General features: G+C 67.7%; 54 protein-coding genes and 3 pseudogenes (1 of these 57 running past the window's edge). 34 read left to right on the top strand and 23 right to left on the bottom strand.

The features are described 5' to 3' along the window. The 6 genes from ACWCQ6_RS14275 to ACWCQ6_RS14250 form a co-directional block, all read left to right on the top strand. Window positions 1–1,936 carry the 3' portion of a cyanobactin maturation protease PatG family protein gene (locus tag ACWCQ6_RS14275; RefSeq protein ID WP_451088897.1) on the top strand. It extends 551 nt beyond the left edge of the window, so the window shows 1,936 of its 2,487 coding nt (coding positions 552–2,487); the start codon falls outside the window, past its left edge; it ends in the stop codon at window positions 1,934–1,936. Between the two features lie 318 nt (window positions 1,937–2,254). Next, on the top strand, window positions 2,255–2,500 hold the full coding sequence (locus ACWCQ6_RS14270; RefSeq protein WP_451088895.1) for a hypothetical protein: 246 nt from the start codon (window positions 2,255–2,257) through the stop codon (window positions 2,498–2,500). A 157-nt stretch (window positions 2,501–2,657) separates the two neighbouring features. Then, complete coding sequence (locus tag ACWCQ6_RS14265; RefSeq protein WP_451088893.1) at window positions 2,658–2,864, top strand: hypothetical protein; 207 nt, start codon at window positions 2,658–2,660, stop codon at window positions 2,862–2,864. A gap of 141 nt (window positions 2,865–3,005) precedes the next feature. After that, entirely contained in the window at window positions 3,006–3,179 is a 174-nt protein-coding gene (locus tag ACWCQ6_RS14260; protein WP_451088891.1) for a hypothetical protein, read from the top strand. Window positions 3,180–3,361: 182 nt separating this feature from the next. Beyond that, the gene (locus ACWCQ6_RS14255; RefSeq protein ID WP_451088889.1) at window positions 3,362–3,541 is read left to right on the top strand and encodes a hypothetical protein; all 180 of its coding nucleotides are present in this window, start codon (window positions 3,362–3,364) and stop codon (window positions 3,539–3,541) included. Between the two features lie 205 nt (window positions 3,542–3,746). Beyond that, on the top strand, window positions 3,747–4,001 hold the full coding sequence (locus tag ACWCQ6_RS14250) for a hypothetical protein (protein ID WP_451088887.1): 255 nt from the start codon (window positions 3,747–3,749) through the stop codon (window positions 3,999–4,001). Between the two features lie 159 nt (window positions 4,002–4,160). Here the strand turns inward: ACWCQ6_RS14250 and ACWCQ6_RS14245 are convergent, their stop codons facing one another. From ACWCQ6_RS14245 to ACWCQ6_RS14220, 6 genes are all read right to left on the bottom strand, one after another. After that, window positions 4,161–5,063: a bile acid:sodium symporter family protein gene (locus tag ACWCQ6_RS14245; protein ID WP_451088885.1), complete on the bottom strand. Its 903-nt coding sequence runs from the start codon at window positions 5,061–5,063 to the stop codon at window positions 4,161–4,163. 17 nt (window positions 5,064–5,080) lie between these two features. Then, complete coding sequence (locus tag ACWCQ6_RS14240) at window positions 5,081–6,415, bottom strand: Dyp-type peroxidase (RefSeq protein WP_451088883.1); 1,335 nt, start codon at window positions 6,413–6,415, stop codon at window positions 5,081–5,083. A 21-nt stretch (window positions 6,416–6,436) separates the two neighbouring features. After that, window positions 6,437–7,447, bottom strand: coding sequence for a hypothetical protein (locus tag ACWCQ6_RS14235; protein WP_451088881.1), 1,011 nt, complete (start codon window positions 7,445–7,447; stop codon window positions 6,437–6,439). A 10-nt stretch (window positions 7,448–7,457) separates the two neighbouring features. Next, window positions 7,458–7,991 carry a hypothetical protein gene (locus ACWCQ6_RS14230; protein ID WP_451088879.1) on the bottom strand — a complete coding sequence of 178 codons (534 nt, stop codon included), beginning with the start codon at window positions 7,989–7,991 and terminating at the stop codon, window positions 7,458–7,460. Window positions 7,992–8,550: 559 nt separating this feature from the next. Continuing rightward, window positions 8,551–9,567, bottom strand: a complete 1,017-nt coding sequence (locus tag ACWCQ6_RS14225) for a ParB/RepB/Spo0J family partition protein (protein WP_451088877.1) — start codon at window positions 9,565–9,567, stop codon at window positions 8,551–8,553. Next, complete coding sequence (locus tag ACWCQ6_RS14220) at window positions 9,564–10,706, bottom strand: ParA family protein (RefSeq protein ID WP_451088875.1); 1,143 nt, start codon at window positions 10,704–10,706, stop codon at window positions 9,564–9,566. The genes ACWCQ6_RS14225 and ACWCQ6_RS14220 overlap by 4 nt, the downstream gene beginning before the upstream one ends. Before the next feature lie 244 nt (window positions 10,707–10,950). On the opposite strand from ACWCQ6_RS14220, the gene thpR reads away from it, so the two are divergent. Beyond that, a complete protein-coding gene (gene thpR, locus ACWCQ6_RS14215; protein WP_451088873.1) occupies window positions 10,951–11,547 on the top strand; it encodes an RNA 2',3'-cyclic phosphodiesterase in 597 nt (198 codons plus the stop codon). 215 nt (window positions 11,548–11,762) lie between these two features. Next, window positions 11,763–12,188, top strand: coding sequence for a thioesterase domain-containing protein (locus ACWCQ6_RS14210; RefSeq protein ID WP_451088871.1), 426 nt, complete (start codon window positions 11,763–11,765; stop codon window positions 12,186–12,188). 80 nt (window positions 12,189–12,268) lie between these two features. On the opposite strand, the gene lgt is transcribed toward ACWCQ6_RS14210, so the two are convergent. The 4 genes from lgt to ACWCQ6_RS14190 form a co-directional block, all read right to left on the bottom strand. Continuing rightward, window positions 12,269–13,207, bottom strand: a complete 939-nt coding sequence (lgt, locus tag ACWCQ6_RS14205) for a prolipoprotein diacylglyceryl transferase (protein ID WP_451088869.1) — start codon at window positions 13,205–13,207, stop codon at window positions 12,269–12,271. 469 nt (window positions 13,208–13,676) lie between these two features. Continuing rightward, window positions 13,677–15,167, bottom strand: coding sequence for an alpha/beta fold hydrolase (locus ACWCQ6_RS14200; protein ID WP_451088867.1), 1,491 nt, complete (start codon window positions 15,165–15,167; stop codon window positions 13,677–13,679). A 210-nt stretch (window positions 15,168–15,377) separates the two neighbouring features. Beyond that, the gene (locus tag ACWCQ6_RS14195; protein ID WP_451088865.1) at window positions 15,378–15,791 is read right to left on the bottom strand and encodes a hypothetical protein; all 414 of its coding nucleotides are present in this window, start codon (window positions 15,789–15,791) and stop codon (window positions 15,378–15,380) included. A 45-nt stretch (window positions 15,792–15,836) separates the two neighbouring features. Beyond that, window positions 15,837–16,553 carry a hypothetical protein gene (locus ACWCQ6_RS14190; protein ID WP_451088863.1) on the bottom strand — a complete coding sequence of 239 codons (717 nt, stop codon included), beginning with the start codon at window positions 16,551–16,553 and terminating at the stop codon, window positions 15,837–15,839. 901 nt (window positions 16,554–17,454) lie between these two features. On the opposite strand from ACWCQ6_RS14190, the pseudogene ACWCQ6_RS14185 reads away from it, so the two are divergent. The 9 genes and pseudogenes from ACWCQ6_RS14185 to ACWCQ6_RS14145 form a co-directional block, all read left to right on the top strand. Further along, window positions 17,455–17,559, top strand: a pseudogene (locus ACWCQ6_RS14185) (hypothetical protein); the annotation flags it as partial. Between the two features lie 9 nt (window positions 17,560–17,568). Next, window positions 17,569–17,697 (top strand): hypothetical protein, encoded by a 129-nt coding sequence (locus ACWCQ6_RS14180; protein ID WP_451088973.1) that lies wholly within the window; start codon window positions 17,569–17,571, stop codon window positions 17,695–17,697. An 832-nt stretch (window positions 17,698–18,529) separates the two neighbouring features. After that, complete coding sequence (locus ACWCQ6_RS14175) at window positions 18,530–18,814, top strand: hypothetical protein (RefSeq protein WP_451088861.1); 285 nt, start codon at window positions 18,530–18,532, stop codon at window positions 18,812–18,814. 140 nt (window positions 18,815–18,954) lie between these two features. Further along, complete coding sequence (locus ACWCQ6_RS14170) at window positions 18,955–20,205, top strand: ParA family protein (RefSeq protein ID WP_451088859.1); 1,251 nt, start codon at window positions 18,955–18,957, stop codon at window positions 20,203–20,205. After that, window positions 20,202–21,455: a ParB/RepB/Spo0J family partition protein gene (locus ACWCQ6_RS14165; RefSeq protein WP_451088857.1), complete on the top strand. Its 1,254-nt coding sequence runs from the start codon at window positions 20,202–20,204 to the stop codon at window positions 21,453–21,455. The genes ACWCQ6_RS14170 and ACWCQ6_RS14165 overlap by 4 nt, the downstream gene beginning before the upstream one ends. 604 nt (window positions 21,456–22,059) lie before the next feature. Then, window positions 22,060–23,172 (top strand): bifunctional DNA primase/polymerase, encoded by a 1,113-nt coding sequence (locus ACWCQ6_RS14160; protein WP_451088855.1) that lies wholly within the window; start codon window positions 22,060–22,062, stop codon window positions 23,170–23,172. A 110-nt stretch (window positions 23,173–23,282) separates the two neighbouring features. Continuing rightward, complete coding sequence (locus tag ACWCQ6_RS14155; RefSeq protein WP_451088969.1) at window positions 23,283–24,701, top strand: DNA primase family protein; 1,419 nt, start codon at window positions 23,283–23,285, stop codon at window positions 24,699–24,701. After that, window positions 24,698–25,087, top strand: coding sequence for a DUF6009 family protein (locus tag ACWCQ6_RS14150; RefSeq protein ID WP_451088853.1), 390 nt, complete (start codon window positions 24,698–24,700; stop codon window positions 25,085–25,087). The genes ACWCQ6_RS14155 and ACWCQ6_RS14150 overlap by 4 nt, the downstream gene beginning before the upstream one ends. A 161-nt stretch (window positions 25,088–25,248) precedes the next feature. Beyond that, entirely contained in the window at window positions 25,249–26,787 is a 1,539-nt protein-coding gene (locus ACWCQ6_RS14145; protein WP_451088851.1) for an FAD-dependent monooxygenase, read from the top strand. 26 nt (window positions 26,788–26,813) lie between these two features. On the opposite strand, the gene ACWCQ6_RS14140 is transcribed toward ACWCQ6_RS14145, so the two are convergent. Beyond that, complete coding sequence (locus ACWCQ6_RS14140; RefSeq protein WP_451088849.1) at window positions 26,814–27,485, bottom strand: ScbR family autoregulator-binding transcription factor; 672 nt, start codon at window positions 27,483–27,485, stop codon at window positions 26,814–26,816. Window positions 27,486–27,613: 128 nt separating this feature from the next. Between ACWCQ6_RS14140 and ACWCQ6_RS14135 the strand changes: the two genes are divergently transcribed. After that, window positions 27,614–28,453, top strand: a complete 840-nt coding sequence (locus ACWCQ6_RS14135) for an NAD(P)H-binding protein (RefSeq protein WP_451088847.1) — start codon at window positions 27,614–27,616, stop codon at window positions 28,451–28,453. 92 nt (window positions 28,454–28,545) lie between these two features. Here the strand turns inward: ACWCQ6_RS14135 and ACWCQ6_RS14130 are convergent, their stop codons facing one another. Continuing rightward, the gene (locus tag ACWCQ6_RS14130) at window positions 28,546–29,520 is read right to left on the bottom strand and encodes a ScbA/BarX family gamma-butyrolactone biosynthesis protein (protein ID WP_451088845.1); all 975 of its coding nucleotides are present in this window, start codon (window positions 29,518–29,520) and stop codon (window positions 28,546–28,548) included. A 437-nt stretch (window positions 29,521–29,957) separates the two neighbouring features. Between ACWCQ6_RS14130 and ACWCQ6_RS14125 the strand changes: the two genes are divergently transcribed. After that, entirely contained in the window at window positions 29,958–30,605 is a 648-nt protein-coding gene (locus ACWCQ6_RS14125) for a ScbR family autoregulator-binding transcription factor (RefSeq protein WP_451088843.1), read from the top strand. Window positions 30,606–30,813: 208 nt separating this feature from the next. On the opposite strand, the gene ACWCQ6_RS14120 is transcribed toward ACWCQ6_RS14125, so the two are convergent. From ACWCQ6_RS14120 to ACWCQ6_RS14110, 3 genes are all read right to left on the bottom strand, one after another. Beyond that, window positions 30,814–31,380, bottom strand: a complete 567-nt coding sequence (locus ACWCQ6_RS14120) for a CGNR zinc finger domain-containing protein (RefSeq protein ID WP_451088841.1) — start codon at window positions 31,378–31,380, stop codon at window positions 30,814–30,816. 28 nt (window positions 31,381–31,408) lie between these two features. Further along, on the bottom strand, window positions 31,409–33,103 hold the full coding sequence (locus tag ACWCQ6_RS14115; RefSeq protein WP_451088839.1) for an ABC-F family ATP-binding cassette domain-containing protein: 1,695 nt from the start codon (window positions 33,101–33,103) through the stop codon (window positions 31,409–31,411). A gap of 83 nt (window positions 33,104–33,186) precedes the next feature. Next, window positions 33,187–34,821, bottom strand: coding sequence for an ABC-F family ATP-binding cassette domain-containing protein (locus ACWCQ6_RS14110; RefSeq protein ID WP_451088837.1), 1,635 nt, complete (start codon window positions 34,819–34,821; stop codon window positions 33,187–33,189). Window positions 34,822–35,034: 213 nt separating this feature from the next. Between ACWCQ6_RS14110 and ACWCQ6_RS14105 the strand changes: the two are divergent. Further along, a pseudogene (locus ACWCQ6_RS14105) lies at window positions 35,035–35,718 on the top strand (alpha/beta fold hydrolase); the annotation flags it as partial. Between the two features lie 185 nt (window positions 35,719–35,903). Here the strand turns inward: ACWCQ6_RS14105 and map are convergent. Then, window positions 35,904–36,686 (bottom strand): type I methionyl aminopeptidase, encoded by a 783-nt coding sequence (map, locus tag ACWCQ6_RS14100; RefSeq protein ID WP_451088835.1) that lies wholly within the window; start codon window positions 36,684–36,686, stop codon window positions 35,904–35,906. Between the two features lie 65 nt (window positions 36,687–36,751). Here map and ACWCQ6_RS14095 point away from each other — a divergent pair, with 65 nt between their 5' ends. Both ACWCQ6_RS14095 and ACWCQ6_RS14090 read left to right on the top strand, forming a co-directional pair. Next, entirely contained in the window at window positions 36,752–37,057 is a 306-nt protein-coding gene (locus ACWCQ6_RS14095) for a helix-turn-helix domain-containing protein (protein WP_331749813.1), read from the top strand. A 530-nt stretch (window positions 37,058–37,587) separates the two neighbouring features. After that, entirely contained in the window at window positions 37,588–39,423 is a 1,836-nt protein-coding gene (locus tag ACWCQ6_RS14090; RefSeq protein ID WP_451088832.1) for a glycoside hydrolase family 15 protein, read from the top strand. A gap of 137 nt (window positions 39,424–39,560) precedes the next feature. Here the strand turns inward: ACWCQ6_RS14090 and ACWCQ6_RS14085 are convergent, their stop codons facing one another. Then, window positions 39,561–40,400, bottom strand: a complete 840-nt coding sequence (locus tag ACWCQ6_RS14085) for an SDR family oxidoreductase (protein ID WP_451088830.1) — start codon at window positions 40,398–40,400, stop codon at window positions 39,561–39,563. 436 nt (window positions 40,401–40,836) lie between these two features. Here ACWCQ6_RS14085 and ACWCQ6_RS14080 point away from each other — a divergent pair, with 436 nt between their 5' ends. Genes ACWCQ6_RS14080 through ACWCQ6_RS14070 form a run of 3 tightly spaced genes read left to right on the top strand, consistent with a single transcriptional unit; the run spans window position 40,837 to window position 43,685 of the window. Then, entirely contained in the window at window positions 40,837–41,064 is a 228-nt protein-coding gene (locus ACWCQ6_RS14080; RefSeq protein WP_451088828.1) for a ferredoxin, read from the top strand. Further along, on the top strand, window positions 41,061–42,452 hold the full coding sequence (locus tag ACWCQ6_RS14075) for an NAD(P)/FAD-dependent oxidoreductase (protein WP_451088826.1): 1,392 nt from the start codon (window positions 41,061–41,063) through the stop codon (window positions 42,450–42,452). The genes ACWCQ6_RS14080 and ACWCQ6_RS14075 overlap by 4 nt, the downstream gene beginning before the upstream one ends. 12 nt (window positions 42,453–42,464) lie before the next feature. Continuing rightward, complete coding sequence (locus ACWCQ6_RS14070; protein WP_451088824.1) at window positions 42,465–43,685, top strand: cytochrome P450; 1,221 nt, start codon at window positions 42,465–42,467, stop codon at window positions 43,683–43,685. A gap of 152 nt (window positions 43,686–43,837) precedes the next feature. Here the strand turns inward: ACWCQ6_RS14070 and ACWCQ6_RS14065 are convergent, their stop codons facing one another. Together ACWCQ6_RS14065 and ACWCQ6_RS14060 are read right to left on the bottom strand one after the other, a co-directional pair. Continuing rightward, the gene (locus ACWCQ6_RS14065) at window positions 43,838–45,175 is read right to left on the bottom strand and encodes an MFS transporter (protein ID WP_451088823.1); all 1,338 of its coding nucleotides are present in this window, start codon (window positions 45,173–45,175) and stop codon (window positions 43,838–43,840) included. Then, a complete protein-coding gene (locus ACWCQ6_RS14060; RefSeq protein ID WP_451088821.1) occupies window positions 45,172–45,834 on the bottom strand; it encodes an ArsR/SmtB family transcription factor in 663 nt (220 codons plus the stop codon). The genes ACWCQ6_RS14065 and ACWCQ6_RS14060 overlap by 4 nt, the downstream gene beginning before the upstream one ends. 68 nt (window positions 45,835–45,902) lie before the next feature. Between ACWCQ6_RS14060 and ACWCQ6_RS14055 the strand changes: the two are divergent. Then, window positions 45,903–46,055: pseudogene (locus ACWCQ6_RS14055) on the top strand (ATP-binding protein); the annotation flags it as partial. Window positions 46,056–46,107: 52 nt separating this feature from the next. Further along, window positions 46,108–46,347: a hypothetical protein gene (locus tag ACWCQ6_RS14050; protein WP_451088819.1), complete on the top strand. Its 240-nt coding sequence runs from the start codon at window positions 46,108–46,110 to the stop codon at window positions 46,345–46,347. 175 nt (window positions 46,348–46,522) lie between these two features. On the opposite strand, the gene ACWCQ6_RS14045 is transcribed toward ACWCQ6_RS14050, so the two are convergent. After that, window positions 46,523–47,521 carry a helix-turn-helix transcriptional regulator gene (locus tag ACWCQ6_RS14045; RefSeq protein WP_451088817.1) on the bottom strand — a complete coding sequence of 333 codons (999 nt, stop codon included), beginning with the start codon at window positions 47,519–47,521 and terminating at the stop codon, window positions 46,523–46,525. A 62-nt stretch (window positions 47,522–47,583) separates the two neighbouring features. Here ACWCQ6_RS14045 and ACWCQ6_RS14040 point away from each other — a divergent pair, with 62 nt between their 5' ends. Both ACWCQ6_RS14040 and ACWCQ6_RS14035 read left to right on the top strand, forming a co-directional pair. Continuing rightward, window positions 47,584–48,171: a DinB family protein gene (locus ACWCQ6_RS14040; protein WP_451088815.1), complete on the top strand. Its 588-nt coding sequence runs from the start codon at window positions 47,584–47,586 to the stop codon at window positions 48,169–48,171. Further along, window positions 48,168–48,629, top strand: a complete 462-nt coding sequence (locus ACWCQ6_RS14035; protein ID WP_451088813.1) for a VOC family protein — start codon at window positions 48,168–48,170, stop codon at window positions 48,627–48,629. Before ACWCQ6_RS14040 ends, ACWCQ6_RS14035 begins: the two co-directional genes overlap by 4 nt. A gap of 577 nt (window positions 48,630–49,206) precedes the next feature. Here ACWCQ6_RS14035 and ACWCQ6_RS14030 read toward each other — a convergent pair. Beyond that, window positions 49,207–50,250: a pentapeptide repeat-containing protein gene (locus ACWCQ6_RS14030; RefSeq protein WP_451088811.1), complete on the bottom strand. Its 1,044-nt coding sequence runs from the start codon at window positions 50,248–50,250 to the stop codon at window positions 49,207–49,209. 70 nt (window positions 50,251–50,320) lie between these two features. Then, window positions 50,321–50,617: a hypothetical protein gene (locus tag ACWCQ6_RS14025; RefSeq protein WP_451088809.1), complete on the bottom strand. Its 297-nt coding sequence runs from the start codon at window positions 50,615–50,617 to the stop codon at window positions 50,321–50,323. A 686-nt stretch (window positions 50,618–51,303) separates the two neighbouring features. Here ACWCQ6_RS14025 and ACWCQ6_RS14020 point away from each other — a divergent pair. The 4 genes from ACWCQ6_RS14020 (at window position 51,304) to ACWCQ6_RS14005 (ending at window position 52,465) form a co-directional block, all read left to right on the top strand. Further along, a complete protein-coding gene (locus tag ACWCQ6_RS14020) occupies window positions 51,304–51,447 on the top strand; it encodes a hypothetical protein (RefSeq protein ID WP_451088807.1) in 144 nt (47 codons plus the stop codon). Window positions 51,448–51,543: 96 nt separating this feature from the next. Continuing rightward, window positions 51,544–51,741 carry a hypothetical protein gene (locus tag ACWCQ6_RS14015; RefSeq protein ID WP_451088805.1) on the top strand — a complete coding sequence of 66 codons (198 nt, stop codon included), beginning with the start codon at window positions 51,544–51,546 and terminating at the stop codon, window positions 51,739–51,741. A gap of 47 nt (window positions 51,742–51,788) precedes the next feature. Continuing rightward, complete coding sequence (locus ACWCQ6_RS14010) at window positions 51,789–51,935, top strand: hypothetical protein (RefSeq protein WP_451088971.1); 147 nt, start codon at window positions 51,789–51,791, stop codon at window positions 51,933–51,935. Further along, window positions 51,875–52,465 carry a transposase family protein gene (locus ACWCQ6_RS14005; RefSeq protein WP_451088967.1) on the top strand — a complete coding sequence of 197 codons (591 nt, stop codon included), beginning with the start codon at window positions 51,875–51,877 and terminating at the stop codon, window positions 52,463–52,465. The genes ACWCQ6_RS14010 and ACWCQ6_RS14005 overlap by 61 nt, the downstream gene beginning before the upstream one ends. A gap of 47 nt (window positions 52,466–52,512) precedes the next feature. Here ACWCQ6_RS14005 and ACWCQ6_RS14000 read toward each other — a convergent pair whose 3' ends face one another. After that, on the bottom strand, window positions 52,513–52,881 hold the full coding sequence (locus ACWCQ6_RS14000; protein WP_451088803.1) for a VOC family protein: 369 nt from the start codon (window positions 52,879–52,881) through the stop codon (window positions 52,513–52,515). A 729-nt stretch (window positions 52,882–53,610) separates the two neighbouring features. Between ACWCQ6_RS14000 and ACWCQ6_RS13995 the strand changes: the two genes are divergently transcribed. Then, window positions 53,611–54,842, top strand: a protein-coding gene (locus ACWCQ6_RS13995; RefSeq protein ID WP_451088801.1) for an IS3 family transposase whose coding sequence is annotated in 2 segments (ribosomal slippage) — window positions 53,611–53,932 and window positions 53,932–54,842 — 1,233 coding nt in all. Because the reading frame shifts where the segments join, the coding sequence is not laid out codon by codon here. Window positions 54,843–54,974: the final 132 nt, after the last annotated feature.

The following is a 54,974-nucleotide window of genomic DNA, read 5'->3' as shown; positions in this document are numbered from 1 at the left end:
GCCGCTGGACAGCAACAACTGGGGCGTCGCGTACGGAACGAACGGCGTTCTGGCGCCAGGGCAGGACGTCGAAGGTGCTGCACCCGGCGGCGGGCGAACGGCCCTGACCGGCAGCAGCTTCGCCACGCCAGCCGTCTCCGGAGTGGCTGCCCTGCTGGTCGCGGCTCAGCTCCGGGAGGGACACATTGCAGATGCAATCGCGGCGGGCAAGGCCATCCTCGAGACAGCCACGAGTCCCGCCTGCTCCCCCAGCGACGCCCCCGAGTGCCGCCGACACCTGGCCGGAAATCTCAATCCCGCCGGCGCCTACAGCCTCATAAGGCGAAAGAGCCCCCCAGCAATCGATACCGACCTGTCTCCGATCCCGCCCCGCCCCGCGCATTCAACAGCGCTGCAAGCCGGGGCCGTGACTTCCGGGTCGGGGGTCAACGCCGCTGGCGAACCCTCGTCGCTCCGGATACCCCAGTCCGTACCAAACGAGGGAGCCGCTGCCATGAGTACCCATCACGCAGACACCAGCGAGGCCGCTGACGACGCAGGAAAGAAGACCGGCAACGCTGACGCTGCCCCGGCTCCCCACCCATCCGCGCAGCCAGGCGCGCCGGAGGCGGAGCCCACATCGCCTCAGCCGGAGGTCCACGCCACCGATGCACTCTTGCCCCGCGAAACGACCCACTCCGAACCGAACGAGGGAAGCGACGCCATGGATACACCTTCCGCACCCGTCACCGCATCCGGAGGAAAGACCACAAGTGAGACGTCAGATACTCCGACCGCCGTGACTGCTCCGGAGCCCGCACCCATGGGGCATTCCCAGGGGCGAGGGGTGCGTCCCTCGTCGGATTGCGGGTGCGGAGGGAACTCCTCGACCGGATGTCAATGCGGGGGGAACGGAAACCACTCACGCCGTCAGTTGGTATACGCGATCGGCTCGATCGGGTTCGACTACCAGACCGAGGCGCGGAGAGACTTCTTCCGCCAGAGCATGCCTCCGGTCCCGGGCCCGCCGCAGGACGGCAAGGAGACCGAAGCCCCGGCCAACATCTACGACCCGCGGCAGCTGTACCACTTCCTGGCGAAGAACCCGTGGATGTCCGACAAGCTGACCTGGACACTGATGATGGACAGCACGCCGGTCTACGCACTGGAGGCCGAGATGCCCGTGGGCATGGACTGGCGCGAACCGCTGATCCGCAAGCCCGAATGGACGTCTGAGCAGATCGAGGCGGAGGCAACGTCGGCAGCAGAGGCGCCGGACCGGCTCGCCCAAGTCCTCAACACACTCATGTACCCGCCGGTGTCGCACGTGTACCGGATCCTCCGCGACGCGCTCCTGGGCCAGATCCTCCCTCCGGAAGACTGGAACTATGTCTCGCGCGTGTCGATTCCTGGCGAACTGACCGGCCAGACGACCCGGCTGTACTCCGGTCAGGAAGTTCCCGTGATCAGGGTCAGGGCAACCAACAGCCTGGCTACCTGGAACGAGGCTCGCCTTGTCGATGCGGTGGTCAAGGCCGTCAAGAAATTCTACGCGGAGAAAAAGTCCAAGGCCGGGGTCAGTGAACCCGTTCTCGCGACGACGATCCGTGCGCTCCTCGACAAGATCTACTGGCAGTTCCGCAACCTCGGGCAAAGTTCTGCCGACCGTGCTCTCAATGCCGCAGGAACCAACGCATTCCTCGTCGGCAGTCAGATCGAACAGGGCATCCTGTCCGCCCAGCACGTCCCAGGGTCGACCGGAAACTTCTACACCCTGGACACCATCACCGTCTCCAAGAGCCCGTACTGCCGTCCGGGTTCGGACTGCCAGGACGTGACTCTGCACTTCTTCGACCCCGAGGACGATCGCCGCGCAAGGGTGTCCTACCTGTTCACCTTCGACGTCAGCGACGACCCCGTCTCCCTCGCTCCCGTCCACCAGTTCATCGGCTCCTGAGCATCCAGCGAACAAGGAGGTCAGCCATGAACACGGCAACCAAAGAACCCAGGATCACTCCCCCGGTCCAAGCCCCGCCTGTGTACCGGGACGAATCGACAACGCCGGCGGCTCAACGCACAGAGGACGGCGTAGAAGGTGCTGCCTCGGGCTGCGGCCACCTGACCGGAGCAGCCCGGCAGATGTGCTACCAACAACGCCACGGACTCCAGACGTGACGCGCAACGACCCAGCCATCGGCGTGCAGGCCGCGTCGGTCGCTGCCCATCGTCTGTAGGCGGGACCTCTCTGCAGGCAGCAAGGGCAAGGAGAATCACCATGACGATTGACCAGCCCCTGGAAGACACGACCGGCCCGGCCACGCTCCAGATGCCCCAGCAGGCACCCCCGATCCTCCGCGACGCAGCTGCCATGTCTGCGGGCGCGCTCGGCGTCGCCGCGGGCATCGAGGCCGACTTCGAATTCGACTGGTTCACGTCTCTGGGCCAGGACCTCGACTCGATGCTCCAGGGCTCCCTCGGCCAGCTCATCGGGGCAATTCCCAGCCCCAGTCAGTGGTTCTGAGGTGCTCGATGCGCCGGTGGCGGCACGGCCCGTTCCCGACCAGTGCTTGCCCTCCCCTGCATGCCGCAGGGAATCCAGTGCAAGCGGCACTATTCGACCCCGTCATGCCGGCAAGACTCCCCCACCGGCACGACGGCGAGGCGGAAGGAAAAAGACCATGACCGACCAGCCCCTGGAAGACACGACCGGCCCGGCCACGCTCCGGATGCCCCAGCAGGCACCCCCGATCGACCGAACGGCGGCCATACCTCCAGGCACCGACAGCGAAACCCCCGGCGTCGAGGCCAACATTCTCCCCATGTGGTGGGACAACTTCGGCGGCCAATCCCCCTGGCGACCGGGCGGCCCCTTCATTGTCAGCTAGCACGGCCATGAAGGTGCTCGGTGCGCACTGAGAACGGCCCGCCCATGGCCGACCGTCACCCGGCCGCCCCCGACCACCGCCCCAAGAGTGTGCGGGCGGGGGACCTCCCCGCCCGCATGAAGAAAGGGAAAGGAGCACAAGATGAACGAGCAGATCACGCGAGACGAGGTCCAGCCGACATCTGCCATGCCGCAGATGCCGCAGCAGACCCCTCCGATCGACCGGACGGCAGCCATGCCCGCCGGCGCCGACAGCGACACCCCGGGCATCGAGGCAAACAGCCTGATCAGCGACATCCTCGGCCTCTTCAGCTGAGGCTGTCATGCGTCGGCGACTGCGGCACGCCCCGGTCGCCGACGCCCCCGACGTAGTCGCAATGCATCCGGAAAGGAACCGAACACGGCCTGTCCGACGGCGTCGCTGCCTGCAGCCCCGGCCGAACGGGACCGTTTCCCTCTTCCCTCCGGCCAGCACGTCTACGATGGAAGGAGCACAAGATGAACGAGCAGATCACGCGAGACGAGGTCCAGTCGGCAACTGCCATGCCGCAGATGCCGCAGCAGACCCCTCCGATCGACCGGACGGCAGCCATGCCCGCCGGCGCCGACAGCGACACCCCGGGCGTCGAGGCAAATTTCGTTCCGCTGCTCGCCGGCTTGGCCTCCCTGTTCCTCTGAGGCCACCATGCGCCGACGACAGCGGCCCGCCCCAGTCGCCGGCGCTCCGGCACCGTTGTCGGGAAAGCATGCGGTCGTGTCGAGGTGACGTCAGCCGCCCGCCTCGCCCGTAATGGCTGCCGAAACTCCGGAGGCGACGACGAACTGCGAGGTTCCGCCTCACAGGATGATCAACCCGCGCCTCCACACTGACGATGGAGTAGCCATGCCACTCACCTTGCCAGTCCAGGGAACAGCAATCGAACGCGGCAAGTGGGATTTCTACGAGCCGTACCTGCACGAACTGGGCCTGTACACCAACCCCGAAACCGGTGCTCCCGGCATTCTCCTGGGCGACCCCCCGCCGGCGCACGGCTATGACGGCACTGCCGTTGGGGATCCGGCGCCGTCGGCGTACCGCGATTCCCGTGGCTGGCAATGCCAGTCGATGTCGGGCTGCACATGGATGGGCGTACTCTGACCGGCTGAGGAGCGCGGCGCCGCAACCACTCCCCCACCCGCCCGCCGCGGAAGATGAGGAGCTGGAGGCCCTGCGCTCGTTCCCGGCGATCGGCAAGGACGGGCGGGTTCGTTCCACCTGTCGTTTGCCGGGCTGGGCGATTGATCGTCGGTGAGCGGATCATTGAGTGGTCGCCTGGTCGGTGTTTTCCTGCGGCGCCTTCGGGGTGCTCCTTCGCCTGCTGAGCAGTGTGGAGATCGGGAGGCTTGCCGCCAGTCCGCTGAGGAGTATGGCAGCGAGCGCGCCGAGGACGGCGGGCTGGTCGGCAAAGGCGAGGCCGACGGCGGCCAGAGCCGGGCCGGCGTTGCGTACCGAGGCGACGCCTCCCATGGTGGTGCGGCGTGTCCTCGAGCCAGTGGCCAGCAGTGTTCCCAAGGCGTAGGCGAACACTGCGAGCAGGAAGCCCGCGAGCAGGGCGAGCGAGCCGAAGAGGTCGACGACATCGTGCCAGCTGCCCAGCAGCATGCCTGCCAGCACGATCAGGAACGTGATGTTGGAAATCGCGGCTGCCGTGGGGTGCCACGCCTGTGCGGTGGGCTCGGCGTAGCGGCGCATGAGCAGGCCGATGGCGAACGGGACGAGTTGCAGGAGCGCCACCGTCCGCACCAGCGCGCCGACGTCGAGGGAGACCTCGGTGCCGATGTCCGCAATGCTGAAGACGGCGTTGGCGGTGGGGGCGAAGGTGAGGCTGCCGAGGGAGGCCAGCAGTACCTGCATTGCCGCGCCCGCGACGACGTCACCCTGTTGCACCGCCGCCAGCTTTGCCCCGAAGGGGCCGCCCGGGGACGAGGCGATCAGGACGAGGGCGATGTAGGAAGCCGTGGAAAGGCCGAAGAGCGCGCCGATGCCCCAGCCGAGCAGCGGGATGACGATCATGTTGGCGATCAGCGCCAGCAGTAGGAGTGGTACGTCGGCGAAGACGCCGCGCAGTGCCGGGACGGTGGCTCTCAGGCCGGCGGCGAACATGGTGGTCGCGATGAAAATGACGGTGACCGCGTTGAGCACGAGATGCAGGGTTTCCATGCCGATTGCCCGCCCTGTCAGCCGTGGAGTTCCCCGAGCCAGCGCAGGGCGCTCAGGCTCGGCAGGAAGCAGTACTCGCCTCCTCGGGTGACGACGAACCGGGGCAGCGGCGCGAGGCGACGCCTCACCGGCCGCCGGGGAATGGTGTAGCCGGACAGTCCGTCCGCGGATCCGACGACGGGGTCCTTCGTGTCGCCGGCACCGAGAAAGACGCCGTCGTTCATCCACTCCGACTGGACGAACTCGAACTGCCGACCCAGGTGGGCGCCGATGAACGCGAACATCAGACCGCGGTCCGCTCCGTCGTCCTCCAGTGCTCCGTCGGGCAGCGGCGGCCCGTAGACGGCGCCGCGCCGGATCATGCGATGCAGCCGGACCTCCCCGGCCACCGAGGCGTCGCGTGGGTTGGCGCGGCGGATGTGGCAGCCCCCGGGGGTGATGAATCCCGTTGGATCGTCCTGCTCGTAGAGGAAGGTGTTGCGACGGTGGGGGTCGGTGCCGAGTGCGGGGTCGTCGCGCTGCGGGGCGAGCGCCAGTGGCGCCCCACTGCGCCAACGGCCCATGATCTTTGCCGCGATCAGTTCTTCGTCCTGGCCCCCGGTGGAGTTGTCCCTCAGGTAGCGCCTGAACTCGGCGACGTTCTGATGGAGTTTACGGAAGACCGCGTAGCTGCCGTTACGCCCCAGCACGGCCGGCTGCGGTGTCTGGACACCGCCGATCTCATCCGGGTAGCCGACGACGAACTCCCCGCTCTTCAAGGGCGCTTCCAGTGCGTTGGACCCTGGGATGCCGCTGCCTTCGACAGCGGGGTGGCTGACGCCGTCGAGGTAGCCGAAGTGTTCCTTCTCGGTCGGCAGTGCGTAGCAGTCCTGCCGCCAGATCGCTGTCACGCCGGGAAGGCGGTCGTATGCGGGCCGGGCGCGGTCTATGGCCGCTTCCAAGCGCGGCGGGTCGGGGGCAATCGCCGTGATCACCACATGGACATCGCGCGTGCCGAGCGGTGTTTCCCAGTGCTGCGGACTGCTGGCGCCCTCGTCGCGCAGCGCCCGCGCGCGGGCGGCCATGCCCTGCCGGAACTCCCAGGCGAACGTGTCCAGCGATGAGCGTGGCACTCCCAGCGCCTCCAGGCCCCAGTACGTGACGGCAACACTGACCCAGGTGTCCCCCAAGGGGCTGGAGGTGTCGGCGGCGGAGGTCGCCACCGCGCTTGCCCGCCGCATCAACTCCCGGCCCTGGGAGCGGTCGTCGATGCGGAAGACCAGGTATGTCGCCGCGTACGGGGTGGGGCGCGGACTGAGGACCCCGCGCTGAATGTCGTCGAGTTCCAGCGTGACGTCCGTGGATGCGCTCATGTCGGCCTCCCTGCGGCATCGCTACGAGACGAGGTTGCGCCAGAAATGCCGCAGGCTGTCGTCGGCGCCGAAGAGCGTGCTGAAGATCGTTGAATCGGCCAGCAGCACATCTGCCGCGCGGTCGTCGCCAGGGGGCATCCACAAGAACATGTTGAACTCGGTGTTCCCGTCCTGGATGAACGGGTGGGGCCGGGACGTGTCGATCGGCTGCCGGGCCAGCACATGGATGGCCCTCGGCTCGTCGGTCGTCACCGCGTAGTGCGGCAGGTGCATGTGGAAATTGAAATTCGTAACCCCGTTCAGCCATCCCTTCTCGTCCAGATCCGTAATGGTCGACAGAGGGGCGATCCGGTTGTCCTCACCGGTGGCGGGGCGCAGCCCGTAGCGGTTGATGACCGGCACGCCCAGGCCTTCCATCACATCTCTGACGTAGGTGGCGAACCGTTGCTGGCGAGGCACCAGGGGATCACCGTGGTGGCGGTACTCCACCTCGCGCACGGACAGGTCGTCCGACGCGCCGACGTCGTGATGGGGCCCCAGGACGAGGCGGGCGTCCTCCCGCGAGAGGAAGGACCGCAGGGCCTCGATCTCGCCGGGTTCGGCCTTCTGCCCGGTGATCATGTGGTCCAGTCCGAAGACGAACAGGACATCTGTGTCGTTGAGCACCCGCTCATCGAGGGGGGTGTGGAAACCGGCCTGATCGATGCGCTGGTAGACCGGGACGGGATGCCCGGTGACCTCCTCGACGAAGTCCTGGAACGGCACCCAGGCCCGGAAGAACAGCTCCAGGGATCCCGCGATGCCCTGCTGGAACTGCGAGGGGTCCGACCACTTCGGGTCCTCGTAGGCCGGCCACGCCACCCGCCGGACCTCGGTCATGGTGGAGAACCTGTTGTCCAGCTCAGCTGCGTTCCGGCCTGCCTCGGCGGGGTAGCTCCACGAGACGTAGATGCTGACACGCCGCCCGGCAACAGTGGATTTACGGGGAGTGTGCCGCTGGTTGTAGGTCCGTGCTGTTTCAACCTCGCTCATCGCCCAGCCCTCACTGCATCTGGTCGAGCATCTCCGACAGAGCGCCCTTGATTCGCAAAGCCTTCTTGATCTCGTCCGCCGACACGTACGGATACTCTCCGTACTCGATGAAACTCGGACAGTGGTGCTCACGGACGAATCCGACGAACGCCTCCGGATTGGTCCGCCAGTCCTCGGGGAATCCCTCCAGATGCTCGAACGCCGTGCTCACACCCGCCTTCGAGAACAGCGCGATGGCGTCCTCGGTGTACTTGTCGAAGTCGGTGTCGAAGATCCCCTGATACATGAAGCGCGTGTCGTCGTCGAAGAGAACCCATCGCAGGTAGTGCAGCTTCAATGGTGCGAGAAGGTAGGGGTCCTGTTCGAGAGCTTTGGCCAGCGCGTGGCCGTACTCGCGCATCGCATCGGCATGGCCGGGCTTGACCCGCGCGACGATGGTGAAGCCGTAACACGCAGGGGTCTTGGGGAATACGGGTCCGTACTTCCCCTGTTCGAGATGATCCGTCTCCTTGGGAAGGACTACCGCCTGCGGTTTGATCTCCATGTCCGCTCCTCCCGCCGTCCAGTGGGCCGGAACGGTTCCATCTTCCCGCTCCATCGCTGGGCGCGCCTGCCGAGCCGGGAGCTCCGTGGGCGGTGCGGACGACCGCCAGTCCGGGGGCCGTCTCCCGATGAGGTGACAACGTTGCAATGCCTCCGTATCAGGGTCCGACCCGGGCGGCCACGCACTCATGGGCAACAGGATCTCGGTGCTCACCTCGCGTGTTCGGCCGGACCGGTATCGGTCAGAACGATCATGGTTGCCCGGGCAGTGCCTCTTTCATCTGCTGCCTTGCCGAGTCCCCCGAGCCCGCACCCTGTCGGCCGGTCGGAGTCGGAAACCGGGTGCGGTCCGTCGGTGGGGTGGTGTGTGATCGGGGGCAGGGCGTTTGTGCTGGACGAGCCGGGGGTCGACCGGCCGCGCGAGGCTGTAGGCGTGCTGCGGGAGTGGCAGTACGACGGGGCGCCGATGCAATTGCATCCGGGGGACCTGGGCTGGTTCTGGCGGTCGGGTACGCAGGCGACCGCAGCCGCGCGCCCCGCCGGGGAGCTCGGAACGGCCCTCAGGTCACAGGTGTCGTGCGCGCTTCGATCAGTCTCTGCAGGAGGATTTCTCGCTGCTCCTCCCCCATTCTTTCGATCACGATGTCGGCAACCTGTTGTCCGTCCAGCCACGGCATGTTCACTACGGCCTTGCGTGGCACCGGGATATCGACGTCGGCGGCAGTCGTCTCTGCTTCGCTGGACCGCTTGGATCCGTTCGTGGCTGGGGGTTTGCCGGTATCCACTCCCCCGGTCGCTGAGGTGCTAACGGCGTTAGCAACCCGACCACGCGGTCGCCGCTTGCGTTCGGCTCGGGCGGTCAGGGCTTCGTCGGCTGCGCGTTGTTGCTGTTGTGGCGGTAGTTGTCCGACGTTGCGGGCGACCTCGACCGGCAGGCTCTTGTTCTCGACCGCTTGCTGAAGGTCGGGGGTGAGCTTCAGGAGAGCGAGTCTCTGGGTCACCCAAGGACTGGACTTTCCAAGGGCACGGGCGACCGCACGCTGCGAACCGTGGACTTCCACCAGGCGCTCCAGCGCTCTGGCCTCGTCCAGCGGCTCAAGGTTCTCGTGCTGGACGGCCGCGGTGAGAGCGGTCTCCAGAAGGGTGTCGGCACTTTCCGCAAGGGAGTTGTCGACATGGACAGGTACGTCGTCGAGGCCGGCCATGTTGGCACCGGCCAGGCGACGGTTTCCGTCGACGACGACGTGCGTGGCGGAACCCAGTTCGGTGTCGTGTCCGGGGTGTGCGCTGAGGAAGGCGGCACGGGTCACGACGGCGAGGGGCTGGATGACGCCTCGCGCAGTGAGGCTGTCTGCCATGTCCTCCACGGCTTTGAGCTCTACTCTGGGGTTGAACGGGTTGTGGGCGAGCCGTGTGACGGCCAGTCGCGGTGAGGCGGTCTGGGCTTCGGTGCCGGTGGCCGGGGTGGGGTCGTCGCCTTGTCCTGCGTATCGGGCGAAGGAAGCGGCACGGCTGCTGATGGGTTGGCTGACGGCATCGAAGGTGGCGGATGCGCCCAGTGCGTCTGACTTCTTCATGCGAGCCCCCGGACAATCTGCCGCATGCTGTGGGACTGGTCGGATTCGGGCGCGTAGTCGAGGAGCGGGCGCTGCATGCGAACGGCTTCGCGCTGCTCCTTGACGTCCGGGATGACCGACAACACAGGCGGGGTGCCGAGCGCCTTCCACTTGTCGAGTGAGGACGTGGCGATGAAACCGCGTCGGGAGTCGTACTTGTTCACAACGAGCCCGAGCTGGTCCACGGTGATGTCGTAGTCCCGTGTCAGCGATCCGACCTGGTTGATGAGCATGCCGTAGGCCTGGGCAGAGGTGTCTTCCGCTTCGACGGGGATGACGAGTCCGGAGGCGCCGGGCTTCTCGCCGTCACGCTGTCGGCCGTAGACGAGGCCGGCGTCCATGGCCAGGCCGAGGCTTGGCGGAGAGTCGACGACGACGACATCGAAGTGTTCCTCGACGGAAGCCAGGGCACGTTCCAGAGCGGCGTGGCGGGGGCCTCGGAAGACGGTGAGTCCGGAGTCGAGGAGGAACGCGTCGAAGGCTGCCGGGAGGACACGGAGACGGCCACCGAAGTTGGCACCCTCCATGACGACGGTGAGGTCGATCAGGGATTGCTGAGTGTCGTCACGGTTGAGCATGTGGGTGACGAGGCTTTCCTGACCGGCCGGGATGGCTTTGAGGCCGAGCTGGTGCGAGAGGTGGCCTTGCGGGTCGTAGTCGACGAGAAGCACGCGGCTGCCACGTTCGGCGAATGCCTGGGCGATGCCGGCGGACACCGCGGTCTTGCCGACACCTCCCTTCTGGTTGCACACCACGATCCGGCGTACGGAGGCGGTGTCTTCGTCGGCGGGATTCTGCTCCAGCCACAGGGCCACCACCTGGGCAAGACCTTGGATGTAGGAGACGCCACGCCGGCGGCAGTCGTCTTTGAACGAGTCGTAGAGCCCTTCGGGCAGCCAGGTCCCGAAGGATTCCGCGCCCGCGGTCTCGATGTGGGGGAGTGGAGCACTCTGAGACTGCCAGAGCCGCACACCAGCGGCGACGGCGTCCTGGACATCGATGGAGAGCTGCGCCGCCCGGACCTTCAGGGCCTGTCGGAGGGATGCGGGCAGCTTGGAGACCAGCTTCTCCCGCTCACCTCCAGCGTGGGGAGATGACATGACGGCAGCTTACTGCCGCGTAAACCGCTTGACCGGCAACGAATCGCACGATTTCGACTGATCTGGCGTTAGCTGTTGGAGGTGCTAACGGCGTTAGCACCTCCGCTGACCCCGGCCCGGGGGAGCGGCGGCTCGGACTTGTCGCCGCCGCCGGAGTTGACTTCCTCCGTATCGTGGCCACGAGCGCCACTCCTGCGGTACCCGGGTCGTCTCACCCACTACCGGATGCGGTACGAAGTCCGGTGTGAACGATCAGACTCAGCCCGCGACTGTCCGCGTGTTCATCGCGCTCGCCCCACCCGACCACGCGAAGGAAGAACTGGCCCAGGAGCTGCGCCCCGCCTATGACACGCACCCTCGGATGCGGTGGAACCGCATCGAGGACTGGCACATCACCCTGGCGTTTCTCGGGGAGTTGCCGGTCGAGACGGTTCCGCTCCTGCGCCCGGCGCTCGCCGGCCTCGCAGCGAGCCACCGTCCGCTGAGTCTGGCACTGCGTGGCAGCGGGAACTTCGACGACCGGGTGCTGTGGAGCGGAATCGACGGAGACCTCGATGGACTGCACATGCTCGCGGCCGATGTGCGCGCCGCCGTCACGAATTGTGGTGTCGCCTTCGAGGGTAGGCCGCTGCGTCCGCATCTGACGTTGGCCCGTGCCCGGCGAGGGGATCGGTCCTCGGCAGGAGAAATCGCCGAAAGGCTTGCCGGATTCACCGGTTGTCGATGGCGCGCCGAACGTCTGCACCTGGTCGGCAGCAACGTCGGCCGTAGCCGGGGACCGATCCGCTACCGCGACATCGAGGCCTGGGCCCTCGGCAACGGGAACCCCGCTGGATCTTGAACGAACCGACGACGGCCCGGGGAGACATGATCGCCCCGGCTTCTCTCGCAGGCGCGGGTCAGGCCTTCCTGCCCTTGTCCCCGAGTGCCTCGGTCTCGATGGAGCCGTCCAGGTTGATGCCTCGGAAGACCATCCAGACGCTCAGCGCACCCCCGCACACCACCCCCATGTCGGCGATCTTGAAGACGGGCCAGTGCGGGAGCTGAATCCAGTCGATGACTTCGCCCTGGAAACAGGCGCGCGGCCTGAGTGAGAAGGGTGCGCTGCCCGGCTCCGTCAAGGAAATGGCCGCGGACTACATCGAGCAGATCCGCAGGGTGCAGAAATCGGGTCCGTACCACCTGCTGGGCTGGTCCCTGAGAGGCGTCGCCGCACACGAGATGGCGGTGCAGCTCCAGGAGGCCGGCGAGGAAGTTGCCGCGCTGGTCGTGCTCGATGCCTATCCGTTGGTCAGCTGGGAACAGGACGTTGATCAGCCCGAGCAGCTTGAGGTGGTCGACTGGACGGATGCCGTCCTGCGGACCGGCGAGCGCTTCGGGCTCGACCTCTCCGACGAGGAGCTGGCCATGGCCGAGGGCGTGCAGTCCAACAACGTCGCCATCGCGACCACGCACGTTCCCGGTGTGTTCCAGGGCGCGTGAGAGAAGAGCCAGGGCCGGTGTCGCGTGGAGGAATCCACGGGACACCGGCCCTGGCTCAGCTACGGGTGCTACGGGAATGGTCAGCTCTGCTCGGCTTTGACCGTCTTCCCCTCGGGCTTCTCGGCCTCGTCGTTGTCCGCGTCCTTCTTTTCGAGGTCCGCCTTCTTCTCGTCCCTCTCACCCTCGCCGTCCGACCCGGCCGTCGATGCTGTCGCCTGGGTCTCCACGATCTCCTCTCGGCCCGGTCGCACCTTTGCCGAGATCACGAAGTACACGACGGCGAGGACGAAGACGAAGATCGAGGTCCAGACGTTCAGACGCAGGCCCAGGATGTGGTGCGCATCGTCGATCCGCAGGTACTCGGTCCAGACGCGCCCGGCGCAATAGGCAGCGACATACAGCGCGAACGCCCGGCCGTGCCCAAGCTTGAACTTCTTGTCCGCCCAGATGACGAGCAGCGCGACGCCGATGCACCACAACGACTCGTAGAGAAAGGTCGGATGGAAGGTGCCGTTGTCGAGACCATTGTCGATCTTCAGGGCCCACGGGACGTCGGTCGGCTTGCCGTACAGCTCCTGGTTGAACCAGTTGCCCCAGCGGCCGAGCGCCTGCGCGGCCGCAATGCCGGGGGCAAGCGCATCCGCGTAGGCGGGGAGCGGGACTCCGTGGCGGCGGCAGCCGATCCAGGCGCCGACCGCACCCAGCGCGATCGCGCCCCAGATCCCGAGGCCGCCCTCCCAGATCTTGAAGGCATCGACCCAGTTCTTGCCTTCACCGAAGTAGAGCTCGTAGCTGGTGACGACGTGGTAGAGACGGCCGCCGACGAGACCGAACGGCACCGCCCAGATAGCGATGTCGGCGACGGTGCCGGGCTGTCCTCCCCGTGCCCGCCACTGCTTGGAGCCGATCCAGATGCCGACGAAGACGCCGACGATGATGCAGAACGCGTAGCCGCGCAGCGGAACCGGTCCGAGGTGGATCACACCGGTCGAGGGGCTGGGAATAAAGGCAAGGTCCATGGGAGATCCAACGCTACCCCGCCAAGTAGGTGGCAACTAAAGCAACCTGACAACGTATTAGTAACGACGGACTCGCGCCCGAAGGTGGCGAGCGCACTACGCTCGCCGCCTTCGGCCTCGGCAGCCTGATCCTCATGCCGTTTCCCGGGTTCCCGGTTCTCCGCGAACGGTCATCACGGTCGGCGTGGCGATCCACGAATTGGTGCAGTGGTCGGCAGCCTGGTTCCAACCAGCACCACTTAGCAGATAAGTCGATTTAGCAACCCGCTCGAACGAAACGGAGGACACCTCCATAACTTCGCCAGGAACGATCCTAAGGATGGGGCTCGATCCCGCAGTCGGTAGGGGAGTAGGGGAGTAGGGGACAGTCTCTTCGCGATTCGAGGCTCCGCTTCTTCTTCGGCTGCCGTGGAGGACGCCGCCTCCTGGCCTCGGCGCCTCCGGTCTTCCGGGCATCCTGGCTTCCGGGTCAGCGCTGCGGGTTGGTGAGGTAGGTGTCGATCACTTGCATTGCTTTCTCCGTCCCGCCTCTGCGGTAGAGCCAGTGGCTCACGACGTCCATCGTGAACAGGGATGACTTTGGGAAGGAGCGCGCCATACGCTGCGCTCCCGGCAGTGGAGTCGCCAGGTCGTGGGTGGCGTTGGCTACGAGAACGGCCGGGAGCTCACCCTTGGCTCGGGCGGGGCTGGGCTTGGGAGGTGTGGTCCAGCCCTGGCAGGCCAGGACGGTGTCCAGCGACTGGGAGTTGTAGCGGATGTGTGGGGCGGCCTTCGCGACCCTCTTGCGGATGGCCAGGTACTGGGCGTAGTCACGGATCCGGAAGTCGTAGTCCCGGCACAGCACCATCCGGGAGTGAGAGCCGGTGCCGACGGGGAGCCAGTTGACCTCGCCCTTCCCCGTATACAGGGCGGCCACCTGCCGTGCCGTTTCCTCCTGGCTCCCCTTGCCGAGTGCGAAGGTGAGGAAGTCGGACAGCTGGTCGGCGTCAACCTTGGTCCGCGTCGGTCCGTTCGGGCCCGGATCACGGAGTGTGCCCGCGTCGGCGCGGGCGAACAGTTCGTCGGTGACAGCCGTCAGGTCCTCGCCCTTGAGAACGCAGGACTTGTCCTTCTTGCACCAGGCCGCAAGCCGCTTCAGCGTGTTGTCGATGGTGATGCTGCCGTCGGTGAGATACCGCTCGGCGTTCGGCCGGTCCGGGTCCATCGCGCTGTCGAGGGCCAGCGCACGGAGCCTGCCCGGGAACAGACGTGCGTAACGCTCGCCGAGGAACGTGCCGTAGGAGTGGCCGAGAAAGCTGATCCTGCGTTCACCGAGGGCGGCTCGGATCGCGTCCATGTCGCGAGCCACGCTCTTGCCGTCCATATGGGCGGCAAGCTGACCCGTCCGCTTCAGACAGCTGTCCGCCAGTCGGCCGTTCAGGGTGCGCAGCCGCTCGAACTCGGCCGCGTTGCGGGGGCGGGCAGGAATCGAGGCGTTGATCGTCTCGTCGCACTCGGCATTCTGGCTGCGACCGATACCGCGCGGGTCGAACCCGATCATGTCGAAGCGCTGGAGCATTGCCGGGGTGTAGCCGCCGACGGGGTCGTCCGCGTACAGCGCATCATCGGCACCGGGCATTCCGGGGCCGCCCGGGTTGGACATCAGGACACCGATCCGCCGGGCGGGGTCGGTGGCCCGGTAGCGGGCCACAAAGATGCCGATCTTCGGGCCCTTCGGCTTCGACCAGTCCAGTGGGACCTTGACCGTCGCGCACTGCGCCCTCGGGCTGGGGTCGGGGTAGGGCAGTTCGCCCTTGGGGCAGGCACCCCAACGGATCGGCGGGACAGCGGTGGTGGCGCCGGACGGCTCCTGGGCGACCGCCGTGCCAGGGGTGGCAAGGGCGGCGGAGGCGGACAAGGCCAGGAGTACGGAGGCCACCTGTCGGCTCAGATTCGTGTTCACGCGCGTGCTCTTGTTCATGCGCGTCACTGTTTCGGCCCTGTATGACGGTGTCCCCATGGGCACATGGTGAGAACGTAACAAGGCGTTCCGGCTGCTGTGTCATGGCTCAGCCGGCGACGGCGGCGCCTCGCCGGTCATCGTGCGTACCGGTTATAGTGGGGGCACAACTTGTTGTTCAGGCACAGAGGGCCCGCCATCGCAGATGGCGGGCCCTCTGGTTTTGTCGGGTCAGGCGATACGGAGGTCGGGGCGGCCCTCGGTCGGCGGCGCCGCTCGGTATTCCGGTAGGTGGATGGTCGGCAGTCTGCCGCTCTTCATCTCTTCGAGAGCGTGCGCGAAGGCGGCTTCCATGTCCGTCATGCTCTCGTACTTGGCGGCGAGCGGGTGGAGTCGGTAGCGGTTACCCCCGCGGCCTTCGGCACGGGAGCGCAGTACGAGGTTCAGCTCGAACAGCGGCTCCATCAGCGCGCTGACGGTGGGCGGCTTCACCTTGTACTCCACCGCCATCTCGCGCTGGCTCGGCAGTGCGCCACCGTTCTCGCTCCGGAAGACCAAGTACTGAAGGAACTTCACCGGGGCGGCTCCGATGGGCAAGGCCCAGATGCGCTCAGCAACGAGGGGCGACATGACTGCAACGGCCATCGGTGCCTTCCTCCGTATCGAATCGGCTTGTCGTGGTAGCGGGCATCAGCCTGTGCGCTTCCTTCTGACAGGCTCGGGCACTTCGTCATCCAGATTAAGGTCCAGCGCCTCTTGGTGGTGAACCATCTCAGGACCGATCCTGTGCGGGAACGCGGTGGGGTCGTCGTCGTGGTCCGCGGCGATCTGGGCGAGCACCTCGTGCTGAGCTGCGCTGTTGCCCTGGAACCAGAGCGTCACGTTGAGGCGGATCCGTCCGTTCCCCGCAGATTCGAGCCACTTGTACTCGCAGAGGGTTCGAACCGCGCGGTTGACGGTGGGCCTAGTGATCTTCTTGGCTCCGGGTTTCTTGGCCGCGAGTCCGTTCAGGCCGTCAGTGATCTCCTGCTGGGTGTACTCCGCGATTCCGGTGCCCGGCCTCTGCCCGCCCGCCACGTACAGGAACACGCACAGCTGGCTCTTCGTGATGCCGTTGGCGATGAAGAGCTGGGGCAGCAGCTGTGTGAACCAGTTGCTGGCGAGGCTGTAGCCGGCGCCTCCGGCGAAGCTGTGGACGGACCGAGGGTCGTCCTCGTACTCGAAGGTGACGCCCTTGAGCTTGCGCTTCCCTTCCCTGGCGGGGGGTGCGTCCTGGGCAGTCGTGCCCAGTTGCTCACCGAGGAGGTTCAGGATGTCGTCGTACACGGTGATGCTCTCCGGCGAGGACGCGGGAGAGGGCACTGCTCGTGGCCGGCGCGGCTGGCGCGACGGCGTTTCAAATGTCACTGGACCTCCTTGTTGCTCAGGCGGTCCGAGGCTATCCCAAAAGTTCGGCTGAGCCTTACTTTTGACGGCTCGACACGCTCCGAGTCACAGAGGTCTGTGCGCTCACCTCAAAAGTTCGGCTGAGCCGAAGTTCTATTGCACGGAAGTGCCGAAAGTTAGCCTGACCCTAACTTTCGGTGTCAATATTGCGGCACATTCTGTTCGGGTCGTTTCGGATCGACGCCACAGACGGACAGGCAAGCCGGGAGTCGACAAGCCCCTGACCTGCGGTTTCTCCGGTGGGCACAGCCCGTTTGAAAAGTTAGGCTGAGCCTTACTTTTGGGGCCAAATGTGCTGGCCAGGTTAACATTTCGACCTGCCAAATGTGTCGGCCAGAGCATGATCAACTTCGAATAAGTGCAGGTCAGAGCGTTTTCGAGGCCCTGCGCCTCTTATAAAGAAGAGCCGCACTCGACGTCCTACCCTGTGCGCAGGTCCGGACTGTGCTCTGTGTGCAGGGCTTACAGGTCAGGCCCGGGCATCGACCTGACTAGCCATCGAAGGCGTCAGCCAGTGGTCCTGAACCAACGTCACCAGCTGGGCCATTCGCTCACCCGTACTGAACCTCAGCCGACGAAAGCCAGCCCCGACGATAGGTTCATGGACCCTCCGGCGGGAGTGCCCACCCGAGCCACCCACTGTGCTCAGCCACTCCATCGTCTTGTCCGACCCGAGGCGTCATGGACCCGGCTGTCCGCGACGGCTCATGGACTGAATCCGAACGGAGTCGGCACCCGCGATGGACAAGATGTCCTGCGGAGGCTTGAGTTCCTCCTCCTTTTCCTCTTGAGCCGGGGAACTCCAGGATGGGACTTACGATGAAAAAGCGCACATTATAGATCAAGAAGGTTGGACAGTGGGGTGTTACCGACTTTAGCCAGCACCCAGGCTCGCTGTCGTGGTGTCGGAGACCGGTTGATAGCGGCAGTCGAAAGGTGGGCCCTGCAGTCGGGTGCTACGACGCTGAAACTCACCGTGATCCCGGGCAACGAGCCGGCCGTCGAGCTGTATCAGCACAACGGCTTCATCGTCACGGAAGAGCTCGGGGACCTGTTGGCCGATGGTGTGACCAGGGAACGGGTGATGGCGAAGGCGCTTCGCTGACGAGACGGCATACGAGCTCGACCGAGCATTCCGCCTGCTGCGTGGCCGTAGGAGAGGAAACCTGGCGTCTTCAGATGCCAGGGGTGGTGAGGTGGAGGACTCAGGCGCAGTCCAGGGCTTCTTCGGGGGAGCCGACGAAGTTGCCGGTCGGCAGGATGGTGTCTTCGTACTTGTCGGTGCTGGCGAGGTAGAGGGCGAAGCCCCAGGTGCTGGCGGATCCGCGTAACGCAGGCGCATGAGCTTGATGCGCTCGCCATCGGTCAGTTCGCCGTCGATGTAGGCGAACTGACCGCGGTAGCGGACGTCCAGGCCGGCGAGCTGCGGCCAGGCGTCACGGGCTCGCGAGGCAGCTTCTGGGCGAGGGAGGTCTTGGTCGACTCCGGCACGGTGGGCATGGGGCATCCTGCCTGAGCTTCTGAGCCAGTGGTGCGGCAGGCTCCGGCCGGTAAGATCCACTTCTGCTGATCGGCCTGCCTGCCTTGCCCGATGTCGCTGACTGCCTCGCACAGGCGCCGGCTGACGAAGATGGCCTACGGCCACAAGTCTCCCCACCGGGCGCGGATGCGCGCAAACGTCGGGCTCAACGCGGCCAGCGGTTGCTCCAACACGCGCATCGCCCGCGAGACGGGCCTGCACCTGGATACTGTGCGCAGGGGGCGGGGGCCGGTTCGCCGAGCAGGGCATGGCCGGGCTGGCCGACCGCCGGCCCCTGGTCGCCCGCCCTCGTTCACCGCACTGCAGACCGCCAAGGTCAAGGCGCTGGCCTGCCAACTGCGCGCCGAGACCGGCGTCCCGCTCTCACGCTGCGTACCCGGAGTGGGCCCGCGAGGCCATGCAGCAGGGCATCGCCCCGTCCCTGTCGGCCTCTACCGTGCGCCGCTGGCTGGCCCAGGACGCATTCAAGCCCTGGCAACACCAGTCCTGGATCTTCATCACCGACCCTGCCTTCGGATCCAAGGCGGCCCGGGTGCTCGACCTGTACGCCCGCACCTGGCAGGGCGAACCTCTCGGGCCGGACCAGTACGTCATCAGCGCGGGGGACAAGACCTCCATCCAGGCCCGCTGCCGCTGCCACCCCACCCGCCTCCCCTCGGGCAGGCCCGGACAATGCGGGTGAGCCACGCCTACCGTTCCGGCTCTTTCGACCAGGCACCGGGCCTGGAGTATCACGGCGTGATAGCCCCCACAGCGAAAAAAGCAACAGAGCTAACGCGTCAGGAGCTCAATTGATCTGCGGCGTTAGTAGAGTGACGGACTATGACGACACCCGACACCAGGGGCGACCGAGAGAAGGTCGTCTCCAAGCTGCCCTCCTGGCTCCGTCAGGAACTCAAGGTCCGAGCCGTTCAACACGGCATCGACATGCAGGACGCGGTCGAAGCCGGCATCACCGCATGGCGCGGCCTCGGATCCAACCTTTCCCCCATCGACACATCTGGAGCGGAGTCCTTTGCGACGTTTCTGCCTGCCCAGCTGTGGACCGGATTCCGATCTGACTGCAAGCGCCGGGGGGTTTCCCTCATCCAGGGCCTGGCCCAGTCCGTGCAGGTCTGGCTGGACAACCATCCCGCTCCCGCGGTGAAGCGTCCCGACATCGTCCGACGGGTCGTCATCTGCAATCAGAAGGGCGGGGTCGGCAAGACCGCCGTCACTGCCGGAACCGGCGAGGCACTTGCGGAAGACTCCACCGTCCTTGTGCCGGTCCGAGTGTCCAAGCACTTTGCCGCACTGCTCGAAGAGGATGAGGAGGTTGCGAACGATCCACTCGCTCTGGAGGATCTTCCCGGACTCGGGCAGCGTGTCCTGCTCGTCGACTTCGACCCTCAGGGGCACCTCACCAAGCAGCTTGGTCGCGAACCCCTCCCCATGGACGGGGACTCGCTCACCAATCACATGGCCGGTGACGGCAAGGGTTCGCTGAGCGATCTCATCGTGACGATCGACGAGGACCGGTTCGGTGGGCGTCTGCATCTGCTGCCCGCATGCACCGACGCCTTCCTTCTCGACGTACGTCTCGCATCCGTCCGTGCGCGCGAGGCCGCTCTCGAACGGGCCCTTGCCGCGGTCGAGCCCGACTACGACGTCGTCCTGATCGACTGCCCGCCCAGCCTCGGGCTCAGCATGGACGCCGCCACCTACTACGGCCGCCGCCGCCCACAGGAAGTGCCCGGCAACTCCGGCGTTCTCATCGTCGTCCAGGCCGAGGACAGCAGTGCCGACGCCTATGAGCTGCTCACGTCCCAGATCGAGGACATGCGCAATGACCTGACGCTCGACGTCGACTACCTCGGCCTTGTCGTCAACCACTACGACGCCCGCCGCGGCTACATCGCCACCTCCTCGCTCCAGTCCTGGATGGCCATAAAGGATCCGCGTGTCGTAGGCGTCATCGGAGACCTCAAGGAACAGAAAGAAGCTGTCCGTGCCAAGCGACCGCTTCTTGCGTACGCACCCCGCTGCGAACAGTCCGTTGCCCTTCGCGCCCTCGCCCGGGAGATCAGCAAGTGAGTAAGGCCAAGAACCTCGGAGCCGGCGCCTCCTTCGCCCAGGCCCGCCCCATCAGTGCCCGTCGAGCCGCAATCGGGGCCGCTACCGGTGTGCCGACGGCCGGCGTGCCCGAACCCACTGAGCTCTCGGTGAGTCTCATCAGCCAGAACCCCGACAACCCTCGCGAGGAGCTCCGCGACCTCCAGGGGCTGGCGGAGAGCATCGCGGAAATCGGTCTCGTCAACGCCGTCACGGTGGCCTCCGTCGACGCCTATCTGGCGGAGCGGCCGGATCGTGCAGCGGATCTCGACGAGGGCACCCGGTACATCGTCGTCGACGGCCACCGCCGACTCGCCGCTGCGCGTCTGGCCGGGGCTACGACGATTCGCGTCAGCGTCGACAACGCCCTGGTCTCCACCGACCAGGCGCTGCTCGAAGCAGCCTTCGTCGCCAACGTCCACCGTGACGACATGAACCCCCTGGAGCAGGCCCAAGCTCTTCGCACGCTGGTCGACTTCTACGGTTCTCAGACCAAGGCCGCCAAGAGACTCGGCATCGCCCAGTCGACCATCTCGTCGAAGCTCTCCGTCCTGGACCTCGATCCTCAACTGCAATCAGACCTGTTGGAGGGGCGCCGCAAGATCGAGCACGTTCGGAATCTCTCCAAGCTGCCACCCGATGAGCAACGCCAGCAGGCGGACGCGCGGGCTGCCGCGGGGGATCAGAGGCGTTCGGCGACTCGTGAGCTATCACGCCGTGATAATCCGGAGAACCGGGAAATGGCGGAGCCCAGGGCCGCAGGAGCGACAGAGACCAGCGTCGGGGCCGAGGCTTTCGATGGCTCGGATGCTCCGGGCAGCCCGGGGGAGCAGCGCGCGCAGGTATCACGCCGTGATATTCCGGAGGCGCGTCAGACTGAGCTATCACGGCGTGATAGCTCACAGGAGAGCCAAGCGGAGCTATCACGGCGTGATAGCTCACGAGAGAGCCAAGCAGGGCTATCACGGCGTGATAGCCCCGGGGCTCGGGAATCGATGTCGCCGACGCACGATGAAGTGCCCGGGCAACGGTCGGAGCATGCCGGGCGTCAGGTGGCACCGACGCAGCTGGCTCCTGGGGAGTCGGGCATCGTGGCCCTCGGCAAAGTCACGAAGATGCCTTGGCACGACGGCCATCAGGTTGCCGACCTCGTGCTGCGGAAGATGGACGAGGCACAGCGGAAGATCCTGGTCGAGAGGATCCTTGCCGAGGACACCAACTCGGCTCGGTGAGTTACCCGGTGGAGGCGGGTCGGGGTACTGACGCAGATCTCCGACCCGCCCCGGACACCGGGATGGTGGTGGCGGTTGAGGCAAGGAACTGTTCTGTCCCGCAGGCATGGTGGCTGCCTGTGTGGCGGAAATCCCATTGCTGTGGGCCCGGATGAACATGTCCTTCGGCGGGCGCGGTTGGCCGGTATCCGGCGATGGGGAACGGGTTCAGCGACTGAAGGCCAGCGACTCAATGAACGCTGAGTCGCTTCGGCCGTAGGGGTAAAACCACAGGTCAAGGCGATAGCCGGGGGAGAGCAGCGACTGAAGCGACTCAAGGTTCAGATATATGGAGACATTCGTGCGTGTGCGTGCGCGCGTGGACGGCATATACAGGGAACTTGAGTCGCTTCAGTCGCTGCTCTGCGTTGTACAAGCTGCTGACCTGGTGTTTTGTGTGCCCGTACTCGAGCGACTGAGCGACTGGCAGCTGTTGGCCACCCAGTCGCTGGGGCTTCTTGCCGATGCGCACGTTTGTTCTGCCTCATCCGCCTCTCCTCTCCCATAGATTTCGCTAATCTGATGTTGGGATTTGAGTCGCTTCAGTCGCTCATGGGGGAAGTTAATGGCAGCTGAGCTGCAGGTTTCGCGCAGCGACCCACAGCAGTTCGTGAGACCTGCACCGGTCGCTGCGCAGCCTCTGACAACTGCCTCGTGGTGTGCGCGCCAGGGGTGGCCGGTTCATCCTCTTGCTCCGGGCCGTAAAACGCCTGTGGGCAACTGCGAGATGTGCCGCGTCCAGGGTCATGTCCGAGGGGCGTGCGACTGTATCCGTGCGGGTCGTTGGTGTCATGGATTTCATGCGGCCACGCTTGATTTCGACCGGATCCGGCAGTGGTGGGGGTCCCGACCCGATCTCGGGGTGGGCGTCGCCACCGGTCCGGCCGGCCTTGTCGTCATCGATGTCGACGCACATGCGTGTGAACTCCCCGACCGGAACCGGCTGCTGCCCGGTGTCGGGATCTCCGCCGGGGTCGACCTGACCGGGCTGTCCAACGGCTTCCACACTCTGGGTGTGCTGGCCGCCCTGCGGGGGGCAACCAGTCCGGCGGACGACGAGTCGACGTTGCGTGTCCGCACTCCGTCCGGGGGCCTGCACGTGTGGTACCGCAACGACGACGGGCACCGCTGGCAGTGCTCCTCCGGGGCGGGCGGCGGCCGTGCTCTCGCCTGGCAGGTCGATGTCCGGGCGCACGGCGGGTACATCGTGGCGCCCGGTACCGAGACCCCAGCAGGGGTCTACCGGCCGGTGGGATCCGTGCGGATGCCCGCACCGCTGCCTGCCTGGCTGGCCAGGGAACTCGAGCGCACGGGGCATCTGCCGTCCGCCTCCGTGCCTGGGAAGCGGCCCGTGCCGCCCCGCGCCCGGCAGGCGGTTCTCGCGGCGGGTGGCGGACGGGGAGCGGGGGAGCGGGTCCTGACCGGGGTGCTCGCCGAGGTCGTCGCATGCGCGGCCGTACCCGAAGGCGCCGCGTTCTCCGAGAAGCTGAACCGGGCCGCGTATACCGCTGGTGGTCTCGTCGCAGCGGGCCACATCAGCGAAGCCGAGGCCATGCGGGCGTTGCGGGATGCGGCTGAGCAGGCCCGCCCGGGGCAACAGCGGCGATGCCTGGCCATCATCCGGGGTGGTCTGAGCGCGGGTCTGGCACGCCCCATGTCCCTCGGGAGGCGTGTGTGAGTCTCGACGAGGAGAAAGCACTGTCGGTCTTCGACGTCCAGGCCGTGGCCGCGCAGATCCTTGCGCAACCCGTTCCGGCGCCCCGGCAAAGTGATGAGTTTGCTCAGTACATGGCTGTTTCCGCTTCGGAGGGGAACGGCGAGGCGACGGCGGACGGGCTGCTGCCCGATACGCTCACCGACCGCGGCAATGCCAAGTTGTTCGTCAAGCTGTATCGCAACGACTACCGGCACGTTCCGGGAATCGGCTGGTACCGGTGGGACGGCACCCGATGGCAGATCGACGAGGACGACACCGTGATGTGGTCGGCGGGCGATCTGGCGGAGTCCATCGCCACCACCGATCCGCGAGGCATCTATACCTCGGCTGCATTGCAGCAACACCGTCGTCGCGCGTTGAGCACCAGCGGGATGAACGCGATGCTGGCGCAGGCGAAGTCCGCCCCGGGAATGGTGCTCAACGCAGCGCGGCTGGACGCGGATCCGTACGCGTTGTGCACGCCGGCCGGCGTCGTCGATCTGCGTACCGGATGCATCCGTCCTGCCGAGCCCACGAAGGACTTCCACTCCCGGTCCACCTCGGCCTCGCCGGAGCCGGTGCCCACGCCGCGCTGGAACCGCTTCCTGAACGACACCTTCGGCGAGGGGCCGGACGGTGCGGAGATGATCGACTTTCTCCAGCTGCTGCTCGGCTACTCCGTCACCGGGGATGTCGGTGCCCAGGTCATGCCGTTCCTGTTCGGCTCCGGAAAGAACGGCAAATCCGTACTGCTGGACGTCCTGATGAAGCTGCTCGGAGAGTACGCGGACGCGGCACCTCCCGGGTTTCTGATGTCCCGTCCGTACGAGGGACATCCCACCGATCTGGCCGAACTGCACGGCCGGCGCGTGATCGTGTGCAGCGAGGTCAAGCCGGGGGACCGTTTCGACGAGGCCCGGGTCAAGCTGCTCACCGGCGGCGACCGGATCAAGGCGCGCCGGATGCGACAGGACTTCTTCAGCTTCGAGCCGACGCACAAGATGTGGCTGCTCGGCAACCACCGGCCCGAGGTGGGTACGGGTGGCTTCGCGTTCTGGCGGCGTATGCGGCTGATCCCGTTCGAACGGGTCGTCTCCGACGACCGCAAGATCGACAACCTGGCGGACATCCTTGTCACCCATGAGGGGCCGGGCATCCTCAACTGGCTCATTGAAGGCGCCCGTCGCTACCTCGGGGGCGACAAGGACCTCTCAGGTCCCGAGCGGGTCCGCATCGCGACCACGGCCTACGCCGAGACCGAGGACCATACCGGGCGTTTCGTCCACGAGGCCTGTCGACTTGAGGCCGATCTGCGCGCGGAACAGGCGCAGCTCTACGCGGCCTACAGGAGCTGGTGCCAGAATGAGGGCGCACCGGCGATATCGTCCCGGGCTTTCGCGGCGCGTGTCCGCGAAGTGGTGGGACTGGCGTCGCCGAAGGGAATGATTCTTTCCAACCAGCGCAAGTACTACCCGGGCATCGGCCTGCTCGCGGACGAGGAGACAGTATGAGCGCCCTCATCGCAGAGGACGAGATCGTCGACGAGATGGACCTCGTCTGGCTTGAGGACATCAGTCGGCTCGACTATGTCCGTCAGAGCCTGGACCGCTTGCCGACACGGCGGGGGAGGCCCGCATATCACCGTGACGGTCGGATGGTCGGGTACGCCCTGTTGGGGCCGAAGGCCAAGCCGTCCCGTTCCTCCGGCACGTTCAGGCGACGGGTGTTCTGGCTGCTTCCGCACGACCGGGACACCGAGCCCGACGGGCTGTACGCACGAGGGGCACCGGCGGAGGCCGTGGATGTGCGGACTCTGGCGCCGGGCAGCAAGGGGCACAAGACCGAGCGATCGGAGGGCGGACCGATGTCGTCCGCGACGCGGGAACTCCATCCATGACCTCAGCCTCAACCTTGAGTTGAGCTCCAGCAGTGGCTTCCGTCCCGGTGCCGGGTACGGTTCCTCCGGTCGCCCTCTGTTCCCTCGACGGATGGAATGGAAACAGGCCGTCCGGTATATTTCCTTCAGTGGAGGGACCGCAGCCAGGGGGAGGCGACACTGTGCAGGAGGAGCGTCCGGTACGGGCACAGGTCGCGGTGGTCGGTGGGGGGCCCGTCGGCATGCTCGTCGCCGCCGAACTGGCCGGGTACGGAGTCGACATCGTGCTCCTGGAATCCCGGTCCGATGTGTCCGAGCAGCCCAAGGCGACCACGCTGCATGCCCGGGCGGTGCAGTCCCTGGCCCGTCGCGGTCACCTGCCGGGGCAGGGGTACCCGTACACCGAAGGCGCGGCGGAGAGTCCGTTCCATTTCGCGGGCCTGCCCGGACTGACCATCACGGCTCCCGCACGCGAACCCGAGCCGATCCTCAAGTGTCCCCAGGCAGAGCTGGAGCGGCACTTCGAGGCGCGGGCACGGGCGGCCGGAGCACGGATCCTGCGCGAGCACCAGGTACTTGAGGTCGTTCAGGAGGACGGCGGGGTACGGGTCACGGCCGACGGGCCGCAGGGGACCAGGGTCTGCTTCGCCGAGTACGTGGTGGGGGCGGACGGCGCCCGCAGCACGGTCCGTGACCAGGTGGGCATCGACTCCGACACACACCCGGCGACCGTGTCCGCACTCATGGGGGCCGTCACACTCGCTCGGCCGGAGGAGCTTCCCAAGGGCTGGCACCGCACCGAGCGGGGCTGGATCGTGGCCAAGCTCGATGCGGAGGGCAGGACACACATCCGCACGCTGAACTGCGCCGGTGCCCACCCCGACCGGCAACTTCCTCCTACCTTGCAGGAGTTGTGCCGGGAGGTGTCTCGGATCGCCGGCCGGGACATCGCGATGGACGAGCCGCGCTGGCTCAGTAGGTTCAGCGACTTCGCGCGGCTGGCCCGGGCCTTCCGCGAGGGGCGGGTCTTCCTGGTGGGCGACGCGGCGCATGTCCACTTCCCGATCGGTGGACAGGGCCTCAGCACCGGAGTGCTCGACGCTCTGAACCTGGGCTGGAAGCTGGCGCTGACGGTGCACGGATCGGCGGACGCGGGTCTGCTCGACAGCTACGACCTGGAGCGCCGCCCCGTTGCCCGGCGGGTCATCGACCAGACACAGGCGCAGCTCGCCCTGATGCGTCCTGGGCCCGAACTCGACGCACTGCGAGGGGTGTTCACCGGCCTTCTGTCCGCGGACCGCGAGCACGGGTACCTCGCCGGCCTGATCAGCGCACAGGACACGGTGCTCCCGGAACACACCGAGGCATCCGGCCGGGCGACGGGAACGTTTCTCCGTAACGCGGTGCTCGGCACGGCAACCGGCGAGACCGACGTGATCGGGCTGCTGCGTGACGGCAGGCCGCTGCTGCTGCTTCTCGGTGAGGAAGACAGCGGCCATCGGGAGGCGGTACGGGAATGGCAGGGGGTCCTGCATGTGGTCCGGGCCCGGACCACATCCGAGGTGCCGCACGATGCGATGCTGGTGCGGCCCGACGGCTACATCGCCTGGGTACCGGGGGAAGGCCGTGACCTGACGGAGGTGCTGTCGGCGCACTTCGGCAAGGGTGTGGTTCCCGAGCGTGCGGCCCCTGAGGGCTTCGCTTCTGTGGGGCACCCTTGACGATGCCCCACAGAAACATCCGGTGCTCAGCCGGCGGCTTCGACGAGGTCCCGCATTTCGGCCGCCTTCACGGCCTCGGCGTAGACCGAGGCTCCGCGGCCCTCGGAGAGGTCGAGCGAGGCGAGGATGGAGGGCACCACCGCGCTGGGCAGCACATGACGCATCAGCGCGGACACCCGTCCCACAAGGTCGCGGTACTCACAGACGGCCTGCGACATCGACTGGATGCCGGCGAAGGAGCCGACGATGACATCGGCCGTCTCGGACGGCGAGATGTGGGGCAGCAACTCGCCCTGGGCCTGTGCCCGCTGGAGCAGATCGAGGCCGACCTCGCTCCAGCGCAGGAACGGACCGCTGCGGTCGAGGCTCTGCGCCAGCTGGTCCATCGTCAGCCGCACGCCGGCGCGCACCATCGGGTCGGTCTGCAGCCGATGGGCATGCAGCATCACAACGTCCACGATCTCCTGCACCTTGGAGGCGCGGACAGGAACGATGATCCGCTGGTCCTGCTCGGCGAGAACGCCCTGAGCCAGGTCTTCCTTCGAATGGAAGTGGAAGTACAGCGCGCCCTTGGTGACTCCCGCCTCGGTGAGGATCTGGGAGATCGTGGCCGCTTGGTACCCGCATTCCTCGAAGACCTTGGCCGCCGCCGAAAGAATCCTCCGACGGGTACGGATGGCTCGTAGCTGCTCAGCCACTCTGCCTCCTCCCTCCTCAGTGTGGTCGAACGTCGGGAGGCCGGTAAAGAAACCGTCCAGTTCGTATCTTACAGGCCGCTTCCTCGCCCGTACCGGCCGAGGAAATGTCGGACAAGAGAGGGAAGTTCATGATTCTTGTCACCGGTGCCACGGGGACCATCGGGCGGGAAGTGGTCCGCAGGATCCCCGCTGACCTGGCAGTTCGCATCATGGCCAGGGATCCGGGGCGGGTCGCGGGTGCAGGTGCGGGTGCCGAGGTCGTATCCGGGGATTATTCCGACCCGGCCTCACTGGTGGGTGTTCTGCATGGGATTCGCACCGTTTTTCTGGTGACCAACCCCGGCGGGGACGACGACTCGAACTTCATCCGGGCCGCCGGGTCGGCGGGAGTGAGGCACGTGGTGAAACTGTCCGCGGCCGCCGTCGCGGACAGCCGGGCCGAGGACCTGATCACCCGGTGGCAGCGCCGCAACGAAGACCTGCTGCGCGGATCCGGTATGGAGTGGACCCTGCTGCGTCCGCGTGCGTTCATGTCCAACACGCTTTCCTGGGTGGGCTCCATCCGGTCGGACCATGTGGTGCGGGCCCTGTACGGGGCGTCGGCCAACGCCTGCGTCGATCCGCGTGACGTGGCGGAGGTGGCGGTACGCGCCCTCACGGAGGACGGCCACGTGGGCAGGACCCACACGCTGACCGGGCCGGAGGCGATCACCGCGGTCGAGCAGACGGCTCGGCTCGCCGAACTGCTGTGCCGTCCGCTCCGTTTCGAGGAGCTGGAGCCGGAGCAGGCCCGTGCCGCACTGGGCGCACGCTATCCGGCGGACATCGTCGAGGCGCTGCTGGAAAGTGCGGAGCGCGGCCGCGAGGGTTCGAAGGCAGAGGTGGACGGCACGGTTGCCGCTCTGCTCGGCCGGCCGGCCGGGACGTTCCGCGGATGGGCGAGCGATCACCTGAGTGCCTTCGGGTGAGTGCTGTCGCTCACCGGTGAGGGCATAGGGGCGACGGTTGCCCGGCGGGGGGCAGCCGTCGACCGTCGCGGGTAGGCCTTGTTCGCCACGGGTCAGATGCCGTTCGTCGGAGGTCGGATGCCGTGCGACCCGGCCGTCACCTTGGAGTTGAAGACGAGCGCACCGTCCTGATGGGCGGTCACCAGGACAGTCTGTTCGCCTTCGGGGGCCGTGTCGGGCAGCAGGCACGCCTCGATCACGCATGGGGAGTCCAGCTCGACGTACCGCTTGAACTCATTGGCGATGCCGAGCGGGAGGTAGGAGGACCGGCCGAGGGCCGATGCCGTGGCCTGGCGGGCGGCTTCGATCAGCACCATGCCCGGCACGTGGTCGACCACGTGCTCGAAGAGCACAGGGTGCCGTGTGTCCACCCGCAGCTGCCAGCGGTTCTGTTCGCTCGTGGGGGAGAGCACGACGTCCATGGGCGATATGCGCCCGACGCTCTGCGGGGCCGCAGGGCTGATCAGCGGCAGCTGATACCGGCCTCCGCCGGGCACGTGCTCGCCGCGCACCCGGCGGTAGACCGCAGGGGACATGCAGGAGAAGGAGCCGCCCCCGGTCGCGACGACGTTCCCGTCGCGGTGGAAGACCGTCTCGAAACGCAGCCCCGACAGGTTCTTGCCACGCCGGTTGATCTCCGTGCAGTCGACGTCGATGCTGAGCGTGGCGGGCTCGTACCCCATCCGCAGATGCTCTGGACGTACGGCGATGTCGAGGTCCCGGACGAGGAACTGGTGGCCGAAGGGCACGCCGAACTCCGCGTGTCCCAGAAGGATGCCGATCTGGCGGATCGTCTCGCAGCCTATGAGCGGATCGTGGTAATTGTCCGCGACCGGAGTGAAGAAGCTGTGACCGCGTGGCCATTGGGCGGATATGACGAAGTGGGTGTCGTCCACCCGCTCCCAGTCGGTGAGCATGACCTCCGCGACGGCGGACCGGTGTACGAGTTCCCTGGGGACGGTGGTGGTCAAAGAGACGGGGTAGAAGCCGCCGGGCTTGATCGTGGAAGCCTTGGAGCCTCTTGCCATTTCTCTGTCGAACACTGTTGGTCCGACTTGAAACGTGCTCGCAGACATTGCTCCCCCTTGGCTGGTGCGAGAGGTGTGTTCAGGAATGGGCTGTTCCTTGGCCTGAAAATACATACCAACCGGTTTAATTTCTAGTGTCTCTGGCGCCTTGTCACCGAAAACAGCGGAGGCATCCATTCCGATCTGCCTGTTCTGGGAGATGGGGCCGGGTCGACGCGTCCCGGTGTCGAGCCTGCGTCCGTTTCTGGTCCGACGTGGTTCGAGCGTGACACAAGTTGCCCTCGAGTGGGATGTCTCAAGCGGCGCCCGCAGCGTTCTGGCGGGCAGACCGGGGCCGGGCCGCATGCGACGGGTGGATAGGGAAACTATTCAGAAACCGCACGCACGGTTTGTTAGAGTCGTCGCCTGCCCTTCGGCAAGCACGGCAACCCCCGGCAGTGACGGAGCAGTTGATGGTCAAGCAGGAACGTGCGGCGCGTACACGCGAAACGCTGATCCGGTCCGCGGCCGAGGTCTTCGACCGGGAGGGATTCTCGACGGCCTCGCTCACCGCGATCAGCTCGCGGGCAGGGGTGAGCAACGGGGCGCTGCATTTTCACTTTGCCAGCAAGGCCATCCTGGTGGATGTCGTCGAGGAGGCGGCGGTGACCAGGCTGCTGTCCGTGACGAACGGTGCCCTGCCGTTCAGGGGGAGCCGAGTGCAACTCCTCGTCGATGTCACGCACGCGCTCACCGAAGCGCTGCGCGGCGATGTGGTGCTGCGGGTCGGCTTCGCGCTGAGCGGCGAGACGTCCCGCCCACCCCGGATGGACCTGCGGCGACACTGGCGGTGCTGGGTCGAGGAGACGCTGAGACAGGCCGAGGCCGAAGGCGAGCTGCGCCGGGGGACGGCGGTGCAGGACGTGGTGACCGCAGTGGTGGCGACGACCGTGGGATTCGAGGTGCTCGGGGTCCGGGACTCGGCATGGCTCTCGGAGTCGACGGTCATGCGGTTCTGGCGGCTGCTGCTGCCGACACTCGTACCGGCGGCGCGTCTCGATGCGATCGAGGCCGGCGGAACCCGGCGGCCGCATCCGGTGGCGTGACGGAGCCGCGCTGCAGAACAGATCGCTGTGGGCGGTGAACAGCCACCGAACAGCGCGAGCGCCAGGCTGCAGATGGCCCGGGGTCTGAGCGAACAGTTCCACCGTTCCTGTTGCTTGGCACACATGTTTGCGGGTGCTCGGTCAAGCAAGGGGACCTGGCCCCGGGCCTCGGCCTTGCCGCCGCCATGAACCGCCTTTGTGTCCGCTCCTACTGCGCGGCAGCGGCGGCGTGTGCGCTCTTCTTGCGCGCGCGGTAGGCGGCCGCCTTGATCTTGTTGCCGCAGGACTCCATGCCGCACCACTGCCGCCGCATGCCCCGGGAGCGGTCGATGTAGATACGGGTGCACTCGGGATTGTCGCACTCCTTGAGCAGGGGTACGTCCGGCCCGCTCAAGAGCTCGACCGCATGGCGCGCCACAGTGGACAGGGCTTCGCCCGGCGTCGCTTCCGTCCAGCGCCCAGAGACGGTGAGCTGCGGTGCGGCGGGCGGTCTGCGCGCCGCACCGTTCAGCACCTCCAGTGCTTTGTCGGCGTACTCCTCACCGAGCCGACGGGCCGTGACCAGTTGGTAGACGGCCTCTCGTACAGCCTTCGCGCGGTCCACGTCGGCCTGGTCGCCGGGGAAGACCGCGTCGACGATGCCGGATTCCAGGTACCACGCCCGCAGCCGCTCCGGCGTCACGAACATCTCGAACCGCATCGAGCGCCGTGCCCGGAGTGTCGCGGCGAAGTCGAGCGCCGGGTTTCCGCATACGAAGACATGGTCCAGATTCACATCACCATTCTGGCAGGTGACTATTGCGTCAGTAAGGCTCGCCACCTGCCGGACCGGTGGCCGTCCCCGTGCTGCCGTCCCCGTACTCCCGGCCGGAGCGCAGCCGGATCTCGCGGCCCTGCCAGCGTCCACGCAGCCAACGGTCGTGGCTGGCCAGGACGATTGCGCCGGGCCCGGTGCCCAGGGCGGCCTCCAGCTCGTCGCACAGCCGTGGGGACAAGTGGTTCGTCGGCTCGTCGAGCAGCAGCAGCTCCGGTGGACGCGCCACCAGGAGCGCCAGCGCGAGCCGACGGCGCTGACCGACCGACAGTAGGCCGACCGGCTTGTCCAGATCCGCCTCGTGCAGCAGACCCAGCGAGCCCAGCGGGACCGCCTCCGCTCGCTCTGCGCCGAGCGAGCGCTCGTAGGTCTCACGCCCGGTCCGGTCGGGCCGGCCGAACACGGTGTCCTGGGCCAGCAGCCCCACTGTCAGCCCCTGCCGCCGCCTCACCTCGCCCTCGGCCGCGAGCCGCCCGGCGAGCACGGACAGCAGCGTCGACTTGCCCGCGCCGTTTCCTCCCGTGACAAGGAGGCGCTCGGTCGCCGGTACGTCCAGGCGCCCGACGGCCAGCCGGCCCGGCACCCGCACGTCGCGGAGGGAGATCAGGTCGTCGTCCACCAACCCCTCGGCGGACGAAACGGTGACGGCGAGTGCGGTCCCGTGGAAACGCAGCGGCTGCGGCGGCTCACCGACCTGCCTGCGCTCCAGCCCGTCCAGCCTGCGGGTGGCGTTGCGCACCCGCCGGGAGATCTGGCTCTGCACCCGGCCGCCCCGGTGGCCGTACCCCATCTTCTCGTTGTCGCGCCGCTCCCGGTCGGGCGCCACCCGGTGCGCGGTCACACCGGCCGAGTGGCGCAGCGCGGCCAGCTCTTCCTGCTCCTCGGCGTACCGTCGCTCCCAGCGTTCCCGCTCGGCACGCTTCTCGGTCAGATAGGCGCTGTAGTTGCCGCCGTAGCGGACCGGGCCGTCCACGGCCGGATCGAGGTCGATCAGATCCGTGCAGACGGCGTCGAGGAAGGCCCGGTCGTGGCTGGCCACCACGACGATCCCGGGCAGGCCGCGCACCTGCTCCTCCAGGAAGGCGGCGGCGCCGTCGTCGAGATGGTTGGTCGGCTCGTCCAGCAGCAGTGCCGAAGGGCGCCGGACCAGCAGAGCGGCCAGCGCCAGACGGCCGCGCTGCCCGCCGGAGAGGGAGCCGAGCGCCCGGTCGTGCCGGAACGACCCGAGGCCGAGCCCGTCGAGCACGATCGCGGCACGTCGGTCCGCGTCCCAGACCTCCCGCTCCTGGGCCTGTTCGAGCCGCCGGCCGTACGCGTCGAGCAGCTCGGCGTACCCGGGGGAGTCTTGCGGGACATGGGCGAGCTGCCCGGTGAGACGTTCGAGCTCGGCCAGGTCGTCACGGGCCTCGCGCAGGGCTTCGTCCAGCACGTCGGCAATCGTCGACGCGTCGTCGAACGGCATCTCCTGGTGCAGGAAACCCAGGTCGGCCGGGCGCGTGACGGTCCCGGCATCGGGGTCGTCCACTCCGGCGAGCAGCCTCAGCAACGTCGACTTGCCGACGCCGTTCTCCCCGATCAGCCCGATGCGGTGGCCGGGGGAAGCGGTGAGGGAGACGCCGTCGAGGACCCGCTTGGTCCCCAGGGTGCGGACGACGTCGTGGGCGAGCAGAGCCGGTCGAGACATGATGGTCCACCTGACGTGATCGGTGTTCGGCCCGCCGGGTGGTGACCCACCTCGGGCGCGGGCCCGGTCGGCACGCCGGCGGCTCACACCTCGGGCGCTCCCGTCTCCGTCAGCTCACCGTCGGCCAGCCGCAGCCACCGGGCCACGCCGATCCGCGCCAGAAAACGTTCGTCGTGGCTGACCACCACAAACGCCCCCCGGTACGAGCCCAGCGCGCTCTCCAGCTGACCGGCGCCGACCAGGTCGAGGTTGTTCGTCGGCTCGTCCAGGAGCAGCAGCTGCGGAGCCGGTTCGGCGCACAGGACACAGGCCAGGGTGGCACGCAGCCGCTCGCCTCCGGACAGCACCCCGACGGGCAGATGGGCCCGGGGGCCCCGGAAGAGAAAGCGGGCGAGCAGGTTCATCCGCTCCGCCTCCGGCCGGTGCGGCGCGAAGGCGGTGAAGTTCTCGGCGACGGTACGGTCCGGGGCCAGCAGGTCCAGCCGCTGCGAGAGGTATGCGATCCGGCCGTCGGCGCGCTTGATCTGCCCGCCGTCCAGGGCGAGTTCGCCGTTGAGCAGCCGCAGCAGCGTGGTCTTGCCGGAGCCGTTGGGACCGGTCAGCGCGATGCGTTCGGGACCCCGGACGGTCAGATCGACGCCCGGTGCGGCGAACACGGGCCGTCCGGCGTGGCGGACCTGCATGTGTTCACCGAGGACGAGGGTGCGCCCGGCGGGCACGTCGGTGTCCGGCAGGTCCAGTGTGATGCGCTGCTCGTCGCGCAGGGCGCGCCCCGCCTCGTCCAGCCGGGCCCTGGCCTCGCTGACCCGGGACGCGTGCAGCTGCCCCGACCGGCCCGCGGACTCCTGGGCGCCTCGCTTCATGTTTCCGGCGAAGATGCGGGGCAGGCCTGCGCTCTTGAGATTGCGGGCGGCATTGCTCGCGCGGCGCTCGGCGCGTTCGCGGGCCTGCTGCATCTCCCGCTTCTCCCGCTTCAGCTCCTGTTCGGCGTTGCGGATGTTCTTCTCGGCGACCTCCTGCTCGGCTCGCACGGCTTCTTCGTATTCGGTGAAGTTTCCACCGTAGAAGCGCAGTTCACCGCGTTCGAGTTCGGCGATGCGCTCCATGCGGTCGAGCAGTGCCCGGTCGTGGCTGACCAGCAGGAGGCAGCCGCCGAAGTCCTCCAGCACGTCGTAGAGCTTGTGACGGGCTTCGAGGTCGAGGTTGTTGGTGGGCTCGTCGAGCAGCAGTACGTCGGGCCGCTTCAGCAACTGGGCCGCCAGGCCGAGCGAGACGACCTGGCCGCCGCTGAGCGTGCTCAGGCTCCGGTCGAGGGTGAGATCGGTGAGGCCGAGCCGGTCCAGTTGGGCGCGGGTGCGTTCCTCGATGTCCCAGTCGTCGCCGATGGTCGTGAAGTGTTCCTCGCTCACGTCCCCGGACTCCACGGCGTCCAGGGCCCGGATGACCTCGGCGACGCCCAGGACCTCGGCGACCGTGAGGCCACCGGCCAGGGGAAGGGTCTGCGGGAGGTGGCCGAGCGTGCCGCCCACGGAGACGGACCCGGTGCTGGGCCGCAGCTCACCTGCGATGAGTTTGAGCAGGGTGCTCTTGCCGGAGCCGTTGGGCGCGACCAGGCCCGTCCGGCCGCTGCTCAGGGTGAAGGACAGGTCCTCGAAGACCGGGGTGTCGTCGGGCCAGGCGAAGGACAGGTTGGAGCAGACGACGCAGGTGTCGGACATGAAGAGACCTCGAATGAGATACGGGCAGGCAGAGACTGGTGCCCGGGACATGGAAGAAGGGGACGACTGAACGGCCACGACGGCGATGCTCCTGGGCATCGGCCGGTGGCCTGACAGGTCGGGGTATCACCCCGAGATGTCGTCGTCACCCACCATGTCTGGTCTCCTCAATGCATGATCAAAGCTCTTCCGAGCCTAGCAGGCCACAGAGATCTGCTCGCCGACATGGAGCGATTGCGCGAACACCTGGGCGTCGACCGGTGGTTGCTCTTCGGCAGCTCCTGGGGCTCCACGCTCAGCCTCGCGTACGCCGAGCGGTACCCGGAGCGGGTGTCCGAGATCGTGCTCGCCGCGGTCACCAGCACCCGCCGCTCCGAGATCGACTGGCTCTACCGGGGCGCGGGCCGCTTCTTCCCGGAGGCATGGCAGCGGTTCCGGGAAGGTGTCCCCGAGGCCGGACGGGACGGCGATCTCGTCGGAGCCTACGCGCGCCGCATGGAGCACCCCGACCCGGACGTACGGGCCAAGGCCGCGACCGACTGGTGCGCCTGGGAGGACGCGGTCCTGTCCGCGGAGCCGAACGGCTCGCCCAACCCGTACGGCAGCAGGCCGCCACGGGCCATGCTGGGGCTGGTACGGATCTGCTCGCACTACTTCGCCCATGGGGCCTGGCTGGAGGAAGGCCAGTTGATCCGCGACGCCGGACGCCTGGCAGGCATCCCCGGCGTCCTGATCCACGGCCACCTCGACATCAGCGGCCCCCTCGACACGGCCTGGGACCTCTCCCATGCCTGGCCCGGCGCGGAACTCGTGGTCGTCTAGGACTCCGGGCACAAGGGCAGCGCCGCCATGAGCGCGGCTCTGTACGCGGCGTTCGAGCGTTTCGCGCAGCAGTAGGAGTAGGAGTAGGAGAAGTACGGGCTTCACCCCAGGAACGCTGCAACAGTTGCCACGAACCGGTCCGCGTCGTCGAGCCAGGGGCAGTGCCCTGCCCCATGTTGGACCTCCGGCCAGAGCAGTAACCCACGCGCGGGCAAGGAGCCCGTCCTCTGCGTGCCGTAGGGGCAGCGGGGTGGGCTCTTTTACGGCCGTGACTGCGAGGGCAGGGTGAGGATTTCGGCTCCGTCGTCGGTGATGGCGATGGTGTGCTCGCTGTGTGCGGTCCGGCAGCCCGTCGCGCTGCGCAGCGTCCAGCCGTCGGCGTCGGTGACGAGGGTGGCGGTGTCGGCCATGATCCAGGGCTCCAGGGCGAGCAGCAGGCCGGGGCGCAGCTTGTATCCACGGCCGGGCCGTCCGGTGTTCGCCACGTGCGGGTCCTGGTGCATGGTCGAGCCGATGCCATGGCCTCCGAACTCGGTGTTGATCGGGTAGCCCGCCTCACTGAGGACCGTGCCGATGGCGTGGGAGAGGTCGCCGATGCGTGCCCCCGGCTTTGCGGCGGCGATGCCGGCGGCGAGCGCCCGTTCGGTCGTCTCGATCATCGCGACGCTCTCCGCAGGCCTGGCCTTGCCCACCAGGAAGCTGATCGCGGCGTCCGCGGCCACCCCACCCCTGGCGACGGCCAGGTCGAGGGTCAGCAGGTCCCCGTCGGCCAGCGTGTAGTTGTGGGGCCGCCCGTGGAGCACGCCGTCGTTGACGGCCGTGCAGATGTAGTGACCGAACGGGCCGCGCCCGAAGGAAGGCGCGTAGTCGACGTAGCAGGACTGCGCTCCTGCCTCGGTGATCATCTCCTTGGCCCACTGGTCGATGTCCAGCAGGTTGGTCCCGACCGTGCTGCGCTGCTTCAGCGTGTGCAGGATGTCTCCGACCAGGGTGCCGGTGCCCCTCGCCCGCTCAAGCTGCGCGGAGTTCAGGATCTCAATCATGGGGGCCTCTCACAGTACGTCCAATAACTATCCCGGTCTAACTATACCGGTATTAGAATGGGGGCATGGTCAGGTTGCCGCTCACCCCCGCCGAGGTAGAACGCGGTCAGCGCCTCGGCGCCCTGCTCCGCCGAGCCCGGGGCTGCCGCTCGATGCTCGACGTGGCACTTGCTTCGCACATTTCGCCGGAGACTCTTCGGAAGATCGAATCCGGCCGTGTGGCCACCCCCGCCTTCCCGACCATCGCAGCGATCGCCGACACCCTGGGCCTGTCTCTCGACGCGGTCTGGGCCGAGATCAGCCAGCCGGAGCGCACCATCGAGGATCAGTCGGTCCTGTCTGTCGCACGGCATGCATCGCTGGTTTCGTAGGGCCGTGCTCAGAGAGGCAGCGGTTCACTGACCGCGCTGTGCCGGTACGCCTGCCCGCATGCTGATCACCTCGTCGGCCGGCCCGCTCCAGGACGACGACACCGCCGATCTCCTTGCCCCCGTTGTGGCCATACGGACCTGCGGCCTTGTGGGAAGGACCGACCAACCGCTAAAGGCCGGGCTCGCTCGACGTGGTCGGCTGCAGGCGCGGATGATCCGCAGCAACCGTCTGTCCTCGTCGTCATCGATCTCCCGGACCTGTACCCGTTCATTGCCTCGATCGGGTAGCCGGCCTTCACCCGGCGTAGTGGCTCCGTGGCTGCGCACCTCCCGGATCACGGAACCCCGGCGATCAAGGATCAGGCGCTGAGACCTGGGCAGGCGGAGGTGGTCGGCCAGTCACTGCTCCAGCGTCTTGCGCTGAGTCATGAGGTGGATACGCGCAGCGTCAGACCCGACTGGTGGAAGGGATGGCGATCCCGTCGCACACGGGGGACCCTGGAATCAGGCATCAGGGAGGAGAGATGATCATGGATCGCTATCCGCCCATCGGTGACCACGGCCTCGTCGGTGACCTGCAAACCGCTGCTCTGGTCTCGTCCCAGGGGGTCGTCGACTGGCTCCCGGCTCCCAGGTTCGACTCGCCCAGTGTCTTCGCTGCCCTGCTCGACCACGACCGTGGCGGCTACTTCCTGTTCGCGCCGGAAAGTCAGAACACCACCTGCAAGCAGCTCTACTACCCCGACACCGCAGTCCTGGTGACGCGATTCATGTCGCCGGACGGAGTCGGCGAAGTCTTCGACTGCATGCCACCGGACCGCACCGGAACCCCCACAGACCGGCATGTGCTGATCCGCGGCGTGCGGGCAGTGCGCGGAACGGTGCGCTTCACTTTGGAGTGCCGTCCACGCTTCGACTACGGCCGGGCCACCCACCAGCTCGACGTGCAAGACGGTACCGCTGCGTTCCGGGCACAGAACGCCACTGCCTATCTGCAAAGCACCTTCCCCCTCGAGCAGGACGGTACGGATGTGCGGGGTGCGGTGACCTTGAGGTCGGGCGAGATGGCCGCGGCGGTGTTCACCGTCGACGGACCCGATGGCGAGCCCCCGCCGCCGGTCACCCATGGCCAGGCGATGGAACGGTTCTGGGAGGTGGTGGAATTCTGGCAGGACTGGGTCCACTCCTCCCGGTACCGCGGCCGGTGGCCGGGTGTGGTGCAGCGCTCGGCCATCACGCTCAAGCTGCTCACCTACGCCCCCACAGGTGCTCCCGTCGCCGCCGCCACCATGGGTCTGCCCGAGCAGATCGGGGGTGAACGCAACTGGGACTACCGCTACACCTGGGTCCGTGATGGCTCCCTGTCCGTGCGTGCTCTGCTCGACCTGGGGTTCGCCGAGGAAGCGGCGCAGTTCACTCACTGGATGAGGGACCGCCTCCAGGCCCGGGAGGGCGTCGATGGCGAGCCGCTGCAGATCATGTACCGCGTCGACGGGGATCCCGAGCTGTCGGAAGAGGTTCTCTCACACTTCGAAGGCTATCGGGGGTCGTATCCGGTGCGGGTGGGGAACGCCGCGGCTGATCAGCTGCAGCTGGACATCTACGGGGAGGCGCTCTATGCCTTGTCGGAGGGGCATGAGGCCGCCATGGGAGGCAGCTACCACGGCTGGAAGAACGTCGCACGGACACTGGACTGGCTGGCCGATTCCTGGGATCGCGCCGACGAGGGCATCTGGGAGACCCGCGGCGGACGCCAGGACTTCACCTTCAGCCGGGTGATGTCATGGGTGGCCTTCGACCGGGGGCTGCGCCTGGCGAGAGAACACAGCCGTCCCGCCGACGCTCCTCGTTGGACCGCGGCTCGCGACGCGATCCTCGAACAGGTGATGGAGCGGGGCTGGAACGAGAAGGAGCAGGCCCTCGTCCAGCACTACGGAAGCGATGTCCTCGACGCTTCGCTGCTGCTGGTTCCGCGCGTCGGGTTCCTGGCTCCCAGGACGGTGAGCTGGCTGTCGACGCTCGACGCGATGGAGCGCACGCTGGTGTCGGACAGCCTCGTCTACCGCTACGACCCTGCGGCCTCCCCGGACGGTCTGCGGGGCTCCGAAGGCACGTTCAGTCTCTGCACCTTCCTCTATGTGGACGCTCTTGCTCGCGCCGGGCGGGTTCGTCCGGCGCGCTATGCCTTCGAGAAGATGCAGACCTATGCCAACCACGTCGGCCTGTTCGCTGAGGAGATCGGCCCCAGCGGCGAGCAGTTGGGCAACTTCCCGCAGGCTTTCACCCATCTGTCGCTGATCATGGCCGCCACCACCCTGGACGACGCCCTTGACGAACAGCGCGACCGAGGACGACGGTTCCGCTGACTTGAGGTCAAGGGTGTTTTGAGGTCAAGGGCACTCCTGGGAGCACAGGACTCTTCATCGGGATGCGCAGGCGAACGGCGCGCTTGCCGCGTGTCGGGCGGGACAGAGGGTGCCGCCCGAGGTCGCCACGCCGCAGTTCACCCGCCGGTGGCAAAGCCGGGGAAAAGGGTCATGCCACCGTCCACGTAGAGCGTGGTGCCCACCACGTAGTCCATCAGGTCCGAGGCGAGCCCGACGACCGCTTGGGCGATGTCCTCCGGATCACCGACGCGCCCGTAAGGAATCAGCTGCAACAGGGACTTCTCGGCATCGGGAGTGTTCCAGGCGCTGCGATTGATGGGAGTCCTGATGGCGCCCGGAGCAACTGCGTTGACCCGGATCCTGCGGGGTGCGAGCTCCTGGGCGAGCGTCTCCATCATCATCTGCACGCCACCTTTGGAGGCCGCGTAGTTGACGTGGCCGGCCCAAGGGATGAGTTGGTGCACCGAGCTCATGCAGATGATCTTCCCGGCAGCTCGCGAGACCTCGGGGACGACTCCCCTTCTCAAGAACTCCTTCGTCGCCTCCCGAGCGCACAAGAACTGGCCGGTGAGGTTGACGTCCAGCACCTTCTGCCACTGGGCCGTCGTCATCCCGGTGAACGGAGCGTCGCGCTGCAGCCCGGCGTTGGCCACGAGGATGTCGATGGTCCCGAATTCCTGGACCATCCGTTCGATCATCGCGACGACCTGGTCCTCCTGGGAGACATCGGCCTCGTAGGCCGCCGCGTGCACTCCGAACCCGGAGATCTCCTCGACCACCTGCTCGGCATCCTCACGCCCGGCGACGTAGTTCACGACCACGTCGGCTCCGGCACGCCCCAGGCCGATGGCCGTCGCCTTGCCGATGCCCGAGTTCGCGCCGGTGACGAGTGCCTTCTGACCTTTCAGCAGACGCGCGGGAATGACGCCCTGAGGGGCTCCCTGAGTCACGCTCACGCCCGTTCTCCTCCTCGACTGGCTGACCTCACGGCCTCGTGTGAGTCGGGTCGACTCCTGCCGACACCGAACCATCCGAAAGCCCGGGCCACACGTCGGGCGCCGGCAGATTGCGCCGGTCAGCCGAACGGGCCCGGGAGCCTGGGGGGGCATGAGCCCGGCACCCTCGGCAGGACAGCCCTTGCGCGGAGTGCGGGCGACGTATGCCCGGGATAGGCTGTTTGGTACAAAGAGCTGAATTTGCAACGATTTTACCGACTGGTCGCCTTGTACGCGTAACCAAATCTTTCTGCGACGACCCGACGAGCGCGGTGCCCCCTCGCAGTCCGCGTAGGTGGGCAACGGCGAAATCCCTTATCTTCGGCCGTCTCGCGCCATGCGCGCCGGAATGGCATCGGCTTCCGGGCCCGCAGTTGCAGTCCCTGTGGAGGTCGGGATGAGAGTTGTCGTTGATCTTTCCCGATGTGAAGGGTACGCGCAGTGCGCCTTCCTGGCTCCGGACGCGTTCCGGATGCACGGCGAGGAAGCGCTGATGTACGACCCGAACCCCGATGACGCCCGGCGCGACCAGGTGCTGCGTGCCGCGGCAGCCTGCCCTGTCCAAGCAATTCTGGTCGACCAGTTGGAGGGCCGGGACGCGCCGATGGAGGCGTCGCCGTCATGACCAGCGCCGAAAATCTGCAAGCGTTCAGGCGCGATGGCCGCGTCGTAGTCGTCGGGGCGTCACTGGCGGGGCTGCGGGCCGCGGAGGCGCTGCGCGACGAGGGTTTCGCCGGGTCGTTGACCATGATCGGCGATGAGCTGAGCGAGCCCTACGACCGGCCTCCCTTGTCCAAGCAGGTACTGACCGGGTGGGTGCCGGCCGGGAACACCGATCTGCCGCGCCGTCGTGACATCGATGCGGAGTGGCTGCTGGGCGTGCCCGCCAGCGGGCTGGACCTGGCGGCCAACCAGGTGCGTCTTGCGGACGGACGCGAGGTTCCCTTCGACCGGGTGTTGATCTCCACCGGAGTTCGGGCCCGGCCCTGGTTCGTCGAGAGCGAGGCGGCTCTGGACGGAGTGTTCGTCGTGCGCACGCGCGAAAACGCCGAGGGCCTACAACGAGCCCTCGCCGCTGAGCCCTCCCGCGTTCTGGTCATCGGTGCGGGGTTCACCGGCTCCGAGATCGCCTCCATCTGCCGCGAGCGGAACATCCCGGTGACCGTCGCCGAACTCGCGCCGGCCCCGCTGGTCGGGGCACTCGGTGCCATGATCGGTGAGGTCGCGGCGGACTTGCAGCGTACTCACGGTGTGGACCTGCGCTGCGGCGTCAAGGTGACCCGACTGGAGGGCGACGCGCAGGGGCGGCTTCGGCGTGCCCACTTCGACGACGGCAGCACGATCGACACCGACGTGGCGGTGGTGGCACTCGGGGGCATCCGTAACACCGAGTGGCTGCGAGACTCGGGCCTGGCGGCGGGTGTCTGGGGAATCGCCTGCGACACGGGTTGCCGCGCTCTCGACCTCAACGGCCTGGTCACCGACGATGTCTTCGTCGCCGGAGACGTGGCACGCTGCCCGAACCCGGTCTACGAGTACCGACTCATCTCGCTGGAGCACTGGGCAAACGCCGTGGAGCAGGCCCAGGTCGCGGCGCACAACATGGTCAGTGCCCAGGCGGACCGCTGGCCCCATCTGTCCATCCCGCGGTTCTGGTCGATCCAGTTCGGCGTCAATATCAAGTCCGTCGGCGTGCCGACCTTCGCTGACGAGGTGGTCGTCAGCCAGGGATCGGTGCCCGACCACCGCTTCGTCGCCGCGTACGGCTATCGGGGCCGCGTCACCGCGGCAGTGAGTTTCAACAACGCGAAGTGGCTGGATCACTACCGAGGGCTCATTGAGACGGCCGCACCTTTCCCGCCCCCCTGTCCCACGCCCGACCAGCCCGCCGACATGAAACCAGTGCCTGTCGACTTCCCCGGCCCCGTCCTGCTCGCCCAGGGCGCCACTGTGGTCGTCACCGGCCACGACCCGAGTGAGCGACGCGTCACGGCCGCGTTCCAGCACCGATAGGAGGGAAGCGAGATGACCACGACCGAGACGCCCGACATGCTGCGCCGGATCCTCGACTACTCCTCCCGGGCCGACCCGTACCCTCTGTATGCCGAGCTGCGCAGGACTCCGGTGGCCCGGCAGGCGGACGGTAGCTACGTCATCAGTACCTATCGCGAGATCGCGGACATCCTGCACAACCCGCAGCTGAGCTCGGACACGCGCAATCTCTCCCATCCGACGGCCGGAGCCGAGGAGCAGACCACGCCGGCGTTCATCAACCTCGATCCTCCCGAGCACGACCGCCTGCGGCGCATGGCGATGCGCCATTTCGGCCCCCCGCACACCCCGGGGCTGGTGACCGGCATGGAACCTTTCCTGACCGCCACCGTCAGCAGCCTGATCGACGACTTCGCGGGCAAGGAGCAGATCGACGTCGTCGACGACTTCGCCTATCCGTTCCCCGTGACTGTGATCTGCCACCTTCTCGGCGTGCCACGCGAGGACGAACCGAGGTTCCACTTGTGGGTCGACGACATCGTCAACTCGATCGACTACGACCCCAAGACCGACCCGAAGGAAAAAATGGACAAGGGCGTGCAGGCCCGTAAAGACCTTCGCCATTACCTCGGCGGGCTGCTGGAGCAACGCCACGACCGATCGGGCGACGACCTGTTGTCACGGATGGCCAATGATGACGGGCCCGACGGGCGGATGACCGACGAGGAAATCGTCGCCACTGCCAATCTGCTGCTGATCGCCGGCCACGAGACCACCGTCAATCTCATCACCAACGGCATGCTGACTCTGCTGCGCCACCCGCAGGTGCTGCAACGACTGTGCGACGAGCCGGACTTGGTCGTTCCACTGGTGGAGGAGCTGCTGCGCTACGAGCCTCCCGTGCACATCATTCCCTGGCGGGCGGCGTACAGCGACATCACCGTCGCCGACACCGCGATCCCCAAGGGCTCACAGATCATGCTGATGCTGGCCTCGGGCAGCCGCGATCCTGACCGTTTCCACGATCCCGACCGCTTCGATCCCGATCGGCGTGACAACCAGCACCTCGGCTTCGGCAGCGGCATCCACTTGTGCTTCGGCGGCCCGCTGGCCCGGCGCGAAACGCAGATCGCGCTGACCGAGCTCGTACGTCGCCTCGACCGCCCCAGCCTGGTTGCCGACCCGCCACCGTACCGGCGCAGCCCCGTTCTTCGTGGTCCGATCCATCTCTACGTCGAGCAGGGTGGCGATTGACGCGATCGCCGAGGCCATCAAGGCCGTACGGGCCGGCGCGCCGGGTCCGGCATGGCACGCGCAGCTCGGGCAAGAGCGCGGCTCCTGGCCCGGGCAGAAGGAGCGGTGGGAGGGAGGAGTAGACCAGATGGTCCGCCTCCCTCCCGTAAACGTCATGCCGCTGCGTTCGCACTGCTTTGTGAAGCGTCTTCCTCGGAATGCGGCTTCACGAGGCCCCGCCCGCGCGTACGGTCCATCAAGCGCCATTCAGGCCGCAGTCCAGCCAGATTCGTGGTGAGGAAGTACGCGGCGCCGCAGGCGAGCAGCACCGGCACGAGTCCGGCAGCGGTCACCGCCGCCCCGGCGAGCAGCCCGCCGAGAGGGATACCGGCCCAGGCCAGCGAGTCACCGAGGGCGTTGACCCGGCCCAGCATCCGGCGCGGCACCCGCTCGACGAGGACGGCTCCCAGCACTGGGTTGACGAAGCCGGCGCCGAACCCGGTGACCGCGAAGACGGCCAGTACCGCCCCCAACGGGGCGTCGAAGGCGAGGATCAGGAACCTCGGTGCCCCTGCCAGCAGGAACCCGGTGAGAACCACCATCCGCCGCCGCAGCCGGTGCGCGACCATCGCGGCGATCAGGCTCCCGCCGACCGCCGCGGCCCCCATCACGCTGCCCATCAGGCCGATCGCGGTCGGCCCGTTGCCGGACTCCCTGGCCCAGACGGGTACGAGCACCGAGACGAACGCCGCGTCCAGCAGGTTGGTGATGCCGACCATGACGATGACGGTGAGCAGCAGCGGCTCGCCTCGCAGGAAGGTGAAGCCCTCGCCGAACCGCCGCCAGTATCCCGGTTCCGTTCCCCCGGCCTGCGAGGGGGCTTCCTCGGCCGCGTGCCCCATGCCGCGAGGCAGCACGAGTTTGATGATCACCGATCCGAGGGCGAAGCAGCCCGCGTTGACGGCGAGTCCGGTCAGGGGACCGAGCAGCGCCACCAGGGACCCGCCGGCCGCCAGGCCGACGGTGGAGGCGAGCCGCTCGGTCACGCCGGACAGACCGGTGGCCCGCTCCAGCGGCACCCGGCCGCGCTCGGCTGCCTCCGGGACCATCACCTCCTTGGCCAGGTCGCCGGGTCCCCGGGCCGCGCCGATCAGCGCGACCAGAACCAGCAGAAGGGGAAAGGACAGCAGGTCCAGGGCGTGGAGCAGGGGAACCGCGGCGGCGGCGGTCGCGCTGGCCAGATCGGTGGTCCAGGAAACGGCCCGCGGGCCGATCCGGTCCACCAGAGGCCCGGTGAACGCCTTGACCACCACGTAGGGAGTCATCTCGCAGAAGGCGACCAGTCCGGTCTGGGTGGCGCTGCCGGTGGTGACGAGGACGAACCAGGGCAGTGCCACAACGGAGATCCGCGTGCCGGTCAGCGATACGGCCATGGCCGCCAGCACCCCGCCCAGCGGCCGTAAGGACCTCTTGCCGGGTATGCCGCCGTCCTCCGAGGCGTCGTCGGTCATGACGTCGGGCTTCCTTCCGCATCCTGAGGGCCGGAAGGGAGCGACGAGGCGGCAGGCGCATCCAGTTCGGGCAGGATCTGCGTGATCACGGCGACCCGCTCGGCTCCCTCGGGGGCATTTGCCGCCGTCTCGGGCGCGTCTCGCCGGTAGCGCGCGATGACTTCCGCCAACTCCTGGTACAGGGCGGCGGCTTCCTCGGGCGTGAGCCGCAAGGCCCAGTCGCTCATGTCGAAGGTGTCCCGCCATGCGCGGGGCATCGTCTGAAGCCCGTTCAGGGTCTGCTGCGTGCGCAGGGTGTAGATGGCGGCGACGGACTGCTCATAGGCCAGTGCGGCCTCGGGCTCCCGCTCGGCCAGCTCCGGATCGTTGAACCAGGTCGTCCGGTGCACCGAACGCCACCAGCGCTCTCGTGCGTTGCCACGTTCCGCGTCCTCCTCGACGAAACCCGCCGCACCGAGCTGGCGCAGGTGATAGCTGGCCGTCCCGGAATTCACGCCCAGCCGCTCCGCGAGGCGGGTGGCCGTCGACGGGCCGTACTTCCGCAGCAGCCCGACTAGCTGCACGCGCAGCGGATGCGCGAGGGCACGCAGCCCCTTGGCATCCAGGACAACCGAGTTCTCTTCGGTGGAGCCATCGGCTCTCTCCGTGGCATCAGTCATACGGCACACAATAGACCGCAAAGAGTTCTTCGCAAATAGTTCTTCGCGAAGAACTCTTTGCGAAGCCTTTCGGCGGCTGGACCAAGACCTTCACCGACCCTCGCCTTTGCGCGGCTGTCGTCGACCGGCTCACCTTCAACGGCACCGTCATCGAGACCGGCACCGACTCCTACCGCCTCGCGAGCACCCGGGCCCGAGCCGAACAGACCGCAGCGGGCTGAACCCCTGAAACCGCTGGACTGCTGCTCAGGGCCACCTGTCAGGCTCCGCCTCGTGGAGGTACTCGATGTCCTGACCGACATGGCGAAAACGGGCCGCCTCGGCCCGGTGTTCAGCGGAGCCGACTGGAACGATGTGACCGCAGCACTCGGCGGACCACCACGCGTCCAGCAGCTGACCCGAGAACACTGCACGCTGCAAGAACGCCTCGAAGGCGCCCGGTCCAGCCTCCGTTTCGCCGACGAGCGCATCGCCGACCTCGAAACCCAACTTCTCGAACAGGACCACTCATGACCGTCCCGCCCGGCTCCGACCCGATCCGTCGCCAGGCCACCAGGATGGTCTCCGCAACGATGTCTGCGGCGTCGTCGGCCCGGTCGGGCCAGCGCATGGCGAAGCCCAGGACCGGGTCGACGTGCTCGGCACAGACGCAGCGGAGGCGCTCAGTCGGCACTGGCCTGGTCGCTGCTCATGTCTCCTCCATGTCCGGCGCCGGTGGGATCGTTGCACCGGCCGACAGCAGTCTCTCCGCCAGCGCGCGACAGCGCCTCCCGAGCTCCGGAGGGTCGAGTACCTCGAAGTCGTGCCCCAGCAGAAGTACGTGCATGAGCACGGCGTCGAGGCTGGCGGCGCCACTGAGCACCTCGCAGAGCTCGTTCCCTCGCCGTCTTACGACGGCCGCCGACGCCGGAATCTGCGCGCGCACCGTGTCGGCCGGTGCGTGCACGAGGAAGCGCGCCTGGTGCGGGTAGACCCGGCTCGCGACACCCTCTTGCACGTATGTTGCCGCGTCAGGTGCCGTGCGCGGGCAGAAGTGCCAGGTCCGTGCGGACGCGTCGGTCATCCGGTCGACGCGGAAGCTGCGCCAGTCGTCGCGATCGAGGTCGTAGGCGAGGAGGTACCAGCGCCGGTCGGAAGTGACCAGGCGGTAGGGCTCGACCCGTCGCCGTCGCACCTCGCTGCCGGACGGGTAGTCGAAGCCTGCCTCGACCTCGTCGCGGCAGGCTCTGGCCAGCGTCATGAGCACCTCGGGGTCGACCGGTGTGCGGCCTCCGTCGAAGGACGCCACCGAGCCGGTGAGCGCGCGTACCTCGTGCCGCAGCCGGGTGGGCAGCACCTGGTCGAGCTTGGTCAGCGCCCGGAGTACGGCGTCGCCGGCGCCGGCAACCGCGTCACCCGCGCCGGCGAGCAGCGAGACCGCGGTGGCGATGCCCTCGTGGTCGTCGAGAAGCAGCGGCGGCAGGTCCTGCCCCGGGCCGAGTTGGTAGCCGCCGCCGACACCCTGGCTGGCATGCACCGGATAGCCGAGTGTGCGCAGCCGCTCGACATCACGCCGTACCGTGCGCGGCGTGACCCCGAGACGGCGGGCGAGCTCGGGGCCGGTCCAGACCTGGCGTTGCTGCAGCAGCCCGAGCAGGGTGAGCACCCGCTCCGTCGTGCCCCGCTCGTTACCGCTTGCCACGTCCATGTCGCCCACTCTCTCAGCAATAGCGGACCGATCCTGTCCGCCAGAGATGTCACGGTGGCTCCATGGATGCAGACGAACTCGACTGGAACCGGACGCTGCGCGAGCAGTGGGAGGTCCACTGGAAGCATCAGCTCCGAGCCCGGCTCGAGAGCCTCACCGACGACGAGTACTTCTGGTCGCCGGTGCCGGATGCCTGGAGTGTGCGGCCGCGCGGCAGCTCGACGGCGCCCGTGCAGGGCGGTGCCGGGGACTTCACGATCGACTTCGCTGTCCCGCAGCCGGTCCCGGCGGCCTTCACCACGATTGCCTGGCGACTCGGTCACGTCATCGTCGGTGTGCTGGCTGCGCGCAACGCGGCGCACTTCGGCGCGCCGGCGGCGTCATACGAGAGCTGGGAGTACGCAGGCAGCGCGGCCACCGCGCTCGACCAGCTCGAGGCCCAGCTCGATGTATGGCTGGCCGGGGTACGCAGCCTCGGCGACGCCGGGCTCCGGGTCCCGATCGGTGAGAAGGAGCCCTTTCCCGAGGCGCCCATGGCCGATTTGGTGCTGCACATCCACCGCGAGCTGATCCACCACCTGTCCGAGGTCTGTCTGCTGCGCGACCTTTACCGCCACACGAACCCCACTACGAACGGAGCAACCCGATGAGCCGCCACATCCAGGTCACCTTCGACGCCCATGACCCGCGGGCGCTGTCGTCCTTCTGGCGCGACGTACTGGGCTACATCCACCCCGGCCCGCCCGGGGTGGACCTGCCCGAGGGCGCCGACCCGCTGGCAGCGTGGGACGACTTCCTCGCGCGGGTCGGCGTACCTGAGGAGCAGCGCAACTCGAAATCGGCCATCGAGGACCCGGACGGACACGGCCCACGCGTGTTTTTCCAGCAAGTGCCGGAGGACAAGGTCGCCAAGAATCGCGTCCACCTCGACATCCGTGCGGCTCCCGGACTGCAGGGAGAGGAGCGGATGGCGGCACTGGAAGCCGAGTGCGACCGGCTCGTCGCACTGGGAGCGACGCGGGTACGTCGCTACGAGCCCGCTCCCCCGATGAGCGCAGGCTTCATTGTGATGGCCGATCCGGAGGGCAACGAGTTCTGCCTGGACTGACGCAGCTCAGCTGTAGTCGCGGAAGCCATGGCCGGTCTTGCGGCCGAGGCAGCCGGCATGACGAGTTGCTCCAGCAGTGGGGAGGTCGCGAAGCCTGGTTTGCGGAACTCCAGGTAGAGAGCTCGCGCTGGATCGCCCGCGACACGTCGTTGCCAACCACGTCGAGGAGCTCGAAGCGCCAGTATTGCCCGTATCTCGGCTGACCCCGCACTTCGGGCTCAACCGTGCCAGTGGGGCCATCCCCGCGGGCGCGGGCGCGGGGAGCAGCCGGAATCAGCGAACGTCCTCGGCGTACTCGGGGGACCATCCCCGGCCGCCGCCGCGAAACTCTGCTCCCCGCGCCCGCGGGGATGATCCCGCGCAGGCCGTCGACCGCCTCGCGGCCGAGGCCTGCAGCACGCTCTCGTCCACGGCGTCCACGGCGCTGGGGGTGAAAGGCGCCGGGTGGGCGGTGACCGCTACGGGCGCCGACAGCACCGCATGCCCGAGGTCTGCCATGGCGTAGCGCAGGCAGACCGTGGCGGTCGACTCCCACCGAGTCCGATCGCAGCGCACCCACGTGCCGGGATCTGCAGCGTCACCGGCACCTCAAACACAGCACCCGACAGATCCACCGCTCCCGCGTACACGAGCGGCCCAATCCCGAAGCCACCGGGAACCGCGCCCTGTCGAACCCGGCGTCGCAGGAGAACTGCGCCTCGTCGAACCAGGCGTCGCCGGAGAACTGTGCCGCGCTGAAATCGGCGGGGCCAGAGAAGTGCACCAGGCTGAACTCGGCGTTGTGGGAGAACTGCGCCCCGTTGAACAAGGCGTTGCCGGAGAACTGTGCCGCGCGGAACCCGGCGTCGCTGGAGAGCTGCGCCCAGATGAAATCGGCGAGGCCGGAGAACTGCGCCCCGCGGAACCAGGCGTCGCCGGAGAACTGCGCGCAGCTGAAATCGGCGTCGCCGGAGAACTGCACCCTGCGGAACCAAGCGGGGCCGGAGAACTGTGCCGCGCAGAACCCTGCGTCGTCGGCGAACTGCGCCGCGCAGAACTCGGCGTTGCCGGAGAAATGCGCCTCGCCGAACCGGGCATCGCCGGAGAACTGCGCCCCGCCGAACTGGGCGTTGCCGGAGAACTGCGCGCAGCTGAACTCGGCGTCGTCGGCGAACTGCGCCCCGCGGAACTCGGCGTTGCCGGAGAAATGCGCCGTGCCGAACCAAGCGGGGCCGGAGAACTGTGCCGCGCTGAAATCGGCGTTGCCGGAGAAATATGCCCCGCCGAACTCGGCGTTGCCGGAGAAGTGCGCCGCGCCGAACTGGGCGTTGCCGGAGAACCGTGCCCCGCCGAACTCGGCGTTGCCCATATGGAGTTTTCCGGTGGTGGGGTCGTAGAGCGCGCTGAGGAGTTGGTCCAGCAGGTCTCGGGTGAAAGGGGTGCAGCGGTGGTCGATGTCGGCGCCGGGGGTCAGTGAAGCCAGGTGGTTGTCACGGTCTCTGTCGGACAGGTGGGCAAGGCATGCGGTGTGGCCGGGCACGTGGATGCCGCGGCAGCCGACAGGATCGGCGGTGGGGTCCGCGCCGTGTCCGCAGTACGGCCGGGACGGCGGCGAGGGGACGGGGGCTGGGGGTGTACTCATGGTCTGGCGGGCTCCGCTGTCATGTGCCGGTTCCGGGTCTCGTTCAGGCAGAACGCACGGTTGGGCACGGTCAGTCCTTCCCGTGGCGGAAGGGGGTGTGCGCCGTAGAGGAGTTCTCGTCGGTTTCGCCGCGGTGGTGGCGTTCGGCCTGGTAGGCGGTCCAGGCATCCGCGCCTTGGCGGATGGACTGGGACGGTGTCCCGGTGCGGCTGCAGAACTCGACGAACGGCAGGTCCGGTTCGGCCAGGCGTCGGCGTCGCTCGGCCTGCGGCTCCTCACAGACGCGCGCCCTGTCGAGGTCTTGGACGCTGCGGGCGCGGGCGAGTTCGTCGACATCGAAGGCGATACGCCGCAGTACGGCCGCCACCCGGACGGATCGACGATCACGGCATGCCGGTCAGGGAAGTCGGACCCCGGCCGCAGGTTCACCACCGGCGGGAAGCTCTCCCGCTCCGCATGGCCGATCCACTCCGCGCACTGCCAGATCCACCCGGCCTCGTCCACCAGGCGCCCGGCCACATCCGCATGCCCCGACAGTTCCTCGTCGTCGCTGCTGGCCGGGTCCTCCGGGGCGGGGCAGCCCGCCGCCCGTAACTCGCCCAGCGCAGCCTCCAGCGCATCCACTGAGGCGGCCTTGGTGAGCTGATGCACCCGGGTGGGCGACAGCCCGGCCGCCTCCGCGGTCTTGCGTACCGATAGCCCGTCAGCCCGCGCCGAGGCCAGCGCCCAGTCCCGTTCCCGCTCGGCCTGCTCCAGCCGCCACGCGGCACGCCGCACCCGAGCCAGCACCCGCCGCTCCCGACGGAACTTCCCAAGCCAGTCACCCCTCACCGGCCACAGCCTGCCAGCCCAGACACAGCCATGCAGAGATGTTCAGCAAACTGAACATTGAAGCTGCGCCATCTTGAAGTAGCTGGTCAGGGTGCTGGTGTGACGCCGGTTCGGGGTGCTCGTGCTGGTCGTGGGCGGCCGTCTGGGGTGTAGATCGTGGGTCAGGGGTGGGTTTGCAGATTCCTGTCCGTCGGCGTGGGTGCCGCTCCTAGGCTCCGGCGCATGATGGATCCCGAAGTGCTGGAGCGGGTCGCCACGCGGCGTGCGGAGTTAGACGGGCTCGAAGAACAGCTGGTCAAGCAGCTGTCGGAGGTACGGGCTGAGCGGGATGAGCTCGCCGTGGCGAGCGGGTGTGGCAGCGGATGAGTGAGCAGCTCGCCGACGAGCGCACGGAGGCCGGGTCGCCGGTCGTCCAAGTGGCGGGTCGGGCGGTGCGGCTGGTTTCGGATCGTGCGCCGGGGGTTGGCTGAGTCCGCGCTGCCGGCGGAGTGCCAGCGCGTCCTGACCGCCGTGCGGCAGGCCGGCGGCCGGGTCTCCACCCGGCAGATCGGCGAGGTACTGGGCTTGGACACCGGGGTGAGGGGCAAGCTGGAGCCGCTGCGCGGGAAGCTGGCCGACCGGGGCTGGCTGCACAAACGACACTGCTACGACGCCATCTGAAGGCCATACGCTCCCGGTGGCGGGCGTTGCTGCCCGGGAGGATCGCGATGATCGTCCTGGCCGTGCTCCGGCACGACCAGCGCTTGGCCGACATGGCCGGCGGCAACGACATCTCCGCCACCACGGTCCGCCGCTGGCGCGACGAGCTGATCGCCCTCCTCGCCGCGAAGCCCCGCGTCTGGACCGCGCCCTGAAAAAGATCGCCAAGCGGGGCGGGGAGGTCGTCCTGATCGACGGCACCCTCATCCCCACCCAGCGCCGCACCGGCAAAGCGAACCGCCCGAACTACTCTGGCAAGCATCGCCGCCACGGTCTGCACGTGCTTGCCCTGACCGACGAGCGGGGCCGTCTGGTGTGGATATCGGCCGCCCGGCCCGGCCGCACCCACGACATCACCGCCGCCCGCAGCGACCATATCCTGGCCCACCTGCGCGCTGCCGGTCTCGGCGCCCTGGCCGACCTGGGCTTCCTCGGCCTGGACGACGACGGGGACAAACCCGTGGTCGCCACCGGCTTCAGGGCCACCCGTGCCCGCAAGCTCGTACCTGCCGAAAGGGAGGCCAACCGCATTCTGGCCGCCGGACGCACCCCGGTCGAACGCGGCTTCGCCCATTTGAAGAACTGGCGGATCCTCACCAAGCTCCGCACTGACCACGCTCGCGCCACCCACCTGCTTCGCGCGCTGCTCGTCCTGACGAACATCGAGGCCACTACAGGCAATTGATCTCTAGCGCAGGCAGCCCACGACCAGCACAAGCACGCGGAACAGCGTCACTGAGCCGGGATCGCCTGGGTGAGGTTCAACGGGTTGCCGTCGGGGTCCTGGATGTGGGCGACGCGCTGCCCCCACGGCATGTCGTTGGGGCCGCTGCGGACCGAGCCGCCCAGCGCCGTCACCCGGCCGAGCATCTCGTCGACGTCGTCGACACCGATGCTGAGCAGGATCCGCGGTGCCGCCCCGCTCCCCGGGTCCGTCTTGGCCACCAGCCCGAGGTCGGTGTCGCCGATGCGCAAGCCGAGGTAGAAGGCCGGGCCTTCTGCCGGTACTCGGAAGATCTCCTCGGCGCCGAACAATTTCGTATAGAAGCCGAGCAGGACTTCCTGGTCGGCAGTGATGATCACTGGCTGGATGGTGGACATGGCACTCCTGTCGAGAACGGTCGTGTCGCTGGGTAGACCGTTCGAGGTCGGTGAACTCATCGGCAAAACGGCCATGCCAGACGATCTACACCCCAGACTGCCGCCCACGACCAGCACAAGCACCCCGAACCGGCGTCACACCAGCACCCTGACCAGCTACTTCAAGATGGCGCAGCTTCATTCAACTGCTACCCACGGCGCCAATGCTCCCGAAGGCCGGTACACGGCGGCGTGCTCCCCGCGCCCGCGGGGATGGTCCCGCGACGGGCTCATCGGGGTTCTGCGAGTGGGTGGAGATTGGAGAACCCTCCCGGACCTCTGCCGCCGACGGCCTCGGGTACGGGCGGGGGTCAGTGCCGCTGCTCTCGCGGCTACGACGGCGGCCGCGCCGGGGCGGGCAGCGGGCACAGCCCCTTGTGGAGGCGGAGCGTGATACCTGGGCCGCTCGCACCATGGATCTCGTACAACTTCGACTCTTCGGCCGTCACGGGCCGCTGACAGCGGGCACACATCATCAGCGGGCCTTTCGGGAATGGCAGAAGCAGGTACAGGTAAGGCGCTCGACGACAACATCGCCGACCCGCACCTCGGCCGGCCCGGGACAAAGACGGTGCCCCTCGCCCCACGAGCCCGCCGTACTGCTCCTGCACTTAGGAGAGGGGACCTGTCCCCGAGTGGTGGACACCTCTGACTCCGGCCCCGGCAGGGGCCGGGTAGGAGGCATCTTTTATGGTGATGAAGGTCTACTCGCCCGAGTTCAAGGCGGACGCGGTCGCGCTGTACCTGTCGGACCCGAGCCATACCTTCGAGGGCATCGCCAAGGATCTGGGGATCAGCCGGGAGACGCTGCGTAACTGGGTGCGGGCCGAGCGGGCCCGCCGCGGTGAAAGCGGCACGACGAACGGCAAGACGAAGGACATCCCGGTGAGCGATGCCACGAAACAGGAGCTGGAGGCCGAGATCGCGGCCCTGCGCGCGGAGCTGAAGGCAGTGCGCAAGGAGAACCAGAAGCTCGCGGTCGAGCGGGACATCCTGCGCAAGGCGACGAAGTTTTTCGCCGCCGAGATGAACTGGTGAACCGCTGCCGTTTCATCGAGGACCACCACCGCGCCTGGGGCGTGAAGCGGTTGCGTCAGGTGCTGGAGGTGGCCCGCTCCAGCTTCTACAAATGGCGGGCCGGCCGCGCGGCGCGGGCCGCCCGTGAGCGGGCCGATGCCGCGCTCGCGGAACGCATCCGGGCCGTGCATACCGAGTGGGACGGCACCTGGGGGCGTCCGCGGATCACCGCCGAGCTGCGCGAGGCCGGCATCCGGGTCAACCACAAGCGCGTCGGACGGGTGATGCGCACGCACGGCATCGCCGGACTGCGGCTGCGCAGGCGCCAGGTCACCACTGTGCCCGAGCCGTCTGCCGCTGCCCTGCCGGACCTGCTGCGGCGCGACTTCACCGCTGCGGCACCGAACACCAAGTACGTCGGAGACATCACCTACCTGCCAGTGGGCGACGGCGAGTTTCTGTATCTGGCGACCGTGATCGACTGCTTCTCACGCCGCCTGGTGGGCTGGGCCATCGCCGACCACATGCGCACCTCGCTGATAAGCGATGCTCTCCAGGCCGCCGCAGCCACCCGTGGCAGCCTGGCCGGAGCCATCTTCCACAGCGATCACGGGGCGCAGTACAAGTCTCGTGAATTCGCTGCTGCATGCGCCGAGTTGGGAGTGATCCGGTCCATGGGCGCGGTGGGCACATCGGCGGACAACGCCCTTGCCGAGTCGTTCAATGCAGCCCTCAAACGCGAGATGCTCAAGGGCACCCGCCGCTTCGAGGACGCCCGCGCCTGCCGCCAGGCCGTCTTCCGCTGGCTCACCCGCTACAACACCCGCCGACGGCACTCGGCCAACGGACAGCAAGCCCCGATCGTCTACGAGCAGCAGTCAGCTACTCTGACACTTGCCGCATAACGACACGAACGGTGTCCACCCTCAGGGGACAAGGCCCGACCTCCGAAGGCCGTGGGAGAAACCGACCCCGCCGGACAGGCTCACCCCCGCACGCGTCCGCCGCGACTTTCGGCACCTCCGCCCGCAAGCCGC

This window comes from Streptomyces sp. NPDC001880, assembly GCF_053594575.1.
This window is presented reverse-complemented; position numbering and strand designations above follow the sequence as displayed.

What these genes read in the sequence shown, in the direction of transcription:
- ACWCQ6_RS14250 (WP_451088887.1), top strand. Translation starts at nt 3,747, where the DNA reads ATGCCACTCACCTTGCCAGTCCAGGGAACAGCAATCGAACGCGGCAAG.
- ACWCQ6_RS14225 (WP_451088877.1), bottom strand. Translation starts at nt 9,567, where the DNA reads ATGAAGAAGTCAGACGCACTGGGCGCATCCGCCACCTTCGATGCCGTC.
- ACWCQ6_RS14210 (WP_451088871.1), top strand. Translation starts at nt 11,763, where the DNA reads ATGACTTCGCCCTGGAAACAGGCGCGCGGCCTGAGTGAGAAGGGTGCG.
- ACWCQ6_RS14090 (WP_451088832.1), top strand. Translation starts at nt 37,588, where the DNA reads ATGGATCGCTATCCGCCCATCGGTGACCACGGCCTCGTCGGTGACCTG.
- ACWCQ6_RS14130 (WP_451088845.1), bottom strand. Translation starts at nt 29,520, where the DNA reads ATGGCAAGAGGCTCCAAGGCTTCCACGATCAAGCCCGGCGGCTTCTAC.
- ACWCQ6_RS14010 (WP_451088971.1), top strand. Translation starts at nt 51,789, where the DNA reads ATGATCGTCCTGGCCGTGCTCCGGCACGACCAGCGCTTGGCCGACATG.
- ACWCQ6_RS14095 (WP_331749813.1), top strand. Translation starts at nt 36,752, where the DNA reads ATGGTCAGGTTGCCGCTCACCCCCGCCGAGGTAGAACGCGGTCAGCGC.
- ACWCQ6_RS14260 (WP_451088891.1), top strand. Translation starts at nt 3,006, where the DNA reads ATGAACGAGCAGATCACGCGAGACGAGGTCCAGCCGACATCTGCCATG.
- ACWCQ6_RS14000 (WP_451088803.1), bottom strand. Translation starts at nt 52,881, where the DNA reads ATGTCCACCATCCAGCCAGTGATCATCACTGCCGACCAGGAAGTCCTG.
- ACWCQ6_RS14045 (WP_451088817.1), bottom strand. Translation starts at nt 47,521, where the DNA reads ATGGACGTGGCAAGCGGTAACGAGCGGGGCACGACGGAGCGGGTGCTC.
- ACWCQ6_RS14195 (WP_451088865.1), bottom strand. Translation starts at nt 15,791, where the DNA reads ATGGCCGTTGCAGTCATGTCGCCCCTCGTTGCTGAGCGCATCTGGGCC.
- ACWCQ6_RS14035 (WP_451088813.1), top strand. Translation starts at nt 48,168, where the DNA reads ATGAGCCGCCACATCCAGGTCACCTTCGACGCCCATGACCCGCGGGCG.
- ACWCQ6_RS14235 (WP_451088881.1), bottom strand. Translation starts at nt 7,447, where the DNA reads ATGAGCGAGGTTGAAACAGCACGGACCTACAACCAGCGGCACACTCCC.
- ACWCQ6_RS14255 (WP_451088889.1), top strand. Translation starts at nt 3,362, where the DNA reads ATGAACGAGCAGATCACGCGAGACGAGGTCCAGTCGGCAACTGCCATG.
- ACWCQ6_RS14200 (WP_451088867.1), bottom strand. Translation starts at nt 15,167, where the DNA reads ATGAACAAGAGCACGCGCGTGAACACGAATCTGAGCCGACAGGTGGCC.
- map (WP_451088835.1), bottom strand. Translation starts at nt 36,686, where the DNA reads ATGATTGAGATCCTGAACTCCGCGCAGCTTGAGCGGGCGAGGGGCACC.
- ACWCQ6_RS14175 (WP_451088861.1), top strand. Translation starts at nt 18,530, where the DNA reads ATGCAGCAGGGCATCGCCCCGTCCCTGTCGGCCTCTACCGTGCGCCGC.
- ACWCQ6_RS14150 (WP_451088853.1), top strand. Translation starts at nt 24,698, where the DNA reads ATGAGCGCCCTCATCGCAGAGGACGAGATCGTCGACGAGATGGACCTC.
- ACWCQ6_RS14135 (WP_451088847.1), top strand. Translation starts at nt 27,614, where the DNA reads ATGATTCTTGTCACCGGTGCCACGGGGACCATCGGGCGGGAAGTGGTC.
- ACWCQ6_RS14220 (WP_451088875.1), bottom strand. Translation starts at nt 10,706, where the DNA reads ATGTCATCTCCCCACGCTGGAGGTGAGCGGGAGAAGCTGGTCTCCAAG.
- ACWCQ6_RS14030 (WP_451088811.1), bottom strand. Translation starts at nt 50,250, where the DNA reads ATGAGTACACCCCCAGCCCCCGTCCCCTCGCCGCCGTCCCGGCCGTAC.
- ACWCQ6_RS14110 (WP_451088837.1), bottom strand. Translation starts at nt 34,821, where the DNA reads ATGTCCGACACCTGCGTCGTCTGCTCCAACCTGTCCTTCGCCTGGCCC.
- ACWCQ6_RS14040 (WP_451088815.1), top strand. Translation starts at nt 47,584, where the DNA reads ATGGATGCAGACGAACTCGACTGGAACCGGACGCTGCGCGAGCAGTGG.
- ACWCQ6_RS14075 (WP_451088826.1), top strand. Translation starts at nt 41,061, where the DNA reads ATGACCAGCGCCGAAAATCTGCAAGCGTTCAGGCGCGATGGCCGCGTC.
- ACWCQ6_RS14160 (WP_451088855.1), top strand. Translation starts at nt 22,060, where the DNA reads ATGGCAGCTGAGCTGCAGGTTTCGCGCAGCGACCCACAGCAGTTCGTG.
- ACWCQ6_RS14155 (WP_451088969.1), top strand. Translation starts at nt 23,283, where the DNA reads ATGGCTGTTTCCGCTTCGGAGGGGAACGGCGAGGCGACGGCGGACGGG.
- ACWCQ6_RS14060 (WP_451088821.1), bottom strand. Translation starts at nt 45,834, where the DNA reads ATGACTGATGCCACGGAGAGAGCCGATGGCTCCACCGAAGAGAACTCG.
- ACWCQ6_RS14080 (WP_451088828.1), top strand. Translation starts at nt 40,837, where the DNA reads ATGAGAGTTGTCGTTGATCTTTCCCGATGTGAAGGGTACGCGCAGTGC.
- ACWCQ6_RS14270 (WP_451088895.1), top strand. Translation starts at nt 2,255, where the DNA reads ATGACGATTGACCAGCCCCTGGAAGACACGACCGGCCCGGCCACGCTC.
- ACWCQ6_RS14170 (WP_451088859.1), top strand. Translation starts at nt 18,955, where the DNA reads ATGACGACACCCGACACCAGGGGCGACCGAGAGAAGGTCGTCTCCAAG.
- ACWCQ6_RS14065 (WP_451088823.1), bottom strand. Translation starts at nt 45,175, where the DNA reads ATGACCGACGACGCCTCGGAGGACGGCGGCATACCCGGCAAGAGGTCC.
- ACWCQ6_RS14240 (WP_451088883.1), bottom strand. Translation starts at nt 6,415, where the DNA reads ATGAGCGCATCCACGGACGTCACGCTGGAACTCGACGACATTCAGCGC.
- lgt (WP_451088869.1), bottom strand. Translation starts at nt 13,207, where the DNA reads ATGGACCTTGCCTTTATTCCCAGCCCCTCGACCGGTGTGATCCACCTC.
- ACWCQ6_RS14020 (WP_451088807.1), top strand. Translation starts at nt 51,304, where the DNA reads ATGATGGATCCCGAAGTGCTGGAGCGGGTCGCCACGCGGCGTGCGGAG.
- ACWCQ6_RS14070 (WP_451088824.1), top strand. Translation starts at nt 42,465, where the DNA reads ATGACCACGACCGAGACGCCCGACATGCTGCGCCGGATCCTCGACTAC.
- ACWCQ6_RS14245 (WP_451088885.1), bottom strand. Translation starts at nt 5,063, where the DNA reads ATGGAAACCCTGCATCTCGTGCTCAACGCGGTCACCGTCATTTTCATC.
- ACWCQ6_RS14230 (WP_451088879.1), bottom strand. Translation starts at nt 7,991, where the DNA reads ATGGAGATCAAACCGCAGGCGGTAGTCCTTCCCAAGGAGACGGATCAT.
- ACWCQ6_RS14115 (WP_451088839.1), bottom strand. Translation starts at nt 33,103, where the DNA reads ATGTCTCGACCGGCTCTGCTCGCCCACGACGTCGTCCGCACCCTGGGG.
- ACWCQ6_RS14265 (WP_451088893.1), top strand. Translation starts at nt 2,658, where the DNA reads ATGACCGACCAGCCCCTGGAAGACACGACCGGCCCGGCCACGCTCCGG.